The following is a 57,671-nucleotide window of genomic DNA, read 5'->3' on the forward strand; positions in this document are numbered from 1 at the left end:
GCACCAGCCAAATGCGAGAGCCGGACCTCGGCAGTGAGAGCCTCCGGGGCAAGGGAGTCGGCCTTGTCCGGGAAGTCGGTCACTCCGGGGCGCGAGGTTCGTTCCAGCGCCATGGAAAGGGCACTCCTTCCGTTCTGAGAGCGCACGAAACCCACCGATGCATCGGTGCGAGTTGTGCACACGGTGACCAACTTAGCTAACTTGTGCGTCTTCCGTGAAGATCGAAGAGCGAAATGCGTGATATGCCACTGTGACCTTCGCCCCTGCTTTCGCGACGCCGACGCAATTGAACTCACTGGCGCGGTTTCTGAGGCGCACCCAGGAGGCGGCACCGAGCGGCCTCTGTGCTCCGCGCGGACCACCCGAGGGTCAGAACAGCCGCCCTTGGCAGGCTCGTCGAGAAGGGCGCGGACCGGGCCCACGTGCCGTTGCCGGCGCCGGTTCATCACCGAACAGCGGAGCCGTACCGCATTCGTCCAGCTCGGCCGGGATCCGTCCGTCGACCTCCGGGCGCGGCGGCGCGTCGCGGTCGAAGTCGTCCGGAGTCATGCCCACCCAGTCGCGGCCGCCTTGCTCACTCACTCGTCGTCACCGCCTCTCCCCCGGGCCCGCCCCCGGAAAGTGTTCCAGGATCAAGTGTCGCCCACCCGTGATCAGTTCCACCATCGGGCGATTCCGAACACCGGCGCGCAGGCGGAAGGGACACGAACAGACGCCGGTCTCCCGCAGTCCAACGGCTCTGTGACGGACAGTGCACAAAGCTGCGGTAGCAATGGTCGTCGGCGGTCTCCCACTCACCTGAAAGGGTCAGATCCGCCCTGAGGCCGGGGGCTGTGCGCATATGCGGCCTTCAAGCGGTGAGACATTCGGCATGACCGAACCCTTACCTGCCGGCTCACTTCCCCCTCCCGGCCGCCCCCTCTCCCCACCGGTCGTCTTCACGGCCGACTTCACCTCCACCACCCAATGGGTGGCGGGCCGTTCGTGGGCCTATCCCGGCGGAGGGCCGGTCAACCCGCGTGACGACAAACTCGATCACCTGGTGGCCGACGCCGCATACAGCCGCTCCGGCGTCTTCCGTGCCGGACGACGACAGGACGGCCGGTGGAACACCGGGCTGCTCACCACCGAGGGAAGTGAGGAAGGTTTCACCGTCCGTGCCGGGGATGTGCTGGAGGCACGGGTGCGGCTGCCGAAGGAGATCGGCGCCTGGCCTGCGATCTGGACCTGGCGTGACGGCGACCAGGAGATCGACGTCTTCGAGTACCACCCGGACAACCCAGACCTGCTCGAATTCACCAACCACGTACGCGGCACGAACCGTTACCACCACGACCAGGTGATCCGCCCGGGCGCTTGGGTGAACCTGCGCACCGTCTTCGGCACCCGCTCGGTGGACTGGTGGCTCAACGGCAGACCGGTCTTCACCGACGGGAGAGGCGTGGGCCGCACCTGGCACGCCTACCTCATCGTCAATCTCTCCGTATGCGCCGGGCGATACCATCCCGCACCCCAGCCGGAAACGACCGAGATGTCATACGAGGTCAGCCACCTGCTCGTACGACGACCCACCACGAGCGACACTCCAACCGGGGCCCCGTCGGAGAGGACCTGATCAGTCGGCGTCGCGCGACAACGCGGCAGACACAGTGTCGCCTCGACGGGTGACGTGGGCGTAGGCGTCAAGGTCGGACAGCTGCTTTTCCTCCATCGCCGCTGTCAGGGCCTGTGGTTCGGCTGTGCGATCGGGGCCGTGTTCTTACCCCTTCGCTTCTCCCGTGCTTGACCCGGCAGCACATCGGGGGTCTTCGCCCGGTCCTTGGCGACTGCGGCCGCGGTCCGCTCGGGAGCGCCGTCAGTAGTGGCGGGGCGGGAGCCGGGGTTCGGCTTGCCGGAGGGCGGGTGAACGTCGCGCACGGGGGCGGAGTCGCTCAGCGGCTGAGCGGAGTCGGAAGGGCTGCGCGAAGGCCGGGTCACCGATGTAGAGGGCGCGTCGTCCTTGTGGTCTGCAGCGTCGGGAGGGGTGGTGGGAGCGGCCGGATCCGGGGCGGACGGGGCCGCTTCGTCGGTGGCATCGTGCTGTGAGAAGCCGTCGGTGACCGCCAGGCCGGTGGCGAGAAGGGCGGCGAGTGCAGCTGCCAGTCCACGCGTTCGCAGGCCGCCGCGTACGGAGGCGGATCGAGACACCTCCCGAGGCAGTCCTGTCGAGGCACTCGACCTCCCAGGCTCGTGCGCGACAGGCGACACATTCCGGTGCGTACGGTCGGCGCGCTCCGCGACTGCGAGGGGCACGACGCTGAGCGCGGGCCGGGCAACGGATGCGGCAGGCGCCCCTGCGCTCGCTCCGGAGAGACGGGACAGCGTCTGGGCGCAGTCGTACGCCCCGGGACGAACATGTTCCTCCAGGCTCGTCATGTCCTGTAGGAGGGTTGCGAAGCCGTCGGGCAGGAAGTCGGGGAGGACGGGCCGGCGGTGCAGACGCGCTACGGCGGACTCCAGAGGGCCGCCGTCGTACTCGAGTCGGCCGGTGAGGCTCTCGAGGAGGACCAGGCCGAGGGCGTAGATGTCGGCGGGCCTGCCGACCGGCCGACCCAGCACCTGCTCGGGGGACAGATAGGCCGCCGTGCCGGTCAGGCTGTCGGTAGCGGTACGGGTGGCCGCATCCAGCACCCGGGAGATGCCGAAGTCCGTGAGGTGGGCGCGGTCGGAGGAGTCGAGGAGGATGTTGGACGGTTTGACGTCCCGATGGACGATCCCCTCCTCGTGGGCATGAGCCAGAGCCTCGGCCAGGGCCGCCCCGAGCGCAGCCGCAGCCTCGCACGACAAGGGTCCTTCGGCGATGCGGGACTTCAGGGTGCGTCCGTCGATCAGCTGCATGACCAGGAAGGCATCGCCGTCATCGTGTCCGGCGTCGAAGGCGGTCACCAGCCCCGGATGGTGCAAACGGGCGAGGATCACGGCCTCCCTCCGGAAGGCCTCCTCCGTGTCGAAACCGGTATCGGGGCGGAACACCTTCACGGCGACCGGCCGTCGCAGCCGGATGTCGTACCCGCGGTACACGTCAGCCGCGCCACCCGAACCGATCAGCGCATCCAAGCGGTAGCGGCCCGCCAGTATCCGGGCACAGCCTCGAACAGCCCGGGCGCCCCGCACCTCGCGCAATCCCACCTCGATCTCCCCACTCCGCGCACTCGCATCGCTCACAGGCCCGCCGTCGACGTGCCGCCGAACGCAAGTACCCATCCATCCGCCGCTTGCACAACAGTGGGGGTGTTCCGCCCCTCCCCCTGGCCTGACGAGCGCCCGGCGGGGCCGGGCGGCGGGTCAGGACAACGCCGGGAGTCTCACGAGTGGCGACGGCGGTGGGGTACGGTGCGCGCCCGAACGACGAGTTCAGTTCAGCGGCTTGTCCAGGACCGCCTTGCGGTGGCTGAAGGTCTCGATGGAGTACCTGCCGTGGTAATTGCCCATGCCGCTCTCCCCCACCCCGCCGAACGGCAGGTCGGAGACGGTGAGATGAGCGAGCGGCAGGCCGTATCCGAGGCCGCCGGAGGAAGTCTCCTCGGCGATCCGGTCTCGCGTCTCGCCGGACTCGCTGAAGACGTACAGCGCGAGGGGCTTGTCGCGGTCGTTGATGAAGTCGATCGCCTCGTCGAGGCCGGACACGGTGACGATGGGCAGGATCGGCCCGAAGATCTCCTCCTGCATCACGGGGGACTTCGGGTCGACGTCCGCGAGCACCGTGGGCGCGATGTACTTGCCGGTACGGTCGCTGCCTCCGCCGGTCACGACACGGCCCGAGTCGAGCAGGGCGGACAGCCGGTCGAAGTGCCGCTCGTTGATGATCCGGCCGTATTCCGGTGAGGCGGCCGGGTCCGCTCCGTACAGGGCGTCGACGGCGCGGACGAGGGCGGTCTCCAGGGCGGCTGCCGTCTCCGGGGTGGTGAGGACGTAGTCGGGGGCCACGCAGGTCTGCCCGGCGTTGATGAACTTGCCGCGGGCCAGCCGGTCGGCGACCACGTCGAGGTCGGTGTCGCCGTCGACGAACACCGGGGACTTGCCTCCGAGTTCCAGGGTGACCGGGGTGAGGTGCTCGGCCGCGGCGCGCATCACGATGCGGCCTACGGTTCCGTTGCCGGTGTAGAAGACGTGGTCGAACCGCTCCGCCAGCAGGGCCGTGGTCTCCGGGACACCGCCCTCGACCACGGCGACCGCGTCGGTGTCGAGGTAGGCCGGGAGGAGCTCGGCCAGGGCGGCGGAGGTGGCCGGGGCCAGCTCGCTCGGCTTGGCCACGACCGCGTTCCCGGAGGCGAGCGCGCCGACCACCGGGGCGAGCAGCAACTGGGCCGGGTAGTTCCACGGGGCGATGACGAGTACGACACCGAGGGGGTCGTACCGGGTCCAGGCGGTCGCGTCGGCGCCCAGGTGCGCGGGGACGGGAGCGGACTCGGGGCGCAGCCACCCTTCGAGGTGGTCCAGGGTGTGGTCGATCTCCCGGATGGTGAAGTCGATCTCGGTGCGGTAGGCCTCGGTGCTGCTCTTGCCGAGGTCGGCGTGGAGGGCGGCGGCGAGGTCGGAGCCCCGCTCGGTGAGCATCGCCCGCATGCGGCGCAGCTGGCCGGTGCGCCACTCCAGGGGCTTGGTGCGTCCGGTGCGGAAGGTGGCGCGCAGCCGGGCCACGACGTCGGCGGGGTTCTCGGGTGTGCGGTGACTCATGGCGCCTCTCCGGTGAGCGCCGGGTGGTCGCCCGCCCGGCGCGGAATCTCGATCAGATGTATATGCCAACCTTTCTCCTGCTCCTCCGCATCCCGTCGAATCGGCTTCGTGACGAGACTCACGCGCCGGCCGAGTGATCGCCGGCACGCGATGTGGAGTCGTCGGGCGGGGTCAGGCCGTGCGACCGTCCGCACACGCGCGGGCAGGGGCTACTGCCGTGCGTCCGCGATGTGGAGCGCCCAGTCCAGGATCTGTACCGCTGCCCCTGCGGCCTCCAGGCCCCGGCAACGGGCGTGGTGCCTGTGGGCGATGCCGTCCAGATCGAGATGGCGGCCGAAGGCGGGGTGAGCGGCAAGGCGGCGTGCGTAGCGCCACAGGTGGGGATGGTCGGCGATGCGGTGGACCGCTGCGGCGTCCAGGTGCAGACGGTGCACGGTGTCGAGCTGGACCAGGGCGACCCACAGCCGTACGTCGGCGGCGGTCACTTCGTCCCCGAGGACGAAGTTCTGGTGGGCAAGCCGCCTCTCCAGTGAGCCCAGGACGTGGAGCAGGGAGGCGAGAGCACTGTGGCGCGCCGCGTCGTCGATGTCGGCCCGCCCCGCGACCTGTGCGGCGTGGTCGAGGCGGTCCTCGCAGAGGCGTTCGACGGCCTCGATCTCCTTCTCCGCGCCTCGCGGGTAGAGGAGGGGCCGGTCCTGGGTGTCACCGCCGAAGTGGCGGGCCAGGTCCCGCAGGATGTGCGAGGAGTGCGTGGTGACGATCCGTCCCGTCCAGCTGTCGCTCAGCACCGGTGCCACAGCGGGTCCGGGGTGCCGATGGGAGCTGGCCTCGTACAAGTCGTGCAGCGCGGAGTGTCCGCCGTCGGGCCTGTCGGGGAGCGCCGGCAGCAGGACGACCGGGAGGGTGTCCTGCAGTCCGAGCAGGCTGTGGGTGATGGCGATCTGCAGACTGTTCGGGCAGGACAGCGAAAGGTGAAGGCGGTAGCGGCACGGCACGGCGTAATAGCCGCTGTTCGCGTCGCAGCCGATCCTGCCTCGGAACGATCGCGAGGAGAGGAGGGGCGGCACGGTGGTCAGGGGTGTGGACGGCATGTGTCTCCCTGTGGTCCGAATCCGGCTGCTGGCTCTGGGAGGTGCGGCGGGCAGCGCACGCACGGAACGGGCACGCCGGGGGGATGGGCACACACCCGCACGCGGCGGAGTGCGGTGCCTGTGGACACCCCGGTTTCAGCGCAGAGGGCTCGCGGCGCTGCAGACCCGCAGGAGATCGATGTGCCGACGGGAGGTGAGCAGCAGAGCAGACCGGCCGACGCGCAGGGCGCGGTCGGCGGTCGGCTCCGGACGCTCCATCATTTCCTACCCATGCACTAGGGAAGTCTCCTTTGGAGTGTCAGGGGCCTTTCCCGCCACGTCAAGAGGCGCTACCGATGTTCCGTCCGGAGTCCGGGACGCAGGGAGCCGGCCCGATCTCACCGTCGCGCAGGATGCTCAGTCGAGGCAGAACTCGTTGCCCTCGATGTCCTGCATCAGGATGCATGATTCGTTTTCCTCATCGGCAGCCATCGTCTGTACGTGCACCGCGCCGAGCGCGACCAGTCGTGCGCACTCGGCCTCCAGCGCGGCGAGGCGCTCTTCACCGACGAGTCCCGTGCCGACTCGCACGTCGAGGTGGACGCGGTTCTTGACGACCTTCCCTTCGGGGACGCGCTGGAAGAGCAGGCGCGGGCCCACGCCTGAGGGATCACTGCACGCGAAGTAGATGACCTGATCCTCGGGCGGCAGCGAGTGGTGGTAGTCCTCCCACGTGGCGAAGCCCTGCGGGACCGGCGGTACGACGTACCCCAGCACCTCGCACCAGAAGCCGGCGAGGCGCGCGGGCTCTGCGCAGTCGAAGGTGACCTGGAACTGCTTGATCGATGACATCGGCGCACCATAGCAAGGGACTCGGTCGCTCATCTCCCGGCATGCGCGGGGACGTTGGGCATGCCACCGCCCGGCGCTGCGGTGCGCGGAGCGCCCACGTCAGCTCTGTGTGGCCGCGCGCTCCCGTGAGGCCAGGACGTGGTCCATGGCCGGAGCCTCAGAGAAGTCCGTGCCGGGGCGGTCTGGTGCCGTTCAGCACGGAGCGGCCGATGTGCTGGATCTTCCAGCGGGCCGGGTCGTGCAGGGTGTGGGTGCGGGCGTCGCGCCAGTGGCGGTGCAGGCCCAGGGAGTCGAGCGCCGAGCGGGTCCCGGCGACCTCGAAGAGGGCGCTGCCGATCTCCACCGCGGCCTCGGCCGCCGTCACCTTGGCGGTGGCGACCGCGATCGATGCGGTGGCGGCCGAGTCGTCGGTCAGGTGGGCACGGGCCGCGTCGACCTGACGGGCGGCCTCGCGCAGCAGCCCGCTCGCAGTGTGCTGACAACGGAAACCGCAAGGGCGCCACCCAGTCGCCGCCCCTGCCGGACAAGGCATCGATCACTTTTCTTGAGCGAGCGATCCAGATAGGTTACGGTGAGGCCATGGCAAGGACCCGGGAATTCGACACCGAGGCGGCGGTGAGCCGCGCCATGGACCTGTTCTGGACGCGTGGCTACGAGGCGACGTCGGTGCGCGATCTGACCCAGCACCTGGGGATCGGGCAGGGCTCGCTGTATGCCGCGTTCGGCGACAAGGAGGGCCTCTACCGGGCCGCACTGGAGCACTACCGCAGCACCCTCGCGGCGGCCGCCCTGCGCAGCCTGGAGGAAGGGTCGGACGCCCGCGCGGCGATCCGTACGCTGCTGACCGAGCGGATCCGCATCGCCGTCCGGAGCGGCGGCAAGGGCTGCCTGGCCGTCAACGCCGTCTGTGAGCGACTGCCTCAGGACGCGGTGACCCGGCACACCGTGCGCGACATGCAGGACGCCAGCCGGGAAGCGCTCACCGAGGTGCTGCGGGCCGGGATGGAGCGCGGTGAGATCGCGCCGCGGCACGACCCGCACACGGTCGCCGCCTTCCTGGTCACCTTTCTCAACGGACTGCTGGTCTCCGCGAAGATCACACCGGATGCGTCCGCCCTCGAACCCCTCGTAGAGGTCGCGTTGACCGCTCTCGACTGAGCCGCCACGCGGCCTCGGCCGGGCGTTCTCCATGCCCCGAATCTGTAACGCTTGATAAAGAAAACGGGCACTCGTATCGGCCGCGACGGCGTCGCCCCCGTCAGCACCGACGGTCCGAGCCGCCCGCCGACCTCATCGACCCCACCGCACGAAGGACGGGAAGCAGCACGTCATGATGTACGACCACACCACAACACCCCTGCGTACCGGCCGTGCGGCCGTCAACGGAACGAGCCTGCACTACCGGACGGCCGGGTCCGGCCCGGCCCTGGTGCTGCTGCACGGCGTACCCAAGACCGGCTACCACTGGCGCCACCTGGTGCCGAAGTTGACGCCCCACCACACCGTCGTCGTACCCGACCTGCGCGGCCTCGGCGACTCCGCCCGCCCCCCGGACGGCTACGACTCCGCGACGATGAGCGACGACGTCGCCGAGCTGATGGCTCGTCTCGGACACGAGACCTACGCCGTGATCGGCGAGGACTGGGGCGCGGTGATCGGCTATCAGCTCGCCGCCCGGCATCGCGGTGCCGCCACGTCACTGGTCTTCGCCGAGGCTCTCTTCCCCGGCTTCGGCTTCGAGGGCCACACGGCCCTCACCCCCGAGAACGTCTCCAGTGGCATGCACCTGTGGCACCTTGGCTTCTACTTCCAGCCCGACGTCCCCGAGATGCTGATCGCCGGGCACGAACGCGAACTGATCACCTACATGATCAAGAACGAGCGCAGCCACCCCGACACCGCCACCCCCGACGCCATCGAGGAGTACGTGCGCTGCTACTCCATGCCCGGCGGCATCCGCGCGATGCTCGCCGTCTACCGGGCGATGCTCACCGACGCCGAACAGAACCGGCGGGCCGCCCGGCAGAAGTTGGACATCCCCGTCCTCGCACTCGGCGGCTCCGCCTTCATCGGCGAGCGCAACGAGTCCCAGGCGCGACTCGTGGCCCATGACGTCACCGGACATGTCTTCGACGCGGGCCATGACCTCGCGGAGGAAGTACCCGACGAGATGGCCGAGGTCGTCCTGCCGTTCCTGGCCGCACACCGGTAACGGGCGCCCGGCCGCCGGAGCCGGAAGCCCCGGCGGCCGGAGGGGCAGTGCCGTCGCGGAACCAGCGGGCGTGCGGAAGAACCGGGATGCCGGCGACGTCGGCCAAGGACAGCGACTTGCGCGCGGCGAGGGGATGGCGGACGGGCAGGATTCAGATCTGCCCTTCGCTCAGCAGTTCCTCGCCGCCGAACCCGGCGAGGGAGATGAACGGTGCGTGCATGAATGCAGCATGCTGCGCGACGACGTATCGGAGAGCCGTCAGCCGCACTCACCGAGCGCATCGCTCGTCCGCCATCTCGGCCACTCCGCACAGACAACCCACAGACACCCCTCCCCGTCCTAGGTGACGCGAGAGGCGCCCGGGACCGACGGGACGTCTGCGCACGGGGTTTGAGGAGAGGATCATTGATCCGTGCCCGGCGAATATGTGTGACCGCCGTGGCGGTGCTGGCGGCCCTGGCGGGCTCGCCCGGACCGGCACAGGCCGAACAGCCGCGGCAATCAGGGCTGTTGAAGGCTACGGACGAGAACCCGCTTCCGCCGGGATGGCGGATCGACGGACAGGCCGGGGCGCGTGAGCTGGTCTGGCGTGCACCGATGGCGGTGCCCATGGGAGATGCGCGGGTCGAGTTCCGCACCCAGGACCGGCTGCTCGGGGTGCCGAAGCCGGCGAGGGACGGTCGGACCTTCCGGCTCGCCCTCGACGAGGCGCGAACCGGGCAGCTGGCGGACCTTCAGGTAATGGCCGCGGGCCGCCGGCTGGACGCGGCAGCCGATGACCCGCGCAGGTCCGGCTCGCGCGTGGGACGAATGCCCGCACAGGCACCGGCGAACGGCGTTGATCCGGGCCAACCCGGCTCGTACCGCACGGTCACCGGCGAGTACGACCTCGACCCGGTCCGCCTGCCCGGATACGCGACCCCGGTGGAGATGACCGCCCAGGTGGTGGCGCCGAAGGGTGCCACCGGCAGCCGGCCGCTGGCGCTGTTCCTGCACGGCCGCCACGACAGCTGCTACAAGCCGGGCTCCGAGGACGACGTGACCGGCGACTGGCCCTGCGCGGACGGCTACCAGCCGATTCCGAGCTACCTGGGTTATCTGCGTGACCAGCAACTGCTGGCCTCCCAGGGCTATGTGACGGTGTCGATCTCGGCGAACAGCATCAACGCCCAGGACTCGGAGACCGAGGACGCCGGCGCGCAGGCGCGTTCCTCGCTGGTACGGCAGCACCTCGCCCGCTGGGCCGACTGGGCCGCCCATCGTTCCTCCGCCCCGGCCGTGGTACGCAAGGCACCCAAGGCAGACCTGTCCCGGGTCCTGCTCGTCGGCCACTCGCGCGGCGGCGAGGGCGTCAACCGGGCCGCCCTGGACAGCCTGTACCCGCCGCCGACCGCCGAGGACGGCTACCGGGGCCCGGTACGCTGGAAGGTGCGCGGGGCCGTGCTCATCGCACCTACGATCTTCGGGCAGAACCCGGTCGCCGACGTGCCGTCCATGACGCTGCTGCCGGGCTGCGACGGCGACGTGTCGGACCTGCAGGGCGAGGCCTTCGTCGACGGAACGCGTGGGATCAGCCGGGGCACGGCACTGCACAGCGCGGTCTACATGGCCGGCGCCAACCACAACTACTTCAACACCGAGTGGACCCCGGGCGAGGCCGTCGCACCGGCCAGTGACGACTTCCGGACCGACCCGGATGCGCCGGACCCGGTGTGCACACCGGGTGCCGCGACCCGGCTGACCGCCGCCCAGCAGCACAAGGCGGGCGCCACGTACATCGCCGCCGCGGCCCGGCTCTTCGTCGCCGGGGACGATCGGGTGCGTCCGCTGCTCGACGGTTCCGGCAAGCGGGCCCCGTCCGCGGACCCGGCCCGGGTGCTGACCCACGCGGTCGGCGGCCGCCGCAGCGGCGGGTTCCTGCCGGACGGCGGGGTGAAGGTGACCGGGGCCGCCCGGCTGTGTTCGGCGATCGACCCCGACCCGGCCGTGGCCTGTCTGGCCCCGGAGACCCTCGGATCGTCACCGCACTTCGCGTCATGGGAGACGCAGCAGGAGACCGGCCGCAGCGCGGTGGACCTGAAGTGGTCCGCGCCGGGCAGGGCCGGGCTTGTCACTCCGGCCAAGCCGCTCTCCCTGCGCGGGTCGCAGAAGCTCGCGCTACGGGTCTTCGTACCGCCGAACACGACCGGCACGAAGTTCGACGTGTCCGTCACCGACTCCCGGAACCGCAGAGCCACCCTGGGGCGGGTCGAGGTGGCGGGGCTCCCGGGCTCCGCCGCCACCGCGTCCCACTGGGCGCAGGAACTGCGCGTCCCGCTCTCGGCCGCGACCCGGGCCGGGCTCGATCTCGAGCACGTCAAGTCCCTTGCGTTGACGCCCCGTTCGCGGTCCGGGCGGGCCTGGCTGATGGACGCCTGGGGCTGGGCCCCCGGCACTCCGGTGGTGAAGACGGCCGCACTGCCGCGCGTCGACGTGGGACGCACGATCGTCAAGGAGGGCGACTCGGGCACCCGCACCTACCGGATCCCGGTCGAGGTCTCCGGGCGCGGCAGCGGGCAGGTCCGCGTGTACGTCCTCGACCCGGACAGCGGCCGGGCCGGGAACCGCCTCGTGACGGTACGGCCCGGCAGCGGCGCGGTCGACATCCCGGTCGAGGTGAAGGGCGACACGGCCTACGGCGACGACGTGGAACACGACATCGCCGTCAAGCCCGTCCGGGGCGCCGTCGTCGGCAAGTACCGGGGCGGGCTCACCGTCGAGAACGACGACCCCGCGCCGGTGATCACCCTGTCGCCGGTCGCGGACCGGGTGAGCGAGGGAGAGACGCTGACCTGGCGGCTGTCCGTGGACGCGCCCGCGGCGGTGGACCTCTACGAGCCGGTGCGGGTGCTTCCGGTCACCGAAGGCGCCGAGCTGTCCACCAAGGACGTGGACCCGCAGTGGCTCAAGGACTGGTCCGGTGACGTGCCCGACCCTGAGCGGCCGCTGTCCGACGCGCACCTGTGGGTATGGCTGCACATCCCGCCCGGGAGCACCGGCGTGGACTTCGTCGTGCCGACCGTCCAGGACAAGGTGGCCGAACCGGCCGAGTCGATGCGCCTCGCGCTGACCGACCGCCACGCCGATCCGCTGCCCGACGGGCCGGTGCTGACGGGGACGGTGCTCGACAAGCCGTAGGCACGATGCACGAGGGGTCACGAGCACTCTCTTCGCGGGGTCCGGTCTGTCCGGGCCCCGCGCTTCCCGAGGACGTCTCGAGTCAGTCGGTCGGCTGCGTACCACGCGCCGTGCCGCGGCACTCCCGCGGCTCTCGGCCGCCGCGCTGGCGGAAGAAGTTCGTGAAGTCGCCCCGGGTGCGCGCCGCGAGGAGCGTGGCGAGGATCGGCCGGGTGTGCCTGCGTGGCGCGCCCGCGCCCATCGCCCCGCGCCGTTGACCGGCCTCGGCGTTCCCTGGAGCAGCGAGGGGGTCATCGACGGCCGCAGGCGCGGGCAGCACCCACAAATCCGTGTCCTGACGGCGTCTACATCATCGGGACCAGCGCCAGCGCCTCACGGCCGTGGTGCTCGGCGATCGCCTTCATGAATGCCCGGTGGGGGAAGTCTCCCTCGAGCAGCCGGAGCGGACCCGCCGTCAGTGACAGGCGCTGGACGAGCGTGTAGAGCGCGAGCCTGTCCTCTTCGAGCCCCTCCGCCGCCAACCGTCGACAGTGGTCGTCGGGATGGCGGAGCCGCAGGAACACGTGCTCCCATTCGACGTCGAAGTACATCAGGTCCTCGATGTCGATCAGAACAGGGTTGCCGGCCCGGTCCACCAGTACGTGGTCCAGGCCCAGTTCGCCGTGGACGACGGAGTACTCCGCACGCGGCCGCACCGCCGCGGCGAGCTCGAGGAGCCGCTCCTCCAGCCGGTCGCGGGCGCCCGCGATCCTCCCGTCACGGGCAGCCGCCTCGGCCAGGCAGCGCAGCCCGAAGCCAAGCGCGGCCTGCTCACCCGACGCGCACCGCGACACCCCGCCCGCGTCGATCAGGCCGACCTTGCCGAACGACGGACCGCGGTGACCTCCCATCGCCGCCAGCGCGTCGGCGAGGCGCGCCATGGTCGGTTCCGCAGCGCGCGGATCGCGGTTGAGCAGGTCCAGCAGGTTCTCGCCGGGGAAATCCTCCAGGATCGCGAGCTCGGCCGGGTAGTGAATGCCGTCGCGGTCGGTGAGGTGGAGCTCGGGAACCCGCAGGCCCAGCGAGTCCAGCCGCGCGCGTGCGGCCTCGAACAGGTCGAGGCCGGTACCGGGTGAGAACGGATTCGTGAGGTCGTCGTCGCCCTCGGCCGTCGGCCAGTAGTTCTCCGACGTCTCCCACAGATAGGCCACAGCAGTCGTGGCGTCGTCCATCGTCAGCCGGTAGACGCCCTTCTTGCTGCCGCCCGTGAGCCGCTCGACCGTCTCCAGCCGCCGCCCGCCTCCCAGGGCGGCCCGCGCCGCCCCCGCCAGTTGCTCTCGTGTCACTGTCCGGGGTGCCATGCCCACGACCCGCCTTCCCACTCGACGACCGGGGCACCCTACGCGAACCACCACGCATTGCCGAACGATGTGCCGTAGGGAGTGCGCGGAGCAGCGCCCCCTGCACGGCCCGGTCGCGGCAGAGCCCCGGCCGGACGGGGGATCACGGCCGGGGCGGTCCGGTGGTGGGTGCGGATGGCGGTCGCCTCTCGGCGAAAGGCTCCACAGGGCTTCAGCCGAACGATCGTCCCTGTGGGCGAATGGTGAGGCCCGGGGACACTGTCCCATCCGCACCCACGCTTTGTTCAACGGGCAACCAGCGGTGGTTGTTCCGTACTCAGCTCGGACGTGTGGTGATCCCGGCCACTCCCCCGGGGCCATCGATGGCGGCCGATCGATGGCGGCCGGTCATCGGCCTCCCAGGCGACCCAACCGAACCTTGAACGCGTTCAAATTTGGTGGGAGCATCGCGCTCAGCCGCACAGGGGTGGGTGAGGATGCAGGACAAGGCAGCGCGCCAGGGGGCGATGACCGCGGGAAGGTCCACTTGGCTCGTCGCGACGTCCCTGGCGTGGGCGGCACTGATCACCGTGATTCCCTGGCTGCCGAGCACCGTGGGCATCCTGGACCTGTCGGGCGTGGCCCCCTCCTGAGCATGCTGATCTTCGGGCCTGTTCCGTCCCTCCTGCTGGGGACGCTGCTGGGGCGTGCTCGGGCCACCTGGCTGGTCGCGACGTGTGGCGTCGCGGGGCCATACCTCTGGATTCTCGACCTCACGGTCTTCAGCGAGCCCGGTGTCCGTTCTTCGACGGCGGTGGCAGTCGCTTCCGCGGGCGCTCTGGCCATGGGGCTCGTCAGTGTCCCTCTCCTGGGGGGAGCGGCGGCAGGCCGATTCCTCTGCAGCTCCGGCACCATCGCCCACCTCGACCCACGCGGCCCGACGAGGTGAACACGCGGCCCTCGATCGCGTCAGGACAGGCACTCCGCCAGTGGGCTGACCGGTCGCGTCCGGGCTTGATCCGGAGCGGAGCCACCCACTTGCCTGCTCGCGACCATCGGTGCGCCGCAGCCTCTTCCCTTGTCATGCCCTCATCTGAAATCTTGCGTCGACCCATTCGGCCCACGGCCCGGTCGGCGCCACCCATGCCCCGGGCTCTCGGAGGATGCTGTGACAACCCCCCGCATATCCCGGCACCGTCTCAGACGGTCGCTGCTGTCCGTAGCCGCTGTCGGAGCGGCTCTCACGCTGGCCACTCCCGCCGGCGCGGCCGACGTGGACACCGGCCTTCCGCCTGGTCCGGCCGCGCCCCGCGCCGCCACGCCCGTCCAGTCCGCCGCCGGATGGGCCGCCGGAACCCGCTCCTACCTCGTCATCACCGCCCCCGGCGACACGTCGGCCGCACGCAACGCCGTGACGGCGAACGGCGGTTCGGTCTTCGCGCACTACGACGCGATCGGCGTGGTGGTCGCACACTCCTCCTCGGCCGGTTTCGCCACCGCGATGCGCTCCGTCGCGGGCGTGCAGAAGGTGGGTGCGACCCGCACCTCGGACGTCCCCGCGGACGCCTACTCGCCCACCCTGCCGGGTGCTCCCGCGCAGTCGTCCACCACGCTCACCGAGACCGCGCGGTGGGACATGACCAGGATCAACGCCGACAAAGCCTGGGCCGTCAACACCGGATCCCCGTCTGTCACGGTGGGTGTCCTCGACACCGGGGTGGACGACCGGCACCAGGACATCGCGCCCAACTTCGACGCGGCGGACTCCGCCTCCTGCGCCTACGGCAAGGCCGACACCCGAGCCGGCGCCTGGCGTGACGTCGGCACCCACGGCACCCACGTGGCGGGCACCATCGCCGCAGCGAAGAACGGCAAGGGAGTCGTCGGCGTCGCACCGGGCGTGAAGATCGCCTCCGTGCGCATCGCCGAGCCCACTACGAGCATGTTCTTCGCCGAGAACACGATCTGCGGCTTCATGTGGGCCGGCGACCACGGCTTCGACGTCACCAACAACAGCTATTACACGGACCCGTGGATGTTCAACTGCCCCGACGACCCGGACCAGGCGGCCATCATCGAGGGTGTCCGCCGGGCGCAGGAGTACGCGGAGGGCAAGGGCTCGCTGCAGGTCGCGGCAGCCGGCAACTCCGACTACGACCTGGCGAACAAGCGCACCGACAACTCCAGCCCGAACGACTCCACCCCCGTCAACCGCACCATCACCAACGCGTGTGTCGACATCCCGACGGAGCTGCCGGGTGTCGTGACCGTCGCGGCGATGGGCAACGGGAACATCAAGGCGTCCTACTCGAACTTCGGCCGGGACGTCATCGACGTCGGGGCGCCGGGCGGCGACGGAGCCTACGGCGTCTACTCCACGCTCCCGGGCGGCAAGTACGGGAACATGAACGGCACGTCGATGGCCTCGCCGCATGTGGCCGGTGTCGCCGCGCTGCTGAAGAGCGCGGATCCGGCCGCCACCCCCGCTGACCTCCGGGCACGGCTGGGAAGCCAGGCCACGGACATCGCGTGCCCGTCCGACGGCCGCTGCACCGGAACCACGGCGAAGAACGCGTTCTTCGGGGAGGGCCAGGTCGACGCGCTGAAGGCCGTCGGCGGCACCGGGCCGCAGCCGGGCCGGTACTTCGAGAACACCACCGACGTCGCCGTCGCCGACAACGCCACGGTGGAGTCACCGATCACCGTGACCGGCGTGCCGGGAAATACCCCGGCCGCGCTGAAGGTCGGCGTTGACGTCAAGCACACGTACCGCGGCGACCTGGTGCTGTCGCTCGTCGCCCCTGACGGATCGGTCTACCCCCTGGAGGACTTCGCCGACGGCGACAGCGCGGACGACGTGGTGAAGACGTACACCGTCGACGCCTCGTCCGAGACCGCGTCGGGTACGTGGAAGCTGCGTGTCCGCGACATCGCGACACAGGACACCGGCCGGATCGACACCTGGAATCTGACCTTCTAGGCGGGAGAGGGCGCCGTAGCGCGCACCTCCTCCCCGTCACCCCTTGCCCACCCTATCGAAATTCGATAGGTTCCCATCGTAAGTCGATTGAAGGATGGGTCATGGGGAAGCTGGCAGTGTGCGCGCTGCGCGCCGTGCTCGTGGTGTTGCTCGTCGGCAGCGTGTTGGTCCAGGCGTCGATGGTGTGGGCTCTGGTCAGCGGGAACGATCCGGAGGACGGTTCGCTCCCGTTGACCCCGCTGCGCGTGATCACGATCCTGGGCCTGGCGGCGGCCCAGGCGGCCCTGGTCTGCGTCTGGCGGCTGGTGACGATGGTGCGCCACAGGACCGTGTTCTCCCCCGCAGCCTTCCGGTATGTGGATGTCGTGATCGGCTCGATCGTGGCGGCCGCCCTCGTATGGTTCGCGGTCACGATCCTCAACGCGCCGGGCCAGCGGGACGACCCGGGCGTCACCGTCATCATGGGCGGCATCGGTCTCGCCATCCTGGGTGTCGCGCTCATCGTGCTCGTGCTGCGGATGCTGCTCGCGCAGGCCGTCGCTCGCGACGCCGAGGCGTCACAGATGCAGGCCCAATTGGACGAGGTGATCTGACACCGGTCGCCGTCGGACCTTCGCGTGCGGGCGCCGGTGGCATTGCCTGGCGCTTTGTGGGTAAGCGCGGTTCGTGTTGGACGAATACTCGAAGGACGCGACGCCCCCCATGGATCAGGAAGTGGGAGGAAACGGCCCGGATCCGCTGTCCACCAGCGCCATTTCCGTTTCGGCGGCGTTCGACGGCGACACCGGGATCGCTGAAGCCCGCGACCTGGCCCGGACGTTCCTGACCCGGGTGCAGGCGGTGCACGGCCTGCCGGTCTCCAGCCGGGCCATGGGGATGGTCCAGCTCGTGGTCAGCGAGCTGGTCACCAATGCCCGCAAGTACGCTCCCGGCCCCTGCCTGCTGACCCTGGACATCGTGGACGGGACTGTACGGACCAGCGTGTGGGACAGCAGCACCACACTGCCGGCGATCCTGGCGCCCGACCCGAGCCGGATCGGACAGCACGGCCTCGAGATCGTGGCCGCCGTCTGCGTCGGCTTCGCCATCCACCGCGAGCCGGTCGGAAAGCGCATCACCGCCGATGTCGTACTCGCCGACGACCCCGGCGGGTCCCCGGCCGGGCACCAAATGCTGTAGAACCGGCGCGAGAACCGGTGGGGCCGGGCATCGCTCTCACCGACGCCGGTCTCACCGGTGCCCACTGCGACCGGGCGGCACCCGGCGCTGATCGGCCGCCACGATGCGCTCCACCGCGGCCGTCACCAGTTGTTCACGCTCCGCCTCCGTGAAGACGTCCGGCAGGGTGAGCTGCTCGACGATCAGCCAGTTCAGCGTCAGCATGAGCAGCTTGACGGCCGTGGCGTCGCCGGGGAGGCCGGAAGCCTCGTGGTGGGCGACGTTGGCGTCGACGTCTGCGCGGACCCGCTCAGTGAGGACCTCGCGCAGCTCGGGGCGCCGGGTGGCCTCCAGGCGAAGTTCCAGCAGGGCGAGGTAACCGGTGCGGAAGGACGCGACACGGCCGACCAGATCGCGCATCAGACCGACATAGGTCTCCCGGTCGCGGCCGGCCGCCCGCTGTCGCGCGATCATCGCTTCGTCGGGCTGGAGCCGCTCGTACACCCGGGCGCCGGCCTGTGTGAACAGGTCGTCGCGACTGGCGAAGTAGTTGGATGCCGTGCCGGCCGGGACGGAGGCCTCTGCGTCCACGGCCCGAAACGTCAGGCCCCGTGCGCCTTCGCGGGCCAGCACCTCGATCGCCGCGTCGACGAGGGCCGCGCGCCGCCGGTCGTTCCGTCTCACCATTGACACCACTCCAGGCGTAGTACTACGTTCAAACCACTTCATGCAGAGTACTACGAGGAGAACCACTGTGCGGAAGCTCGTGTACTACATCGGCATATCGCTCGACGGCCGCATCGCCGGCCCCGGCGGTGAGTCCGGGTTCTTTCCGCAGGGCGACGAACAGCAGGCCGCCGCCTACGCGAACTGGATCAACATGCTGTATCCGGAAACCGTCCCGACGGCCTACCGCGCGGCCGCCGGCGTGGCCGACGAGCCCAACCGGCGCTTCGACACCGTCCTCATGGGCCTCGGCACCTACCGCCTCCCCCACGACAACGGGATCACCAGCCCGTACGCACACCTGCGCCAGTACGTCGTGTCCAGCACCCTTGAGCCCGACGTCGACCCAGCAGTGACCGTCGTGGCGAGCGACCCGCTCGGCCTCGTCCGCGAACTCAAGAGCGAAGCCGACACCGACCAGGACATCTGGCTCTGCGGAGGCGGCCGGCTCGCGGGGACCGTGTCGCCCGAGATCGACGAGCTGCTGATCAAGACCTATCCGGTCATCGCGGGGAGCGGAGTCCCGGCGGTCGACGGCGCCTTCGACCCCACCGTCTTCGATGTCGCCGAGCGCACCGCGTTCCCCGGCGGAGCCACCCTCACCCGCCTCACCCGCCGCTAGGCTCTGTCGGCCTCAGTAGTCGAGGTCGATGTAGTCGATGTCGTTGAGGGCGACGTCCGAGAGTCCCAGTGCCCGGGCTCCGCCGTCCTGGAAATAGGTTTCCCTGAATCCGTCAGCGATGATCTGCCGTAGTTGCTGGTCGCCGGCGCCTGCTTCGCGGGCGTCGAACAGCTGCTGCGCGTAAGCCGGGGGGAGGTGCACCGTGAGTCGGCGGAAACGGCCGTCGTCGGTCGTGCCGATCGGTGCCGTGTAGCCGAAGCGGGCTCGGGTCTCCACCGTGATCCCACCCGTGGAGGCGGCCTCCTTGCGCCGCCGTCTGCGGACCTGAGGCTGCCAGCGGGACCGGACGGCGGCCTCGATCCTCTGCTGGATCTCCTTCGGCGGACTCTTGCGCTCACCCGTGCGGTAGCGCTCCACCGACCGCCGGCTCACCCCCAGCTCCGCCGCCACGGCCCGGGTCGTCTTCAGCTGCCTCAGCAGGAAGTTGATCCGGCCCTTGAGCGTCTTCGGTGGAGTGCGCGTGAAGGCCTCCTGCTCGGCGCGCTCGATGGCGTCGTCGACTTCTCCCACGGCGTCCGTTCCTCTCGCAGGTCGGCCCTACTCGCCGTCGTCCAGGACGGCGTCGCCGCCCTTGACGTGGCGGGCGGGGTTCAGGCCCTTCTCCATCAAGTCGACCGCCCAGAGCATCTCCTGCACACCCTCCGGCTTCGCCAGGCCCGGCGTGGGACCGAGGCGGAAGCCCCCGGGCTGGGACTTGCCGGAGGCCGCGTAGGGGAGGAAGTCCAGCGGCGAGGGGCCGGGGCTGGGATAGACGACGCAGTCCGATAGCACCGCGAGCGGGTACCGTCCCGTCAGCTTGGCCATGTTCAGCAGCTTGCGGTGCATGTTGACCCGGGCTTTGGAGATGACGGCGGCGCGGATGTCGGGTCGCCAGGTGGGCCGTTCCAGAGCCGGCCACCGCTCCCCCTGCTTGTAGTGGCGTCCCTGGGGGCGCTCACGCAGCTTGCCGATGCCGCCCTTGACGGTGGCCTTGATCGCGGCGAGGACGGCGGCCAGGGCAGGGTCGTTGTCCTTGTGCCGCTCCATCGCCGCGAGGAACTGCCGGTCGTCCAGGTCGCGGGTGACGCCGAGGTCGGCCAGGGTGTCGACATAGGCGCTCTTGAGCCGGTCGTGCCACGGGTCCAGGTAGGCACCCGTCGCGCGGCGCAGGTAGGCCTCCAGCGGCCGCACGTTGTAGCCCAGCTCCTGGGCGTAGGCGACCGTGTGGGTCTGGTACCAGGCGGGGCCGGACGGCCGTTCACCGCTCGGCGTGAAAGGGCTGGGCAGGCGTGGGTCCAGCTCCACATGGCTGAGGTCGACCAGCCAGGAGCCGGGGATCTTCGGATTGAACTGCGGGCCGACGAAGTGCTCCGGTCCCGACAGTCCGACCGTGAGCCGGGCGGCGGCGGCGAGGAACGCGGTGTTGAGGTCCAGACCGACGGCGTAGGGCAGATGGCACTCCTCGTCGCTCAGCAGGTCCACCTCGCGCACCCACTGGTAGGCCTCCTCGTCGAGGAACCCTCCGCTCCAGCCGGAGTCGACGACCACGGGATGCTCCGGGGTGGCCTCGGGCGGCGCCGGGTCCACCGGTTGCGTCCCGAGCGAACCGGGGTTGTGGCCGGGTACCCAGTTGCCCGTGGCCTCGTCGCGGACCGCGCGGGTGGGCGGCCGCAGCGCCGTCATCAACTCCAGGCCGACGACGGCGGTACTGCCGCGTGGGGTGAGGACGCGCCGCGCGTAGACGCCGAGTACCCGGGCGATGCCGGCAGGTTCCATCGCCGTCACCCCTGGCCAGGACCGCTCGTCCAGGGCGTCCCACGACAGAACCGCCAACTGCACGCACTGCCGCCGGCCTTCCTGGGCCTTGCGGTAGATCCGGGCCCATGGGCCGAACCCACGCTGCGTCAGCTGCCACCCCGCCTTCGTCACCTGCACAACGACCGGATGGTCATGGGGCAGACGCAGAGAACGGCGCTGTTCGTGACCCTCCAGGCGCTCAGGCAGTCCGAGCCTCACAGCCGCCGCCGGGGTGAGCACCACCAACGGGTCGGAATCCTTGCCGTTGCGGTGCAGGCGCGGCGCGCCGAGGCCGGACTCGCGCAGTGTCCATTCCACCAGCTGCGGCACGGAGGTGGCGGGGCAGTCGAGGACGATGCCGTCGACGCCGTACGCCGCGCCGTCGCCGTCGAGCACGACCAGCGGCCCGTGCGGGTACCGGGGGTCGGCTGCGGGGGTCGCGACCTTCTTCGGAGCAGGTCGCCGCGAGGACGCAGCCGGGTGAGGGTCAGGGCGTTCGGATGCGGTCGGCGTCCGTGCCGGCGCGGGTGCCGTTCGGGGCGTTGAGGGCTCGGCGAAAGGATCGTGCGTCTGCGAACGGAGCTCCGGACGGGGCGCGTCGGCGTGGGCCGTCGGAGTTGGTGCGGGAGCCCGAGGAGCTGATGCGGGAGCCGGGACGGGGGCGCCGTGGGCGGGGGCGCCGCCGTGGGCGGGGGCGCCGCCGTGGGCGGGGGCGCCGCCGTGGGCGGGGGCGCCGCCGCGGGCGGGGGCGCCGTGGGTGGGATACCTCGCCGCCCAGCCCTTCAGCAGCCGCTGGTACGCCTCCAGACGCGGCGACTTCGGCTCTGACCTGCCGTTCTCGTAATTCTTCACCGTCTGTGTGGAGGTCTTCAGTGCGAGCGCGAGGCGCGCTTGGGTGATGCCGGCGGCCTCCCGTAGCCTGGCCCGCTCCGCCGGAGGGGGAAGCTGCGGTTCCTCCTCCAGCAGCGCGTCGACGGACGCGAACAGCTCTTCTTCGGAGGCCATGCCGATCTCCTCTCGCGCTCCCCTTCCCTGCGGACCTTAGCCTAAAATTTATCCCGTTCCTTTATCCCTGCCGGACGGTGCGCGTGTCGGTGTCCGGCCGGTGCGTGGATCACCGCACGGCCTGATTGCGGCGAGCCTCCGCCGCCTTGAAGTAGTCGCCGCCTTTGCGCTTCACGTCGTCCGTGCCCCAGGCCTGTTCCCCGCCGGCGGCGGTGCTGCCGTCCTGCGCGGCATGCGGCCGCAGCGGTGCTCTGACCAGTCTGGGTATGTGCTTCGAGCAGTGGATGTAGGCCTCTTCGACCTCGACCTCGACCCACATCCGCGGGCGGCGGCCGGGCAGCGGGTCGACGGGCAGGCCGGGATGGCTGCGGCGCATCGCCTCATCGGGGACCAGGCGGGCGCGGCCGTTGACGTGCAAGCCGATGCGGTCCTCGGAGAAGTCGATCATCAGGAGGCCGACGTGCGGGTTCTCCCGGATGTTGCCGAGCGAGGCCATGACGCCGTTCCCCCGGTACTCCGGGTAGGCGAGGGTCGCGTCGTCGAGAACGTGGAGGAAGCCGGGCGGCCCGGCGCGGAACGTGCTGTCGCACTCGCCCTGGCTGTCCGAAGTGGCGAGAAAGAACATCTCCTGGCGGGCGACGAACTCCCTCATCCTGGAGTTGAGCCGGTCCAGTACCTGTTCGTCGTAGAAGCGGTCAGCGCGGCTGGTGGTACCCAACTCGTCCTGAATCTGGTGCTCTCCGTGGCTTCCGGGCCGGTCCGCCCGCGGATCCTGGTGCAACGGTCCTCCTGCCAGGCGAACCAACGCCTGTGTCCGAGCCCTGCACCGGTGGTCCCTCGGCGCAGGTGACTCTGCCGATCCCCTCGGAGGCCGAAGAGCGCTCACCGGCCACGCACATGAGGGTAGAGCAGGCCCCTGCACCGTCCTGCGCGCACCCGGCGTCCGCGCGCTCAAGCGGCCGGCGTTCCACGGCCCACCCCCCGTTTCACCGGGTCCGGGCCGCCTTCGCCGGTCACCTCACTTGCGGAGGTGCTCCTCCGTGCCGCCGATACTCGCCACCGTCCCCCGGACGGTCGGATGCCGGTACAGCTCCCGCAGCCGCAGGGACGGCAGACCGCGGGCGCGCAGGGCGGCACCGATACGCACGGCGGACAGGGAATTGCCGCCGAGCTCGAAGAAGTCGTCGTCCGGGTCGACGGGCACGCCCAGCACGTCGCTCCAGATCTCCGTCAGGCTTGCGGTGAGGTCGTCGGCGGTGTCGGCGCGGGAGGCCCCGTCTCGCCTCGAGGGGCGCGGGGCGGCCGGTGCGGGGAGCCTCGCCGCGTCGAGTTTGCCGTTGGCCGTCAGCGGGAGCGCGTCCAGGGCGGTGACGGTGGCGGGGAGCATGTAGTCGGGCAGGATGCCGGCAGCCCGCTCACGCACCCCGGCGGGGTCGCCGCCCCCGGACGAGAGGGTCACATAGGCGTCGATCCTGGCCGTGGCGGGGCCCGCCGGGTCGTCGCGGCGCACCAGGACGGCCGCGGAGCGCACGGCAGGGTCCTCCAGCAGGACGGAGCGGATCTCGTCGAGCTCGATCCGGAAGCCGCAGATCTTCACCTGGCTGTCGATCCGCCCGAGGTGTTCGAGCCGCCCGTCGGGGCGCAGGCGCCCGAGGTCGCCGCTGCGGTACATCGGGCCGTCGGAGAACGGGTCCGGCACGAACCGGTGGCCGGTCAGCTCTTCCCGGCCCAGGTAGCCGAGCGCCACGCCGGCGCCGCCGACGCATATCTCGCCCGCCGCTCCGGGCGGCAGCAGCCGTCCGGCGGGGTCCACCACGTACAGGTGCCAGCCGGGCAGGGCCCGCCCGACGGAGCGGGTGCCGGCGAGCGCCAGCTCCCGGGTGAGCGTCTGCTCGGTGACATGGACGGTGGTCTCCGTGATGCCGAACATGTTCACCACCCGGCAGGACCGCTCGGGGTGCCGGTCGAACCAGGGCAGCAGCATCCGTGCGTCCAGTGGCTCACCTCCGAAGACGACGAGACGGACGGACACCTCGGCGTGTTCGACGTCCAGCAGCTGGGCGAAGGCCGAGGGGGTCTGGCTGAGCACGGTGACCTTCTCGGCCACGAGCAGATCGCGGAAGTGGTCCGGTTCCCGGGAGACGAAGTACGGCACCACGACCAACCGGCCGCCGGTCAGCAGACAGCCCCAGATCTCCCACACCGAGAAGTCGAAGGCACTGGAGTGGAACCATGTCCACACGTCCGCTGCTCCGAGCCCGTACTCGTCGCGGGTCGCGTCGATCAGGGCGATCACATTGCGGTGGGGCACGACGACGCCCTTGGGCCGGCCGGTGGAGCCGGAGGTGTAGATGACGTAGGCGGGGTCGTCGGGTGAGGGGGGCGGCGGGCTCGTGTTCCCCTCCTGCGGCTGCCACCCGCCTCGCGGCTCGGCCACCAGTTCGTCCGGCGTCGCCCGTGTGCAGCCCGCCACGGCCGGGAACTCCGGGAGCCGGGTGACCACAACGCCCAGCCCCGCGTCCCGCGCCGTGTGGGCGAGCCGGTCCGCCGGGTAGGCCGGGTCGAGGGGGACGTAGGTCGCGCCGGCCCTCAGCACGGCGAGCAGGGTCACCACGAGCTCGGCGGAGCGCTCCAGACACACACCCACCCGATCGCCGGCGCCGACCCCACGTGCGCGCAGGCCGTGAGCCGACCGGGCGGCCCGCTCGTCGAGTTCGCGATAGGTCAGGCCCGTAGCGCCGTCGGTGACGGCGATCCGGTCCGGCGTCGCCGCCACGATCCGGGCGAACGCCCCGGGCACGCTCTCCGGCCTGGTCGTCAGGGCACGGGTCGGTCGGCCGAGCGCCGCCGTGCGGGCGCGCTCCGCCTCGTCGAGGAGTTGAACGTCGTCCGGCGGAGTCCGCGGGCGATGCCGGATCTGCTGGTGCACGTGCACCAGGTGCCGTACGAACTGGGCCGCGATCTCCGCGGAGAAGTGGCTGCTCAGGTGGTCGCAGCGCAGCCGAAGCCCGCCCGAGTCCCGCAGGACGGAGACGGTGAGCGGGAACGGGGGCGCCAGACAGGGCACATACTCGGTCTCGCCCTCGCCGGACAGGGCGGTGCCGTCCGAGTGGTCGGAGGCGTGGTCGGCGTCGTCGCACAAGAGCAGACCCGTGAGGGCGGGGCCCGTCGCGGGGGTGGGCGTCGAATCGCCCAGGGTGGCCGCCGGTTCGACGGTGAAGGTGCCGTGGCCGGTGCCGATGACCGGTGGGGTGTCGGGGTCATAGCGGCGCAGGGTGACGGCGAGTGCCGTGAGCCAGCTCGCCTCGTCACCTGCGTCGTCCAGGGCGACGACATGGGAAGCGCCGGTGCCGCCGCCGCCCAGTCCCCAGGCGGGCGCGGCTGCGGCGGGTGCCGCAGCGGGGGCGCGAGGGGCGTCGCTAGGTGCCACGGGCCGCCCGGCGGCCAGCCGGGCGAGGGCCGTACGGTCCCAGCGCCCGCGCGGGGCGACGACGATCAGGTCGGAAAAGCCGTCGGCGTAGCGCAGGAGGACGCTGCGCGGATCGCGGCTCGGGCGGGCGAGCTCGGTGGCGCGTCGGCGCTCGGCGAGCGGGTCCGTCGCCGGCACGGCGATGTCTTCGATCCACAGCCCCGGCCGGGGGGCGGGTTCCCGAGAGGGGCACGACCTGACGCGCAGCGCGTGGCAGTGGGTCGCGTGGAGGAGGGGTTCGGGCAGCGACGCGGACACGGGCCGTACTCCTTGTGACTTCTGTCGTTCTTGCTTGCTCGGCTTGCCGATGTGGTCTCAGCGGGCGCTGAACCCGCCGTCCACGGTCAGGACCGATCCGGTGACGTGCCGCGACTCGTCCGAGGCCAGGAAGACGACCGCGGCGGCGACGTCCTCGGGTTCGATCAGCGCGTTCATGGGCTGCGCCTCGACGAAGGTCTTCTCGTGCTCGTGGACGGGCACGTCCAGGGCCCTGGCGATCTCGGCGAGCATCCTGCCCTCGGCCCGCGCGTCGTCGCGCACGGAGCCCGGGCAGACGGCGTTCACCCGCACCTTCATCGGCGCGAGGTCGAGCGCGGCCGCCTTGGTGAGACCGACGACGGCGTGCTTGGCGGCGACGTAACCGGCGAAGTGCCGGTAGCCGACGAGCCCGGCGGTGGAGGCGATGTTGACGATGCTGCCCGCGCGGCGGGAGCTCATCGCTCCCCCCACCTCGCGGATCACCCGCCACGCCCCGGAGAGGTCCACGTCGATCATCAGGGACCACTCGTCCTCTTCGATCTCGTGCACCGGTCTGCCCGAGGGCGCGGCGATACCCGCGTTGTTGACGGCGATGTCGATCCGGCCGAACCGGTCCTCGGCGCGGGCCACCGCCTGCCGGATGCCGAGGGTGTCGCGGATGTCGGCCTCCGCGGTGAGCACGGACGCACCGGCGTCCCGGCACAGCGCGGCGGTGTGTTCCAACTGCCCCACGGTGCCCAGCGGGTAGGGCACTCCCGGCAGGTCGGCACAGATGTCCAGCAGGGTGAGGTCCGCGCCCTCGGCCGCACAGGCGACCGCGGTCGCCCTGCCGAGTCCGCGGGCGGCGCCGGTGATGAGGACCGACTTGCCGTGCAGACGCATCGGGTTCTCCTTCCTGGGAGTTCTGAAGGGGCAGAGGGCGAGGGGCTCAGGAGCGACGGCTAGCGCGCCTTCGCGGCGATCGCACGCAGCAGGGCGGGCGCCGACTCGGTCAGATACATGTGGCCGCCGGGGATCTCGATGTGCTCGAAGTCGCGGCCGGTCGCCTTGTTCCAGGACGCTGCGTCGTCATGGCCGACCAGGGTGTCGTCCTCGCCCCGGATGACCGTCAGGGGCACATCCAGCGGCAGGGAGGTGCTGGGTACGTAGGCCTCGTGCATCTCGACGTCCGCGCGCAGGGTGGGCAGGAGCATCTCGCGCATCTCCGGGTCGTCCAGCGCGGGGTGGCTGTAGCCCGCGAACTCTCCGACACGGGCGAGGAAGTCGTCGTCGGAGAGGCCGGTGGCCCGCTGTTCACGGCCCTGGCCGGGGTGCGGCGACCCGCTGACGAACAGATGGGCGAGCTCGACGCCGGGTTCGGCCACGAGCCGGTGTGCCAGTTCGTAGGCGAGCACGGCACCGAGGCTGTGCCCGAAGAGGACCACCCTGTGCTGCCCGGGGCCGAGCCGTTCCCGCAGCTGGGGCAGGAGTCCGTCGACGGCCCGGTGCACGTCCCGGTAGGGCTCCTCGTCGATCAGCCTTTCACGGCCGGGCAGTTGAAGCGGCACGATCTGCAGCGCTCCCCCGGCAAGGGCAGCCCAGGGGCGGTAGAACGAGGCGCCGGCTCCGGCGTACGGAAGGCACACCAGCTTGGTCGGGTCGGTCGTGACGGTCGGGTCATCCAGGGGCATGGCTGTTCGGTCTCTCTTCGGGGGCCGGGGCCTACGGGGTCGCTGTCTACTCACCCATCGCGGCGATCAGGCTCTTGGGGCGCATGTCGGTCCAGTGCTCGCCGACGTAGTCGAGGCAGGACTGCCGGCTCGCACGTCCGTGGACGACAGTCCAGCCGGCCGGCACCTCGGCGAAGGCGGGCCACAGGGAGTGCTGGCCCTCGTCGTTCACCAGGACCAGGTGCTCGATGCTGTCGTCGTCGAAGGGGTTCGTGGTCATGGGTGGTTCCTCCTGCGGTGGGTGGTTGGCTGCGACCGGTGCTGTCGGGTCACGTGCGGAGCCGGCTGTCCAGCACCGGGCCGATGAGATCCAGGGACTTGGGCCGGGTCATCTCCCCGTGTGTGCAGGGGATGTCGTGGTTGTCGACGTGGCCTTCGACGTACGGCTGCCAGGAGCGGTACCGGTCGGGGACCGCGTCCGGATCCTGTGCGGCGGTGAAGAACAGCAGATCCCCTCGGTACGGCGTGGGGGCGAACTGGCCCAGCAGGCGGCGGTTGTTCGCCGTCACCTCGACCAGGGCCGCCAGTTCGGCGTCGTCGAGGCTGCCGGGCATGTCGGGTACGCGGCGCACCAGCTCGGCGAACCGGCTCTCGGTCAGCGGTTCCGTCCCGTCACCGGGCACGTGCCGGCCGAGGATGGAGAGGAGACTGCGCAGCAGCGTCGGGCGGTCGGTCAGGGCAGGGGCCTGTCGGATCCAGGCTCCGGGGAAGGAGTCGAGGAGCGCGAGGAGCGCGACCTGCTCTCCCGCCGCCTGGAGGCCGACGGCGACGTCGTAGGCCACGAGGCCTCCCATGGAGTAGCCGAGCAGGTGATAGGGGCCGTGCGGCTGGGTCTCACGTATGAGGGCGGTGTGCTCGGCGACCACCTCGGCCAGGCTGCCGACCGGGTCCTGTCCCGGGATCAGGCCGCGGGACTGCAGGCCGTAGAGGGGGCGGCCGGTGTCGATGTGGCGGGCCAGGCCGGCGAAGCCCCAGGACAGGCCGGAAGCCGGGGGAAGGCAGAAGAGGGGTTCGCGGTCGCCTCGGGTACGCAGCGGGAGCAGAGGCCCGACGGGGGCCGCGCTCGAACTGCTGGAGCGGCCCGCACCTTCGGGACGGGCGAGCTGTCCAGTGCGGTCAGGTCCTTCATGGCGGTCGGATCCTTCAGGGCGGTCGGGCCGCCCGGGGCGGTCAGGTCCTTCAGAGCGGTCGGATCCTTCAGGGCGGTCGGATCCTGCAGGGCCGTCGGGCCGTCCGGGGCGGTCAGGTCCTTCAGAGCGGTCGGATCGTCCGGGGCGGCCGGGTTCCTCGGGGCGGCCGGGCCCCGCGGGGCGGTCCATTTCGCCGGCGTGGTCGCCTTCGGCCAGACGCCGGGCCAGTGCCGACACGGTCGGTGCGTCGAAGAGGGCCCGCAGGGGCAGCTCGACGCCGAGTTCGGCGCGGATGCGTGCGGTCAGTCGGGGGGCCAGCAGGGAGTGCCCGCCGAGATCGAGGAAACCGTCATGGACGCCGATCTGGGCGGGGGCGAGACCGAGGACCTCGGCGAAGAGGCCGCGCAGGGTCTCCTCCCGCTCGTTGCGCGGAGCAGTCTCCGCGGCGAGCGGCGCGTCGGGGGCGGGCAGCGCCGTGCGGTCCAGCTTGCCGCTGGCGGTGTACGGGAGTGCCGGGAGCGTGACGAACGCCGAGGGGATCATGTGGGTGGGGAGGGCGTGGGTGAGGTGGTCGCGGAGGTCGTCAGCGGTCACGGCCGCCGCCTCCGCGGGTACGACATAGGCGGTCAGTTGCTTCTCTCCGCGCTGGTCCTCCCCCACCGTGGCCGCCGCCTTGTCGACAGCCGGATGCGTGGCGAGGACGGCTTCGATCTCGCCCAGTTCGATCCGGAAGCCGCGGAGTTTCACCTGCTGGTCGGCCCGGCCAAGGAAGCGCAGCTGTCCGTCGGAGCCGCGCACCGCCAGATCGCCCGTGCGGTACATCCGCTCCCCCGGGCCGCCGAACGGGTCGGCGACGAACCGCTCGGCCGTCATGCCCGGCTTGCCGAGGTAGCCGCGGGCGGGGCCGCCGCCCGCCACGTACACCTCGCCGACGGCCCCGTCGGGCACGGGGTGCAGCGCATGGTCGAGGAGGTGGACGAGGTTGCGGGCCAGGGGGCGGCCGATGGGAGGCCCGGTCTTGTCGTCCGGGTCGGTACCGGACTGCCAGGCGGTGGCGTAGACGGTCGCCTCGGTGGGCCCGTAGAAGTTGACGAGCCGCGCTCCGGGGAAGGCGGCCTCGATTCCGGCGCGGAGTTGTGCGGGGACGGGTTCGCCGCCGAGGGCGACCGTGTGCGGTGAGACGGCCGGCCGATCGGCGAGCACGGAGGCCATGACCGTCGGCACACCGCTGATCAGGCCGGCGTCCCGGGACGTGCCCTCGGTGAGGGCGAGCAGGTTCTCGACGATCTCGATACGGCCGCCGCACAGCAGCGGGGAGAAGATCTCGAACACCGATACGTCGAAGTTGAGCGAGGTCGAGAACAGTACGCGGGCCAATCGCTGGGGACCGAACGCGGCGTGCGTCCACTCGACGAACTCGACCGCGTTGCGATGCGTGGCCAGGACACCCTTGGGGCGGCCGGTGGAGCCGGAGGTGTAGGTGATGTAGGCGAGGTTGTCCGCGGTCGACGCGGTTGCTGAGGGATCGGTCCGACGGCTCGGCCCAGTGTCCTGGGGGTCGAGGAGCGGCGTGCCCTTCGGCAGCGCTCCCGCCGTCTCCCTGGTGGCGAGGACCACGACGGGGCCGGCGTCGTCGACGATGTACGCCAGACGGTCGGCCGGGTAGGCGGGGTCGAGCGGCAGATACGCGGCACCGGACTTCAGTACGGCGAGCACGGCGACGACCAGCTCCGCCGTACGCGGCAGAGCGATGCCCACGACGTGCTCCGGGCCCGCTCCGAGGGCGGTGAGACGACCGGCCAACTGCTCGGCGCGTGCTTCCAGTTCGCGGTAGGTGAGTGATGTGCCGCGGTCCAGTACGGCGTCGGCGTCCGGGGTGGCCGAGACCTGGGCCGACCAGAGGTCGGTGAGGGTACGGGTCGCAGGTGGCGTGGGCAGGGGGTTGTGCGGGAGTTCGTCGGGTGCCAGGACCCCCACGCGGCCCTGCGGGGTTTCCGGGTCCGCCGCGATGGCCTCGAGGATCCGCACCAGGCGGGCGAGAGTGGCGTCGGCCCAGCCGGCGTCGAACAGTCCCGGGTGGTAGGCCAGCCGGAAACGGGGCCGGGGGCCGGGGAACGCCACGAGGGTCACCGGGTAGTGGGTGGCGTCACGGCCGCTCGAACCGACGACGCGAAGCCGACCTCCGTCTCCGCCCCGCCCGTCACCACACCCACCGCCGTCGGCACCGCCACGACCGTCACCGGCAGGCCCTTGGCCCATCGCGCCTGGATCAACCGGATAGTTCTCGAAGACGACGAGGGTGTCGAAGAGCTCCGGCACGCCCACGGCCCGCTGGATGTCCGCCAGGCCGAGATGGTGGTGGTCGAGGAGGCGGACGTAGCCGTCCTGGACCTCGCGGAGCAAGGCACTGAAGCTCTCCTCGGGCCTGAGCCGCACCCGCGTGGGGATGGTGTTGAGGAACAGGCCGACCATCGACTCGACGCCGGGGAGTTCGGGTGGGCGGCCGGAGACGGTGGCTCCGAAGACGACGTCGTCACGGCCGGTCAGGCGGCCGAGCAGAATCGCCCAGGCGCTCTGGACGAGGGTGTTCGCGGTCACGCCGAGGCTCCGGGCGCGTGCCGTGAGGGCGGCTCCGGTCCCCGCCGACAGCTCTGTCCGGGCCTGTTCCGGGTTCGTGGAGCCCGGCGTGGCGGCCGGGGCCAGCCGGGTCGGTTCGGTCACGCCGGCCAGCGCCTCCCGCCAGGCCCCCTCGGCAACCGTACGGTCCCTGCGGCCCAGCCACTCGAGGAAGGAGCGGTACGGCGGGACGGGCGCCAGTACGGCCGGGTCGCCGTCGGCGGTGTAGAGGGCGAGCAGTTCCCGTAGGAGCACGGAGACCGACCAGCCGTCGAGCAGGAGGTGGTGGTGGGTGACGAGCAGCCGGTGGCGGTGCTCGCCGGTGCGGACCAGGGTGCAGCGCAGGAGTGGCGGGGTGGCGGGGTCGAAGCCCAGGGCCCGATCCTCGTCGAGCAGCGCGGTCCACGCCTTCTCGGGGTCGGTGGCGAGGGCTTGCTCGGTGAGGTCGGCTTCCGCCCACGGCAGCGTCGCCCCGCGCGGGACGACCTGCACCGGCTGGCCGCCGCGACGCCGCCGGAAGGCCGCGCGCAGGTTCGGGTGGCGGTCCAGCAGTGCCTGTGCGGCGGAACGGAGCCGGTCGGCGTTCACCGGGCCTTCGAGTGCGAAGACCAACTGCACGACGTACACGTCGGAGGCGTCCCGTTCGTGCGCGTACAGGGCGTGGTAGAGCAGGCCCTCCTGGAGCGGGGTCACGGGGAGCACGTCGGGCGGCCCGGGCTGCGTCATGTCGTCTCGTCTCGCTGTGTTCCGGCTCTGCTGCGTCTTCACGTGAGGTGGGCCGGTCGAGGCCCTGCTGTGTGTTCGCGTGGGGTCGGCTTCGGGGCCCTGCTGCGTCTTCGCGTGGGGTCGGCTGTTCGAGGCCCTGCTGCGTCTCCGTGTGGGGTCGGCTAGTCGAGCCCGGCGGTCAGCTCGTCGAGCTCGTCCCCGGACAGGCCCGGGACCGACGGACCGGCGGCCTCAGCGGCGCGGGACACGAGTGCGGTGAGTGCCGTGACCCAGGTCTCGGCCAGCTCCCGCACCTCCGGCTCGGTCAGCACGCCCTCGGGCCAGGCCCAGTCGGCCACCAGCCGCGGTCCGGCCGGCGTGTCGTGGACGACCGCGTTGATGTCGAGGGCGTGGGCGGCGGCCAGGCCGGGGTCGCGGCCGGCGCCGAGTGCCGACGACTCGGGGGCGAAGGCCCACGGCTCGCTGCCGGCGGTGCCGGGAGTGCTGAACCGGCCGAGGTAGTTGAAGCCGATCGCCGGTGGGGGCGCTTTGGCCAGCTCGGCCGCCGTGTCCGGGTTGAGATGGCGCAGGAGGCCGTGTCCGGCTCCGTGGTCGGGCAGTTCCCGCATACGCCCCGCGACCAGGGCGGCGGCGAGGTCGGCGGCGGGTCCGGCAGCCAGCGCGTCGGCCACGTCCACGCCCTCCAGGTCCAGGTGGACCGGGTAGAGCGAGGTGAACCAGCCGACCGTGCCCGACGGTTGGAGGCCCAGCAGGTGTTCCTCGCGGCCGTGTCCCTCGATGTCGAGCACGAGGTGCGGGGAGCCCTGCCGGTCGGCGACGGCCAGCGCGAGGCCGGTGAGCAGGGCGTCCTGGACACCGAGGTGGAAGGTGGCCGGGACGTCGGTGAGCAGCGGTCCCGTCGTCCCGGGAGGCAGGGTGAGCCGCAGCGAGCGCGTGCCGGCGGCGGTGTCCCGGCCGGGGTCGAGCGGACGCCTGCCCAGCGGGGCGCGCGGGGCGTCGGCGATGCGGCGCCACAGCTCGGCCTCGGCGACCCTCGCCGGTGTACGCGCCTGGCGGCCCAGTTCCACCGACCAGCGGCGGAACGACATGCCGACGGGTGGCAGTTCGGGGCTCCGTCCGGTGGTCACGGCCTCCCAGGCGGCTTTCAGATCGGGGACGAGGATGCGCCAGGACACGCCGTCCACCGCCAGGTGGTGGACGACCAGCAGCAGCCGTCCGGTCCGGTGGGGTCCCGCGTCGAGCCAGACGGCCCGGACCATGGCCCCGGCCGACGGGTCGAGCAACCCCACCGCTCGGTCGAACTCCTCGGCGACGGCCGCGTGGAGGTCGTCGGTACCGGTCGTGCCGGAGACGTCCCGGCGGTCGAGCAGATCGGCGGCGCGAACGTGGCCGACCGGGCTGACGTCGAGTTCGACGGTACTGATGTCGGGCTCGACAACACCGGTGTCGGGTTCCGCAGTCGTGGTGAGCCGGGAGCGCAGCATGTCGTGGTGGTCGAGCACCGCCTGCAGCGCGCCTGTCAGCCGCGGCAGACCGGCACCGGCCGGGACCGTCAGCAGCACGGACTGGCTGAACCGGTCGATGGGGCCGCCGCGTTCGAGCAGCCACCGCATGATGGGAGTGAGCGGGACCCGGCCCACGCCGTCGGTCGCGTGGACGCCCTCGGCGCGGTCGCCGACCGGGCCACGAGCCACCGCCGCCAGCTCCTTCACCGTCTGGTGCTTGAAGACGTCCCGGGCGCTGATGACGACCCCGGCCTCGGCTGCCCGGCTCACGAGCCGGATCGAGGTGATGCTGTCGCCGCCGAGGGCGAAGAAATCCTCGTCGAGTGGGACTTCGGGCAGCCCCAGCAGCTCGCGGAAGAGCCCGGCGAGGATGCGCTCGACCGGGGTCGACGGTTCCTGTGCCCCGTCGGTCCCAGGTACCGGAGAGGGCGTGGGCAGCGCGGCGCGGACCGGCTCACCGTCGGGCTTCAGGGCCGGCACGTCGAGTTTCACCTTGTCCTCCCCCAAAAGGTCCACGTCCTCGACGCGCAGGTCGGGCTCGGCGGAGACGGCGGTCAGGAACCGGAGGAGCAGCCGCGTGAGCAGCTGGGCGGTGGCCGGGTCGAACAGGTCGGTGCTGTACTCGGCGATGCCGTCGATGCCCGCCGGTGTGCCATCGCCGTGGCGCCGCTCGTTCAGGTAGAGGCAGAGGTCGAAGCGGGCCGCGCCGGTCGCGACGGGCTCGCGCGCCGCGCCCAGGCCCGGCAGGGACAGGTCGACGTCCGAGGCGTGAGCGGTGAAGGCCAGCATCACCTGGAACAGCGGATGGCGGGCGAGGGTGCGCTGCGGGCTGAGGGCGTCCACGAGGAGGTCGAACGGGACGTCCTGGTGGGCGTAGGCCGCGAGGTCGAAGTCGCGGACCCTGCTCAGCAGTTCGCGGAATGTGGGGTTGCCGGAGGTGTCGGTGCGCAGTGTGAGGCTGTTGACGAAGAAGCCCACCAGGTCGTCGAGCCTGTCGTCGGGGCGTCCTGCGACCGGTGTGCCCATGGTGATGTCGGTGCCGGAGCCGAGCCTGGTCAGTGTCGCCGCGAGCGCGGCCTGGAGCACCATGAACAGGGTGACGCGGGAGGTTGAGGCCAGGTCGGTGAGTGCGGTGTGCAGCTCCGCGTCGATGGTGAGGCCGGCCCGGTCGCCGCGTCCGCTGGGTTCGGCGGGCCGGGGGCGGTCGGTGGGGAGCGGCAGCTCTTCCGGGGCGCCGGCCAGCGCCTCCCGCCAGAAGGCCGTCTGCCGTTCCAGCGTGCTCACCGCCTCGCCCGTTGCCGTGCCGAGCAGTTCGCGCTGCCAGTGCGCGAAGTCGGCGTACCGGACGGGAAGAGGCCGCCATGGCGGGGCGCATCCGGCGATCCGGGCCGCGTACGCCGTCTTGAGGTCGCGCATCAGCGGTGCCATGGACCAGCCGTCGACGGCGATGTGGTGCGCGAGCAGCAGAAGGACATGCGTGTCGTCGTCGAGCTCGAACAGGGTGGCGCGCAGCGGCGTTTCGGCGGACAGGTCGAAGCGGTGTCCTGCGGCGGCGGTGAGCAGCGCGGGAAGTTCCGTCTCGGTGGCCTCCAGGACGGCAAGGTGCGGGCGCCCCGCCTCGGGGTCCAGGATGCGCTGGTACGGGGCGCCCTGGAAGTCGGGGTGGAGGGTGCGCAGCGGTTCGTGGCGGGTCACGACGTCGGCGAGCGCGGATTCGAGCGCCGGACGGTCGAGGGGGCCGGTGAGGCGCAGGGCCCAGGGCACGGTGTAGGGGTTGCTGCCGTCGAGGCGGCTCATGAACCACAGCCGCTGCTGGGCGTACGACAGCGGAATCGGAGTGTCCGGGCGTACCCGTGCCGTGAGCTCGGGGCGGCGGGTGCCGCCCTCGCCTTCGCTGAGCCGGACGGCCAGTCCGGCGGGGGTCGCCGCCTCGAACACTGCCCGTACGGGCAGTGCGATGCCCAGCGCGCTCCTGATGCGGTCGCTGAGGCGCATGGCGAGCAGGGAGTCGCCGCCGAGGCCGAAGAAGTTGTCGTCCGCGCCGATCCGGTGCGGCTCCAGGCCGAGGACGTCGGCGAAGAGACCGCACAGGATCTCTTCCTGCGGGGTGCGCGGGGCGCGGCCCCGGCTCTCCGCGGAGGGCGAGGGCAGGGCGGCGCGGTCCAGCTTGCCGTTGGAGGTCAGGGGGAACCGGTCGAGGACGACCACCGCGGAGGGGATCATGTGGTCCGGCAGTGTCCGCCCCGCGTGTCGGCGCAGGGCGTCGGCGTCGAGGTCTCGTCCGGCGATGTAGCCGACCAGCCGCCCGTCCCGTTCGAGGACGACGGCCTGTGCCACGTCGGGGTGGCTCGCGAGCGCCGCCTCCACCTCGCCGAGTTCGATGCGAAAGCCCCGGATCTTGACCTGGTGGTCCGACCGGCCCAGGTACTCCAGCTCCCCTTCGGCCGAATGCCGCACCAAGTCGCCCGTTCGGTACATTCGTTCACCCGCGACGGCGGCGAACGGGTCGGCGACGAAGCGCCCTGCCGTCAGCCCCGGCCGCCCCAGGTACCCGCGCGCCAGGCCCGCTCCCGCCACGTACAACTCGCCGGTGACGCCGGGCGGCACCAGCCGCAGACCCGCGTCCAGGACGTAGGCCCGCAGGTCGGGAATGGCCTGTCCGATGCCGCCTGACCGGTCGTTCACCGCGGCCTCGGTCAGCGGCAGTCCCGTGACATGCACGGTCGTCTCGGTGATGCCGTACATGTTGACCAGCACCGGCGCGTCCTGCGGGTGCCGGGTGTACCACTCGGCGACCCGCGTGAAGTCGAGTGCCTCACCGCCGAAGACCACGTACCGCAGGGCCAGTTCGCTCCTGACGTCGGGCAGGGCGGCGTCGGCGCGGAGCAGTTCGCCGAAGGCGGAGGGTGTCTGGTTCAGCACTGTGATGCCTTCACGCGCCAGGAGCCGCAGGAATTCCTGCGGTTCCCGGCTCACGGCGTACGGGACGACCACGAGCGTGCCGCCGTGCAGCAGAGCGCCCCACAGCTCCCATACCGAGAAGTCGAAGGCGTAGGAGTGGAACAGCGTCCACACGTCGCCCGGGCCGAAGTCGAACCAGTGCCGGGTGTGGTCGAAGAGCCGCACGACATTGCGGTGCGTGACCGCCACGCCCTTCGGGCGGCCCGTGGAGCCCGAGGTGTAGATGACGTAGGCGATGTGATCGCTCGCCGGGTCGGAGGTGGGAGAAGGGTGTTCCTCGGAGGGCTGCGGGTCGTCGAGCAGGAGGACGGGGATCTGGGAGGCGGGGAGGCCGGGGGCGACGTCGCCGGTGGTCACCAGCAGCACGGGCGCGCAGTCGGCCAGCGTGAAGGCCAGTCGTTCCGAGGGGTACTCGGGGTCGAGCGGCACATATGCGGCGCCGGTCTTGAGGACCGCGAGGATCGCCACCACGAGCTCCGGCGAGCGGGGCAGCGCGAGCGCCACCAGCCGCTCGGGACCCGCCCCGCGGGCGGCGAGCAGCCGGGCCAGCCGTCCGGCGCGGGCGTCGAGTTCCGCATAGGTGAGCCGGCTGTCCTCGTGCACTACGGCGGTGGCGTCGGGAGTGCGGCCGGCCTGGCGGGCGAAGAGCGCGGGCAGGGTCTGCGCCGGCGTGCCGGCCGGGGTCACGGCCTGCCGCGCCGCCGGCATCCGTCGCCGCTCCCCCGGCAGCAGGATCTCCACCTCGCGTACGCGGCGCGCGGGATCGGCCACGAGGGCCTCCAGGACGGCGGCGAACCGGTCCAGGACGTGCCGGGCGCCCGTCTCGTCGTACAGGTCGGGCCGGTAGGACAGGCGCAGGGCGAGGCGGCGGCCGGGCAGGACGGCGAGGGTGAGGGGATAGTGGGTGGCGTCGCGGCCGGTGAGCTGGGTGACCCGGGACGGTCCGGGGCCGTTCGCGGCCGGGTGGTTCTCGAAGGCGAGGAGGGTGTCGAAGAGTTCACCGCCGCTCCCCGCGGCGCGCCGGATGTCGGCGAGGCCCAGGTGCTGGTGCGGCAGCAGGGCCGCCTGCCGCTGGTGCAGTGCGGTGAGCAGATCGGCGACGGTGCCGTCCTCGTCCCAATGGACGCGGGTGGGAACGGTGTTGATGCAGAAGCCGACCATGGACGCGATGTTCGGCAGTTCCGGTGGGCGGACGGTCACCGTCTGGCCGAAGGTGATGTCGGTGCGGCCGGTCAGGCGGCCCAGTAGCACGCCCCAAGCGCCCTGGACGAGCGTGTTGAGGGTGATGCCGAGGGAGCGGGCCGTGGCTTCTCCGGCGCTGGTCAGCCGCTCGGGAAGCTCGGCGACCAGTTCGCTGGGCAGGGCGGTGGCGCCGGTGGCCGCGGGCGAGAGCAGCGTGGGCTCGTCCGCATCCGCCAGGGCGTGGCGCCAGGCGGTCTCGGCGGCGGTGCGGTCCTGCCGCCCCAGCCAGGCGAGGTAGTCGCGGTAGGCGGGCGCCGGCGGCAGAGCCGCCGGGTGCTCACCCGAGTGCAGCGCCGTGAACTCGCGTACCAGCAGCTGCTTCGACCAGCCGTCCAGCAGGATGTGGTGGTTGGTGAGGAGCAGGCGGTAGCTGTCCGCGGACCACTTGACCAGCAGGTAGCGCAGGAGCGGCGGCTTGGCGAGATCGAAGCGGCGGGCACGCTCCTCGTCCAGCAGCCGCTCCCACTCCTTGTCTCGCTCGGCTTCCCCGAGGGCGGACAGGTCGTCCTGGGCCCAGGGCAGTTCGACGTCCGTGGGCACGATCTGCAGGGCCCGGCCGGTGTCCCGGCGACGGAAACAGGCGCGCAGGTTGGGGTGCCGGTCGAGCAGGGCCTGCCCCGCGGCGCGCACGGCGGCGGGGTCGACCGGGCCCGTCAGCTCCAGGATCTGCTGGGTCGCGTAGAGATCGGGGGCCTGCTCGTCGTCGTACAGGGCGTGGAAGAGCAGGCCTTCCTGCAGCGGCGACAGGGGCAGGATGTCGGCGATTGCGGAACCGGACCGAGTCACCGTGGGTTACCTCCACTCTTTGCCGAACTCGGCTTCGAGTTCGTCGATCTCTGCTTGGGACAGCGACACGAGGGGCAGGTCGGAAGGGGTGTGCCCGCCCCTCGCACCGGTGCCGCCCTCGGCCTGTGCGGTCAGCTCCGCCATCCATCGGTCAGCGAGGGTGCGTACGTCGTCCTCGTGCCAGATGCCGGGGGCCCAGGACCAGGTGGTGTCGAGCCGGCCGTCCTCGGTGGTCACGGCGGTGATCTCCAGGCCGTGGGCCACCGGCATCGCCGGGTCGTGCACGGCGCCCAGGTCGCGCAGGGCCTCCGGCGCTGTCGACCAGTCGCCTTCGGCCGATCGGGTCGCCCGGCCCAGATAGTTGAAGCCGACCTCCGGAGCGGGGAGGGCCGCGAGGAGCGGCCCGTGGCCGGGATCGAGATGACGGAGCAGGCCGTATCCGATGCCGTGGTCCGGGGCGGCTCGCAGCTGTTCCTTGACGGTCTTGAGGACGTGGGCCGGGTCCGAGGCGTCGACGCCCGCGAGGTCGAGACGTGCGGGTACGACGCTGGTGAACCAGCCGACCGTACGCGACAGGTCGACACCGTCGGCGATCTCTTCGCGGCCGTGCCGCTCGATGTCCAGCACCAGGACCGGGTGCCGCCGCCATCCGGCGAAGGCGGCGGCGAGCGCCGCGACCAGGACGTCCTCGGGCCCGGCGTGGAAAGCCACAGGAACCCTGGTGAGCAGGTCGGAGGAGACCTCGGCCGGGAGGGCCCTGGTGAGGTGACGCATCGTGCCGACGACATCCCGGCCGGGGTCCGGCCGACGGAGACCGAGCTGCGGGCCGGGTTCCTCCAGCACCTCCCGCCACAGGCCCGCTTCGGCCTGCCGCTCCGGTGTGCCGGCCTCCCGCTCCAGGAGGCGGGCCCAGTGCCGGAAGGAGGTGCCCCGTTCGGGCAGCTCCTTCTCGGCCCAGGCCGCGGCCAGGTCGGAGCACAGGATGCGCCAGGAGACGCCGTCGACGGCCAGGTGGTGGAGGGTGAGCAGCAGCCGTCCGGGGCGGTCGGGACCGGCGTCGCACCACACCCCGCGCACCAGCTCGCCCTTCTCCGGGCACAGTCGCGAGGCCGACCGCTGCGACAGGTCGGCGAAGTCCACCGGCCCGCTGGTGCGGTCCAGCACCGTGGCGGCATCGACGGTCCCCGGAGGCGGAACCTCCGCCGACCGCCCGTCGGATGCCAGTCGCAGCCGCAGCACGTCGTGGTGGTCGAGTACGGCCTGCAGGGCGGCCGTCAGCCGCGTCTGGTCGGCATCGGCGGGGGTGACGAGCAGGAGGGACTGGCTGAACGCCGCCACCGGGCCACCGCGTTCGACCAGCCGGCGCATGGCCGGCGTCAGGGGCACTGTGCCGGTCGGCGCGTCCTGGTCCCGTACGTGGCCGGGAGCCGGGCGAGCCGCCGCCGTGGCGGCCAGGCCCGCGACCGTGCGCTGCTCGAACACGTCACGCGGGGTCAGCCGCAGTCCCGCGGCGAGCGCGCGGCTCACCAGGTGGATGGAGGTGATGCTGTCGCCGCCCAGGTCGAAGAAGCCGTCATCGGCGCCGATGCCGCCGGAAGGGATTCCGAGGACCTCGGCGAACAGTTCCCTGACCGCCGCCTCCTGAGGGGTGCGCGGAGCCCGGTCGGCCGTCTCCCCCGCCGTGACCGGTGCGGGCAGGGCGGCGCGGTCCAGTTTGCCGTTGGATGTCATCGGCAGCGCGTGGAGCGCGACGAGCGCCTCGGGAACCAGGTGGGCGGGCAGATGCCGGGCGGTGTGCGCGAGGAGGGCAGGGCGGTCCGCCTCGGCGGCTCCGACGACGTATCCGACCAGGCGCCGTACGCCCGCGCGATCTTCGCGCACCACCACTGCGGCCTGGGTGACGGCCGGATGGGAGGTGAGCACACCCTCGATCTCGCCGGGCTCGATCCGCAGGCCGCGGATCTTGAGCTGGCCGTCGACCCGCCCGCGCAGCTCCAGAGTGCCGTCGGCCCGCCACACTGCCAGGTCACCGGTCCGGTACATGCGCCCGCCGGCCGTCCCGAAGGGATCGGCGACGAACCGTTCGGCGGTCAGTCCCGGCCGCCTCCAGTACCCACGGGCCACTTGGTCACCCGCGACGTACAACTCGCCCTCGACGCCGACCGGTACGGGGTTCAAGCGGGCGTCGAGCACATACGCCCGGGTGTTCCACATGGGGCGGCCGATCGGCACCGGCCCCGTCGGCAGCTCCTCGCCGGGCTCGATGCGGTGGTCGGTGCAGCCGACGGTGAGCTCGGTGGGGCCGTAGTGGTTGATCAGGCGTACGCCGGGGTGGTCCCCGCGCCAGGCGCGCAGTGCCTCGCCCACCAGCGCCTCCCCGCCGAGCATGAACTCCTCGGCAGGCGACAGGTCGTGCGGCAGGGCGGGCAGCAGCGGCAGGTGGCTGGGCGTCGCCTTGAGGAAGGTGTAGCCGCCGTTCACGGGTGCCACGCCCGCGTCGTGGAAGCCGGCGATGTGCACCCGGCCGCCTGCGGCGAGCGCCCCGTGCAGGGTGGTGACGGTGGCGTCGAAGGACATGGTGGCGTGCAGCAGCGAAGTGCCGCGCAGGCTCGGGTACGCCTCCACACAGCGGGCCACGTAGGTGGTGAGGTTGCGGTGCTCGACGACGACGCCTTTGGGGCGGCCGGTGGTGCCGGAGGTGTAGATCAGGTAGGCGGGGTCGGCGGGCCGGGCGTCGGGGAGCGGCGCGTCCGGATCCTCCGGTAGCGCGTCGGGACTGACCACGCGACAGCCGGTCGGGCGGTCCGCGGAGTGCGGGTCGCGGGTGATCAGACACACGGGCTCGGCGTCGGCGAGCAGGAAGGCGGTGCGCTCGGCGGGATGCTCCGGATCCAGGGGCAGATACGCGGCGCCCGCCTGGAGGACGGCGAGCACGGCCACGGCCAGGTCGACCGAGCGGGGCAGGGAGAAGGCGACGATCCGGCCCGGCCCGGCGCCCTGCGAGACGAGCACACGCCCCAACCGCTGGGCCCGCATGTCGAGTTGCTCGTAGGTGAGTGAGGTCGTGGAGTCCTCGACGGCCACCGCGTCCGGGTGCTCGGTGACGCGTGCCGCGAAGAGCCGGGGGAAGGTGGTGTCCGGCACGGTCCGTGCCGTGTCGTTGAACTCCTCCAGCAGCCGGTGGCGTTCGGCGTCCGTGAGGATGTCGAGCGCGTCGATCGTCAGGTCGGGTTCGCGCACCGCGGCCCGCAGCACTCGCACCAGACGGTCGGCCAGCCCTTCGGCCGTGCGCCGGTCGAAGAGGTCGGCGCTGTACTGGAGGACGCCCTCGATCCCGTCCGGGGAGCCGTCGGCGGCACGGTGTTCGGCCAGGTTGAAGGTCAGGTCGACTTTCGTGGCCCCGGTCTCCACCGGCAGGGGGCGGGCGCGCAGTCCCGGCAGGTCGAGGTGAGGCCCGGCGTCGGGACGGAAGGCGAGCATCACCTGGAACAGCGGGTGCCGGGCCGGTGAACGGGGCGGGTTGAGCGCCTCCACCAGGTGCTCGAACGGCAGGTCCTGATGGGCGTAGGCCGCCAGGTCGGTCTCCCGTACCCGGCCCAGGAGTTCCCGGAAGCCGGGGCCGCCCGAGGTGTCGGTACGCAGGACGAGTGTGTTGACGAAGCAGCCGACCAGGTCGTCCAGCACCTCGTCGGCTCGACCGGCGACCGGCGTGCCGATCGGGATGTCGGTGCCCGCGCCCAGCCGGGTGAGGAGGGTGGCGAGTGCCGCCTGCACGACCATGAACACCGTGGTGCCGGTCTCCTCCGCGAGCACACGCAGCCACCGGTGCAGCTCCGCGTCCAGCCGGACGGGGATGTCGCCGCCCCGTCGGGTGGCACGGGCGGGCCGTGGACGGTCGGCGGGGAGGGTGAGTTCGTCGGGGAGCCCGGCGAGCGCCTCGCGCCAGTGGTGGAGCTGACGGTCCTGTTCGTCGCCGAGCACCTCGTGGTGCCAGACGCAGTAGTCGGCGTACTGCACGGGCAGCGGTGCCCAGTCCGGCTCCCGCGCCTCCAGGCGGGCGCGATAGGCGGCCGCCAGGTCGCGCAGGAGGGGGTTGAGGGACCAGCCGTCACCGGCGATGTGGTGCAGGACGAGGAGGAGCACGCGGTCCTCGGGGCCGAGGACCAGAAGATGCGCCCGGAAGGGGGCGTCCTGGTCGATCCGGAACCCGACACCGGCCGACCGGCGGAGCCGATGCTGTAGCTCTTCCTCGGCGACGGGGTCGATGACGTCGAGGTCCGGTGGGGCGGGCTCCAGCACGCGCTGGCACGGACGGCCGTCGGCGTCCGGGTAGACGGTGCGCAGGATCTCGTGCCGGGCGACGAGATCGGCGAGGGCCGCGCGCAGGGCGTCCACGTCGAGGCCGGCGCCGGTCAGACGCAGGGCGAGGGGGATGGTGTAGGCCGCGCTCGGCCCCTCCAGACGGTGCAGGAACCACAGCCGCCGCTGGGCGGACGACAGGGGTGCCTCCGGCGGTGTCTCCCGCGGGGCCGCACGCGGAGTCGGGCGCAGGGCCGGACGTACGGCCTTCCCGGCACGCTCCAGGAGCCGGGCCAGCCCGGTCGGGGTGGGCGCCTGGAACACATCGCGCAGGGTCAGGTCGGCTCCGAGGGTGGTGCGGATGCGCCCCAGCAGACGCAGGGCGAGCAGCGAGTGGCCGCCGAGCGCGAAGAAGCCGTCCCGGGGGCCCACGCCCGGCACCCCGAGCACGTCGGCGAAGAGGGCGCACAAGACCTGCTCGTGCGGGGTGCGCGGGGCGACGGGCGTCCGCGGTGCGGCAGCGGCGGGCGGTGCGGGAAGTGCGGCCCGGTCGAGCTTGCCGTTGGGGGTCAGCGGCAGCCGGTCGAGGATCACAACGGCCGCCGGGACCATGTAGTCCGGCAGGTGGGCCGCGAGGTGGTCGCGCAGGGCGCCCGGGGTCGAGGCTCCGCCCTCCGCACGGACCGCGTACGCGACCAGCTGCCGGTCGCCGCGGCGTTGCCGGGCCTCGCGGACGACGGCCACCGCCTGCGCGACCTCGGGGTGGGCGGTGAGGGCCGCTTCGATCTCACCGTGTTCGATCCGGAATCCGCGGAGCTTGATCTGGCCGTCCGCGCGGCCGTGGAACTCCAGCTCACCCCGGTCCGTCACACGCGCCTGGTCGCCGGTGCGGTACATGCGGGTGCCGGGCGGGCCGTACGGGTCGGCGACGAAGCGTTCGGCGGTGGCGCCCGGGCGGCCCAGGTAGCCGCGGGCCACGCCTGGCCCGGCGACGTACAACTCCCCCACCGTGCCCGGCGGGAGCGGCTGCAGGGCCGTGTCGAGGACGTACGCGCGCATGCCGTCGAGGGGGCGGCCGATCGGCAGCGGATCGGGGACGGGCATGCCTGCCGTGCAGGGCCGTGAGGTGGCGAAGGTGGTGGTCTCCGTCGGGCCGTAGCCGTCGGTGACCGTCAGCCCCGGGCACGCTGTCAGCACGCGGCGGACGGCGTCGGCGGGGACGGCCTCGCCACCGGTCCACACCTGGCGCAGCCCCGCGAAACAGTGCGGATTCTCCTCGGCGGCCAGACGGAACAGCCCGGCGGTCAGCCATAGCGCCGTCAGCCCGTGGCGTGCCGTCAGGCGGGCGACGGCGGCTGCGTCCATGTCCTCGTCCGGCCCGGCGACCACGGCGGTGCCGCCGTTCAGCAGCGGCACCCACATCTCGTACGTCGAGGCGTCGAACGCGGTCGGCGAATGCACCAGGACACGCGCGTGCGCACCGCCGCCGAACGCCGAGTCGGCGGCCAGGGCGACGACGTCGCGGTGGGTGACGGCGACGCCCTTCGGCAGGCCGGTGGAGCCGGAGGTGTAACTGACGTAGGCGAGTCGGTCCGGGTGCGGGAGCACTCGGGGGTTCGTGTCCGGTTCGGCTGCGAGCTTCGGGTCGTCTGCGCGCACCACGGCCATGCGCTCGTACGCGCCGGCCGGATCGGTGTCGGTCAGCAGGACGTCGGCACCCGTCTCGGCCAGGATGTGCCGGGTGCGGGCGGCCGGGGCGCGCGGGTCGAGGCCGACGTACGCACCGCCCGCCTTGAGTACGGCCAGCAGCGCGGTGAGAAGTCGGTCCGAGCGGCTCATCAGGACGGCGACGCGGTCCTCCGGCCGGACGCCGAGGGCGATCAGCCGGTGCGCGAGCCTGTTCGCGCGGGAGTTCACCTGCCGATAACTGGTCGCGCGTCCGCCGTGGAGGGTGGCGGTCGCGTCCGGGGCCGCCGCGGCGCGGGCCGCGAACACCTCGGGTACCGTCGCCCCTCCCCCGTGTGCGGCGGTGCCGGCGAGCTGCGCGTCGGCCCGTTCCCCGGGCAAGGTCACCTCGACGCGGCCGACCGGTGTGCCGGTGACGGCGGCAGTCGCGAAGTGCTCCACGAAGCGTGCGAAACGCCTGTGGTGGCCGTCGAGTTCGGCGTCTGTGTAGTGGCCGGGACCGGCGTCGAGGTCGATCCGGATGCCGTGGCCGTCCGCCCGGTCGTAGACGTTGACCGCCAGGTCCTCGACGGGCCCCGTGGACAGGTTGTGGCGTGTGGTGGCGTGCCCGGCGAAGCGCAGCTCCGGCCCGAACGCCATGATGTTGACGACGGGCCCGAAGAAGCGCCGTCCTCCCTGCGGCCAGTCCAGCTCACGGCGCAGGTCCTCGCCGCGGTAGCGCTGGTGCGCCAGCAGGTCGCGGGTGGCGGACGCCGTCTGACGTACGAGGTCGTGGGCGTTCGTGTCGGACCGTACGGTCAGCCGCAGGGGGAGCACGTTGGACGCCATGCCCGGCGTGCCGAGTTCGGTCTGGCTGTCGCGAGCGGTGACTGCGAGGCCCAGGACGATGTCCCGTGCTCCGCTGAGCCGGTGGAGGTAGGCGGCGGTCGCCGCGAGCACGACGCGCGACCAGCGGGTGCCGGCCCGGTCGGCGGCCGCGTACACCATGTCCCCGGCGGTCTGGGGGAGATGACCGGTTCGGCGGTGGAAGCCTCCGGTGACGTGCGGCGCCCGGGCGGAAAGGCTCACCGGCTCGGGCCGGTCGGCGAACGCAGCCGTCCAGAACTCCCGGTCGGCGGCGTGCCGTTCCCCCGCACGGTAGGCCTCGTCCGCCTCGACCAGCGGGGCGAGGGGTGCCGGGGACGGGGTGTGCGGTGTGCCCGCGACGAGGGCGCTGTAGGCGGCGGCGGTCCGGCTCGCGACGAGCGAGCAGCTGTAGCCGTCGACGGCGATGTGGTGGTAGGGCTGGTACCAGATCCAGTGGGCGTCCGCGAGTTTCAGCAGGGCGTACCGGAAGAGCGGGGACCGTTCGAGGTCGAAGGGCGTGGCGAAGTCGGCGGCCATCCAGGCCTCGGCGGCCGACCGGGGGTCGGGGTCGCCCGTGAGGTCGACCACGGGCAGCTCCGCGGCGGAGCCGGTGTCCACGAACTGGCGGACGGAGTCGTCGTGGGCCGCGAAACGGACCCGCAGTGTCTCAGTGGCGTCCACGACCTGCTGGACGGCCGCCCGGAAGCGGACCGGGTCGACGGGGCCGTGAATCTCGGTGTACTCGCCCACGTTGTAGGCGGGCCCGGTGGGGTCGAGCCGCTGCCCGAACCACATGGAGCGCTGGGCGGCGGAGACGTCCAGCGCGCGCGGGATGGTCATCGGGCGCCCTCCGTGACGATCGCGAGGCCGGTCGACCGCTCGGCCACGAGCTCGGCGACGGCACGCGGGCCTTCCTCGCGGCCGGGCCAGGCGACGCGCAGCCAGGGCTCGGCGGGCACGAGCGCCTGGTCGCGGGCCTGGCGGGCGCGGCCTCCCCCCGTGATGTTGAGCAGGACGAGTTCGTCGCGGCGGACCTGCCCGGACCGTGCCGCGTCGGCCAGGGCGGCCAGGGCCACGCCGGCGCCAGGTTCGATGTCGATGCCCTCGACCTCCTCGAAGAGGGCCATGGCGGCGAGGGCGGCGAGGTTGTCGGTGCGCAGGACGTCACCGCCGCTCTCGGTGAGCACGTCGCGCACTCCGCCGCGGACGGTGAACGGCGGGCTTCTGTTGGTGAGTTCGCGGGCCAGCGGCTCGTGCTCGCGGTCGGCGGGAGCCGCGCCGGTACATCGCCAGGCTTCGTACAGCGGTGTGAAGGGCGCGTTCTGGCACATCAGCAGGCGGGGCAGCCGCTCGCCGCCGGCACGGAGCCGGTGTGCGGCCTCGTGGGCGCCGATGGCGCCGGTGCCGCTGCCGACGGCCTGTACGTAGGTCTCCGGCAGCCGCCCGACGGCTTCGGCTGCGGTGAGCATGACGGTGCCCAGGCCGTCCCGGCGGCCGATGTTGCGCGAGCCTCCCTCGGCGTGGTGGCCGGGCAGGGCGGAGAGCAGGTCGGCGCAGGCGATGGCGTCGCTGTAGGTGGCGGTGCCTTCCAGGACGACGATCCGGACGCGGGGATCCAGCGGGCCGGGGAAACGCATCCGCTCCAGGGCCGGGGCGGGCACCACGAGCAGGCAGGGCACCTGGTGACGGGTGGCCGCCCAGGCGAACGCGGCGGCGGTGTTGCCCGCCGAAGGGATCACGAGCACGGGGGGCTCGGCGGGCAGCCGGCCGAGCACCGTGTAGGCCTCCAGGTCCTTGAAGGTGCAGGTCGGCAGGTGTGCCTCGCGTTCCGGCCAGTACCCGTTGAAGGCCACCCACAGCCGGTCCAGGCCGAGGCGGCGGCCGAGCCGTTCGGCGGGCCGGACCACCGGGCCGGGAACGTCGGGGAAGGTGCGCACCACCGGCAGCCGCGGGGCGTGCCGAAACAGGCCGTTGTTTTCACCGACGGAGATTCCGGTTCTGTCGTACTCAGTGCGCAGGAATGCCGGTTCGTGTCGACGGGAGCAGTCGAGGAGGAGGCCGTCGTCCTGGTAGCTGGTCCCGCATGAGGAACAGACGACGCGATAGTGACGTGTTCCCGGGCGTGCTCCGGACATCTTCGCTTGCCTTCCGCAGTGCCACGCTTAGCTGATCCATTGGAACCGGGCCTTCGAGACGGGCGGGCAACGCATGGATGACGCCTTGTCGACGTGCAGTTGACACATGGGAAGCGCTTGCCAAGGCCGCACGCGAACAACGGACGGACACCCTTGGACTGTTCAGTTCCGCTTCACCCCCTCTTTCCCGACCGGCAGTTGGGAAAGCGCTCACTGCAGGAAGCATCCGAGGCGCACGAGCGACGATGAAAAGGCGGCGGAAACATGGGCGATACGCCGACGCATACGACTGTGGAAAACCATGCAGACCCTTCTGCCTGGTTTCCTTCCCAGGTTCCGGTTTCCTTTTGGTCAACGAATCGTAATGCAGGCACATTCGACGCCGCTCAAGGGTCGCGGGAGCGCGCGTATCCCGAGCCACCGGTCGAGTCACTGATGACGGCGTACCGGAAGATGGTCCTGGGGCGCCGTTTCGACGAGCAGGCGACGACACTCGCGCGGCAGGGCAGGCTCGCGGTCCATCCCGCAAGCCTCGGCCAGGAGGCGTGCCAGGTGGGCGCGGCGCTGGCACTGCGCGCCACGGACTGGCTGTTCCCCACCTACCGTGACTGTGTCGCGCTGGTCAGCCGCGGGATCGACCCCGTCGAGGTGCTGACACTACTGCGCGGCGACGCACACTGCGGCTACGACCCGGTACGGCACCGCACGGCACCTCAGTGCACCCCGCTGGCCACCCACGCTGCCCACGCCACCGGACTCGCCCACGGCGAGCGGCTCAAGGGCACGGACACGGTCGCCCTCGCGCTGGTGGGCGACGGCGCCACCAGCGAGGGCGACTTCCACGAGGCCCTCAACCTGGCGGGCGTGCTGAAGGCTCCGGTGGTCTTCCTGGTGCAGAACAACGGCTACGCCATCTCCGTCCCGCGGTCCGAGCAGTGCGCGGCACCGAGCCTGGCGTACAAGGGAGTCGGCTACGGCATCCGCGCGGAACAAGTGGACGGCAACGACGCCGCGGCCGTACTCGCCGTGCTGACCACGGCCGTCGAGGACGCCCGGGCGGGCGGTGGGCCGTGGCTCGTCGAGGCGCACACCTACCGGATGGGTCCGCACACCAGCGCGGACGATCCCTCCCGGTACCGCACGGCGGCGGAGGCCGACCACTGGCGGGAACGCGACCCCATCGCCCGGCTGGAGTCCGAACTGCGCGATCGGGGCTTGCTCACCGACGCCGACACGAAGGCCGCGACGGCGGAGGCCGAGGCGTACGCCGCGGGCGTGCGCGAACGGCTGAGCGGAGATCCGGAGTTGGCTCCCCAGGCCCTCTTCGACCATGTCTTCGCCGCGCCATCTGCTCACCTTGTCGGTCAAAGGGCTTCGCTGCGAGTCCGGTTGGAGGATCGCTGACATGACCACGTCCGACATGGGAATGGCCCGGGCCCTCAACGCGGCCCTGCGGGACGCTCTGGGCGCGGACGAACGCGTCGTCGTCTTCGGTGAGGACGTGGGGCGGCTCGGCGGCGTGTTCCGGGTCACCGACGGCCTGCGCGACACCTTCGGTGACCGGCGCTGCTTCGACACTCCGGTCAGCGAGGCGGGTATCGCGGGCCTCGCCGTCGGTATGGCGATGGCCGGCTGGCGGCCGGTCGTGGAGATGCAGTTCGACGCGTTCGCCTACCCGGCGTTCGAGCAGATCGCCTCCCACATGGCCAAGATGCGCAACCGCACGCGGGGTGCCCTGCCACTCCCCCTTGTCGTGCGGATTCCCTACGGCGGGGGCATCGGCGGCGTGGAGCACCACAGCGACTCCAGCGAGGCGTACTACGCGCACACGCCGGGCCTGAAGGTGGTGACACCGGCGACGGCGGCGGACGCGTACTCCCTGCTGCGCGAGGCCATCGACGACCCGGACCCGGTGATCTTCCTGGAGCCCAAGCGCCGCTACTGGTCCAAGGAACCACTCGAACTCCCCGTCCGCACCATGCCGTTCGGTACCGCGGCCGTTCGCCGGGGAGGAAGCGACGCCACGCTCGTCGCCTACGGGCCGTCGGTCGACGTGGCCCTGGAGGCGGCTCACCTGGCCGCCGCGGAGGGCTGGGACGTCGAGGTGCTGGATCTGCGCACCCTCGTGCCCCTCGACGACGGTGCGCTGGCCGCCTCGGTGCGGCGGACCGGGCGGTGCCTGGTCGTGCACGAGGCCCAGGGCTTCGCCGGGGTCGGCGCCGAGATCGCGGCGCGGGTGCAGGAGCGGTGTTTCGACGCGCTGCGGGCGCCGGTGCTGCGCGTCACGGGGTTCGACATCCCGTATCCGCCACCCCTGCTGGAGGACGCCCATCTGCCGGACGTACGCCGGGTGCTGGACGGTCTGCATCGCCTGCTCCCCGCCCCCGCCCCTTCCACTGCCGCCGCGCGACGAACCGACGGCACCACGGCCGCCGCCGATGAAGCCGCGACCGGCCGGACGTTCCTCCTGCCCGACCTGGGCGAGGGGCTGGCCGAGGCGGAGGTGCTGGAGTGGAAGGTCGCCGTGGGTGACCCCGTCAAGCACGATCAGGTCGTCGCCGAGGTGGAGACCGCCAAGTCCGTGGTGACACTGCCGAGTCCGTACACCGGCACGGTGACCGCCCTGCACTGCCGAGCCGGCGCAGTCGTCGAGGTGGGGGCGCCGCTGCTCACCGTGGGAGAGGAGACGGCGGCCTCGGGTGCCGTCCTGACCGGCTACGGCACGTCGGGCCGGCCCACCGCACCGCGGCCGTCGCCCCGGCCGGCGCGTGCGGCCACGTCCGCGGCGGCCGATGCCGCCCACGACCGGCACGCCGACAGCCCCCTCCTCTCCGCCACCCGGACTCCGCTGGGCCCCGCAGCGGAGAAGTTCGTCCGCGGGCAGCGCGACACGCCTGCCGTGACCATCTGGGCGGACACCGAGGCCGACAGCCTTCTGGCCGCCCGCGCCGCCCTCGGAACCGGCTTGATGCCGCTGCTCGCCCGGGCGTGCCTGGACGCGCTCGCCGCGTTCCCGGAGCTCAACTCCCGCGTCGACTCCGACCGTCGGGAGCTGGTCCGGCTGCCGCAGGTGCATCTCGGCTTCGCCGCACAGACCGACCATGGTCTGGTCGTCCCGGTCGTCCGGAACGCCGCCGGTCTCGGCCTCGACGACCTCGCCGCGGAACTGCGGCGGCTGACCGCCCTCGCCCGCCGCGGGACGCTCCCCTCCGAGCACCTCACCGGCGGCACCTTCACCCTCAACAACTACGGCGGCTTCGAGGTCGACGGCGCCACGCCGATCCTGAACCATCCCCAGACCGCGATGATCGGGGTGGGCCGCATCGCCGACCGCCCCTGGGCGCGGGACGGCCGTGTCGAGGTCCGCAAGGTCGTCAACGTCTCCCTGACCTTCGACCACCGTGCATGCGACGGCGGCACGGCGGCCGGCTTCCTCGGGCATGTGATCGCCGGACTCGACTGCGGTGGCCTGCTCGGCGATTGACCCTCATCTGACGGGGGTCTTCTGAGCCCGAGTGAACCCCACCGAGTTCACATGGCCGGAAATCGATCGGAGTGAGGACTCACTCATTGACGGAGTGAGCACTCACTCCGCATACTTGCGGTCATGACAGCAGCCAAGGAGAACCGGACCGCCCGCCGCCGCGCCCCCAGCATGTCGCCGGAGCGGCGCCGCGAAATGATCATCCAGACCGCCATCCCGCTGATCGCCGAGTACGGCGCCGCGGTGACGACCGCGAAGATCGCCCGCGCCGCGGGCATCGGCGAGGGAACGATCTTCCGCGTCTTCGCCGACAAGGACGAGTTGCTCCAGGCCTGCGTGGCCGAGGCGCTCTCCCCCGAGCACGCCGTCCGCGAGCTCGAAGCGATCGATGTGTCCCAGCCGCTTCCCGAACGGCTCGCGGAGGCGGCCGACGCGCTGCAGGCGCACATGGCCAGGATGGGCGCGGTCATGGGCTCGTTGGGGCATCGCGGCGGCAAGCACCCCGGCACGGTGCGCGGCGAGAGCCGCACCGAGTCGACGACCCGTATCCGCGCGGCCCTCGTGGAGCTTCTGGAGCCCGACAGGGCCGCCCTGCGGCGGCCGCCGGAGCAGATCGCGGCCCTCTTCTTCGGGCTGCTCTTCACCCAGCCACGCACCGAGGACGAGCCCGACCTGACCCCGAAGGAGCTGGTGGAGGTGTTCCTGCACGGGGCATTCGCCGGCGGCGCCGAGTGAGCACGCGGCCAACGCGCTGGGGAGTGACGGCACTGGCCGCCCTGACTGCCGTTCTCGTACGGCGGCGGCCGGTGCCGCTGGGGCGTGACCGCGAGCACCGAGCAGGTCGCCGCATTCGCGTGCGTACCGTGGGCTGACGGGCCTCCCTCAACGGCGAGTTCCCACTCCCACGTAGTGACCGCCGCCTTCCGGCACGTGCGGGAGGACGAGAACCCGCGGTGCTCCGCGCGGCCGTGTCCGCTGCGGCGAACGGTGCCGTCCTCGCCGCGGTCAAGGCCTTCGGCGCGCTGGACCGGCACGCAGCACACGCGCACATGACCGGCGACAGGTCCGGGCCGACGGCCCGGACGCAAGGGCCGACGGCGCTCGGCGTCAGCGGCCGGGCTGTCTCGGCTTCACAAGCCGATCGCTCCGTCGATGCGCTCGCGGAGCAGGTCGGCGTGGCCGTTGTGGCGGGCGTATTCCTCGATCATGTGGATGAGGACCCAGCGCAGCGACACTGTTCCGCGCCAGGAGTCGTCACCCTCGACGTCGAGGTCGGGGGCCTCGGTGACGAACTGTTCGGCGAAGGCCACCTCGGTCCGCCAAGCCTCCCACGCTGCTGCGATGGCCTTGTCGTCGTCCGTGGCGCCGTCGAAGTCCCCGTCGGGATCCGCTGCTGAAGAGAAGAGGGTGGGCGCGTCGTGCCCGGCCAGGACATGCCGGAACCAGCGGCGTTCCACATCGGCGAGGTGTCGGACCAGGCCGAGCAGCGAGAGAGTGGACGGCTCCACGGCCCGCAGGGACAACTCCGGGCCCAGGCCGGAGCACTTCAGCCGCAGCGTGGCGCGCTGGGCGCGTAGAACATCGACGAGCATGCGTCGTTCGTCGCCGGTAGTCGGGCCGGTGAACCGGCCGGCGCCGTTGGCGCCGCCGAACAGTTCGCCTCTTCTGGTGGGGTAGCTCATGTCCGCCCTTCAGTTCGCGCGGGTGCGCGGCCGTGACCGCCATGGTCGCGTACCGCATTGGGGAACCGTCTCCCATCGCGTCCGGTCGGCGCCGTGCACCTGCTGTTCACCGGCCGAGAAGGTGCCCCGCCCAGGATTGCGGCGCTCCGCGAGGTCGTCACCACCGTCAGCGCCCGATCCGCTGCTGTGGATTCACCTTGCGGTCCGGTGCCGCCGTCAAAAGGCGCGTGGCCGAGGTGGCGTATGCCGTCTGGTCGACGTCGGCGGAGGTCGTGGGGTGGTGACGGATGACCAGGGGCAGCAGAGCCGCGGCTGCGCAGGCCGCGCCGAGGGCGAGCCAGACGGGGTTGTAGCTGCCGAACGCGTCGCGGGCGACACCCCCGAGGAACGAGGCCGATGCGGCGCCGACCTGGTGTGCTGCGTTGGTCCAGCCGAAGACGATGGCACTGTCCTCTCCGTAGAAGGTCCGGCACAGGGCGATGACCGGTGGCACGGTCGCCAGATCGAGCAGGCCGAAGGCGACCACGAAGACCAGCATGGGCGCGCTGACCGTGGCCGTCAGGGTCAGCGGCAGGCTGACCATGAGCAGGCCCCGCAGGAGGAAGTAGACGGCGAGGAGACGACGGGCGTCCATGCGGTCGGTGAGCCATCCGGAGGCGATCGTGCCGACCACGTTGAAGATGCCGATGAATGCCAGCAGCGTCGAGGCCGTGGTGACAGGCATGCCGTGATCGTGGGCAGCAGGGGTGAAGTGGGTCCACATGATGCCGTTGGTGGATGCGCCGCAGATGGCGAACGTGCCGGCGAGCAGCCAGAAAGGGACGGTCCGGGCGGCGCGGCTCAGCACGGTCAGGGTGCGGCGGGCGGCGCCGGGGGCAGGCTCGGGCCGAGGGATGAAGGTGTCACTGCCGTAGGGACGCCGTCCCAGGTCGGCAGGATGGTCGCGCAGTACGAGGTAGACCAGCGGGCTGATCGCCACGGCCGCGAGGGCGAGGGTGACGAGGGCGGGCCGCCAGTCGTAGCGGTCGATGGTCCATGACAGGGCAGGCAGGAAGACCATCTGGCCGAGGACGCTGCCGGAGGAGAGGATGCCCGTCACCAGGCCGCGACGGGTGGTGAACCAGCGGTTGGTGACAGTGGTGCCGAGGGTCATCGACAGTGACCCGGTGCCCAGGCCGACGAGAAGGCCCCAGAAGAGGGTGAACTGCCAGGCGGCGTTCATCGCGGTGGTGAGCATTGCTCCGGCGGCCACGGTCCCGAGTGCGGCGACGACGACGCGGCGGATGCCGAACCGGTCCATCAGGGCGGCGGCGTAGGGAGCCGTGAGTCCGTACAGGACCATGTTGACCGAGGCGGCCAGACCGATGGAACCGCGGGACCAGTGGAACTCCTGCCGCAGGGGGTCCTGCAGAAGGCCCGGCATGGTGGAGAGGGCGCCGGCGACGATGATCGCCGCCCCGGCGAGGGCGGCTACCCACCAGGCGCGACGCCCGGAATCCTTGGTGTGATGGCCGGTTGTCTCAGGCATGTCTACATCGTTGAGGGCCAGGGACGCGCGAAACCACTGGCCGTTTGGACACGTAGTGAAAGAATCCGGTCATGGTGGTCAGTGATGAAGGAGTGCACACGGTCGCTGTCCTGGTTCGTTCCGGGCTGCTGCCCATGGAACTCGGGATCGTGCACCGGCTGTTCGGCACCGCGGTGGATGCCACCGGCCGGCCGCTGTATTCGGTGGTGACCTGCGCGGCGGAGCCAGGTGAGATATCCACGGAGGCCGACTTCACCGTCAACGTGCCGCTGGGACCGCAGGCACTGCGCCGGGCGGACACGGTCATCGTGCCCGCCGCCGTGGAGGACTACCGTCCCCAGCGGCGGGGGCAACTGAGTCCGCCGGTACGAGCCGCCCTCGAGGCAGTGCCGGAGACAGCACGTCTGGCTTCCATCTGCACCGGGTCGTTCGTGCTGGCGGCGGCCGGGTGTCTCGCGGGTCGCCGGGCGACGACGCACTGGAAGTCCTGCCCGGAACTCGCAGCCCTGTACCCGGAGATCGAGGTGGACCCCGATGTGCTGTACACCGACGACCGCGGCGTTCTGACCTCCGCGGGAGTCGCTGCCGGGATCGATCTGTGCCTGCACATGATCCGCAGCGACCATGGCGCCGACATCGCCAACACCGTCGCCCGCGGCACGGTGGTCCCGCCGCACCGCGAAGGCGGCCAGGCCCAGTACATCGACCGTCCCGTACCGGAATCCGACGACAGCTCCATCGCCGCTGTCCGGGCCTGGGCTCTGGAGCACCTGGGTGAGCCCCTCGCCCTGGAGGATCTGGCGGAACGGGCGGCGACGAGCGTACGCACGCTGTCCCGCAGGTTCCGTAGGGAGACCGGGGTGTCTCCGATGCAGTGGCTCGGTCAGCAGCGCCTGCAGTACGCCCGTAGGCTGCTGGAACGTACGGACGAGCCCGTGGACCGCGTCGCGGCCGAGGCCGGCTTCGGGACGGGCACCGCGATGCGCCAGCACTTCCGGGAAGCGCTGGGCGTGTCACCGCGCGCGTACCGCAACACCTTCCGTGGAGGGAAGTGACGGCACACTCGCCCCGTACCCCCGCAACAGCCGAGTCCGACAGGCCCCGTCAGCCGGCAGGCGCCTCGACGGCCACGTCCCGCCCTGGCGCATGCGTCACACCTGTTCATGCCAGGGGGACCGTCCGGGCCCGCGGCGGCACGGCTCCGGACCCGCTCATCGTCATGGCCGCGGATCTGGTCCCGTGCGGAAAGTCCTCCGGCTCCACGGCCGGCTTGGCGAGACGGGCCACCGCTACGGGACATCAGGGCAACGTATCCAACGCGCCCATCGGGGCCGCACGCATCCGGCCGGATGCGCCCGCCCCGGTGCCGGGAGGGCGCGTCCAGCGGGGCAACAGCCGGCCGTTATCCGTACAGGACGTGTCGACCGAACCAAATTCATGCGTATTCGCAGGTCAGGGTGCCTTTCGGCTGTCGGTTACGGTGAAGGCATGTGTTGCCCCCTGACTACCCGTACCGCCGCTTAGCGGCGGTATCCGAGGTTGCTGTAACCGCGGCCTCATTGCTGCAGGACCCGCGTGTGGCCACCCTGCTACTGATGGTCGGGCTCCCCGGAGCCGGGAAGACCACCCGGGCCGGCTCGCCCGCATCGCGCACCGCCAGGCGACGACACCTCATCAGACGTTCCCGATGAGCGAGGCCGATCTAGACCAATGGCGGGAGCAGTTCCAGGTGCCTGACGCCGCCGAACTCGATGGCGGCGAGATTTCCAGCCCGCCGCCGGGCTGGCCGGGCTGGCCAGGGTGATTCCCGTCGCCCAGCGGCGCCCTGCGGTGAGCACTACAAATGGGTTCCATGAGCTTGATCAGCCCGGAGCCTGGGGCTGGAATCCTCGTCTTCGCGCCGACGTCCGGAAGATCACCCACTTGCCCTCAACTGCACTTGAGGTCCTACGGTCATTGCATGACCTGCCCAGCGTGCAGGCTCCGCACCGAAGCACCAGGAGGGAACCGTGACGACCCAACAGAGCTTGGACGCCGATCTGGCCGGCCAGCCCGCCGCGTACTGGACCGGTGTCGCCTACGAGGCGCTCATCGCATACACCCGGGCCCAGCAGGCCGAAAAGGGCTATACCCAGCCCCAGTTCTGGCTGCTGCGCAACCTGTCCGTGAACGACATCTCACCCAACGGCGAGGGGATGACGCTGCCCGAGCTGAGGAAGGCCATGACTTCCTACACTCGACCCGAGGACGATCTGGCGGCGGAGGCCGAGGTGCTCCTGGAACGCGGCTGGCTGGCCCGGGACGCCGAGGACCGGCTGTGGCTCACCGAGGATGGTGAACAGGCCCGCGTCGACCTCGCGCGCAACGCGCCCGCGATCCGCGCCGCCCTCCACGAGGGCATCGACGACGTGGACTACGTCACCACAGTGAAAGTGCTCCAGCGGCTGATCCGCAATGCGGGCGGAACGGTCGCCTGACAGACCAACGGCCCGGGTGGGTACCCGGGCTCGGCCAACTGGCGGCAGGTCGGTCGGCGTGGCTTTCCAGACCCAGTACTTGGTTCGGAGAACAGCAGCTCTCGCTGTCCGGTGGTGCTGTCAGGACAGGATCTCGACGTAGCCGTCGCTTCCGTGTACTCGGATCCGCTGGCCGTCTCGGATCAGCCGGGTGGCCTGGTTCACGCCCACGACTGCCGGCAAGCCGTACTCACGTGCGATCACCGCGCCATGGGTCATCAGTCCGCCCACCTCCGTCACCAGGCCCGCGATCCCGACGAACAGGGGCGACCAACTCGGGTCGGTGAAGGCCGTGACCAGGATGTCGCCCGCCTCGAGGTCGGCTTGCGCCATGTCGAGAACGACACGGGCCCGCCCCTCGACGGTCCCTCCGGAAACCGGCAGGCCGATCAGGGCACCGGCCGGCACGTCGTCGCGCCGGTACGCCCCGTTGAAGGTCTCCCCTTCCGATGTGAGGACCCGGGGCGGTGTGAGCGCGTGGTACGTCCGGAACGCTTCCTTGCGCTGCTGGACGAGCCGGCCGTCCACGTGCTGCGAACGGACGACGTCGTCGAGTTCCTGGAACGTGAGGTAGAAGATGTCCTCCCTGTCGGCGAGCACTTCGGCCCGCACCAGACGGTCGGCTTCCTCCAGCAGGGCTTGCTTGTAGACGAAGTAGCGGCTGACGATGCCGTACTTCGGGTACTCGCGGTACCCGATGAAGGTGCGGACCCGGTCGATCATCCGCTTGGTCTCGTCGGCTTTGCTCTCCCCGTCGGGCAGGGCCCTCAGGCGTGACAGTACGTCCTGTTCCTTCTTCCACGCCTCCTGTCGTCCCTGCTCGAAGCGCCGTAGGGCGGCACCCGGTTCGAAGTTCCTGACGTTGTCGAGGATCGCCGGCACCAGCGCGCTGGGGCGCTCTCGCCAGCGGGGCCTCGTGATGTCGATCTCTCCGGCACAGCGCATGCCGTACCGGTCGAGGTAGGCCTCGATGGCATCGCGCGCTTCGGTGCCACCCGCCAGCTTCGGCAACTCGTCCAGGAAGCCGTCGTCTCCGGTGTTCTGCAGGAACGCCACCACCTGCGCATGCGGGCGGATCGCGTCCGCGACGTCGAGCAGCGCCAGTCCCATCTCGGACGTGATGTTGTCGGGGGCGGACAACGTCAGGGTGTCAGCCGCGTTCCTCTCCCCCAGCCATTCCTGCAGCTTGTCGTTGAGCCACCACGTGGCCTCCATGCCCGCCATGATCGCCTGGATGCTCAGCGGATCGCTGAGCACTCGTTTGTGCTCCTCGAAGGCCTCCCGGAGGAAATCGAAGAGAGCGGGCCCGGTCTTCGTGCCGATGTCGCGCCTCAGGGCGGCGAGCGACTCCTGACTGCGCTCGATCAACCCGGCGACGACGGACGGATCGGTCTCGATCGGGCTGGGTGCACCACCGGCC

36 protein-coding genes and 1 pseudogene (1 of these 37 cut by a window edge) are annotated in these 57,671 nt (G+C 71.6%); 14 read left to right on the plus strand and 23 right to left on the minus strand.

Annotation, left to right across the window (positions count from 1 at the left end; translation table 11 throughout):
* The first annotated feature begins 871 nt into the window (after positions 1 to 871).
* Positions 872 to 1,615, plus strand: coding sequence for a beta-glucanase (locus ACFY5B_RS22200; protein WP_389971747.1), 744 nt, complete (start codon positions 872 to 874; stop codon positions 1,613 to 1,615).
* A gap of 104 nt (positions 1,616 to 1,719) precedes the next feature.
* On the opposite strand, the gene ACFY5B_RS22205 is transcribed toward ACFY5B_RS22200, so the two are convergent.
* From ACFY5B_RS22205 to ACFY5B_RS22230, 6 genes and pseudogenes are all read right to left on the minus strand, one after another.
* Positions 1,720 to 3,168 carry a serine/threonine-protein kinase gene (locus ACFY5B_RS22205; RefSeq protein ID WP_389971748.1) on the minus strand — a complete coding sequence of 483 codons (1,449 nt, stop codon included), beginning with the start codon at positions 3,166 to 3,168 and terminating at the stop codon, positions 1,720 to 1,722.
* 225 nt (positions 3,169 to 3,393) lie between these two features.
* The gene (locus tag ACFY5B_RS22210; protein WP_389971750.1) at positions 3,394 to 4,716 is read right to left on the minus strand and encodes an aldehyde dehydrogenase family protein; all 1,323 of its coding nucleotides are present in this window, start codon (positions 4,714 to 4,716) and stop codon (positions 3,394 to 3,396) included.
* Between the two features lie 209 nt (positions 4,717 to 4,925).
* Positions 4,926 to 5,807 carry a glutathione S-transferase C-terminal domain-containing protein gene (locus tag ACFY5B_RS22215; protein ID WP_389971752.1) on the minus strand — a complete coding sequence of 294 codons (882 nt, stop codon included), beginning with the start codon at positions 5,805 to 5,807 and terminating at the stop codon, positions 4,926 to 4,928.
* Positions 5,808 to 5,942: 135 nt separating this feature from the next.
* Positions 5,943 to 6,068 (minus strand): hypothetical protein, encoded by a 126-nt coding sequence (locus ACFY5B_RS22220; RefSeq protein ID WP_389971754.1) that lies wholly within the window; start codon positions 6,066 to 6,068, stop codon positions 5,943 to 5,945.
* 135 nt (positions 6,069 to 6,203) lie between these two features.
* Complete coding sequence (locus tag ACFY5B_RS22225; RefSeq protein WP_389971756.1) at positions 6,204 to 6,638, minus strand: VOC family protein; 435 nt, start codon at positions 6,636 to 6,638, stop codon at positions 6,204 to 6,206.
* Positions 6,639 to 6,795: 157 nt separating this feature from the next.
* A pseudogene (locus tag ACFY5B_RS22230) lies at positions 6,796 to 7,107 on the minus strand (acyl-CoA dehydrogenase family protein); the annotation flags it as partial.
* 110 nt (positions 7,108 to 7,217) lie between these two features.
* Between ACFY5B_RS22230 and ACFY5B_RS22235 the strand changes: the two are divergent.
* From ACFY5B_RS22235 to ACFY5B_RS22245, 3 genes are all read left to right on the plus strand, one after another.
* Positions 7,218 to 7,796, plus strand: a complete 579-nt coding sequence (locus ACFY5B_RS22235; RefSeq protein WP_389971758.1) for a TetR/AcrR family transcriptional regulator — start codon at positions 7,218 to 7,220, stop codon at positions 7,794 to 7,796.
* 172 nt (positions 7,797 to 7,968) lie between these two features.
* A complete protein-coding gene (locus tag ACFY5B_RS22240; protein ID WP_389971760.1) occupies positions 7,969 to 8,850 on the plus strand; it encodes an alpha/beta fold hydrolase in 882 nt (293 codons plus the stop codon).
* Between the two features lie 405 nt (positions 8,851 to 9,255).
* Complete coding sequence (locus ACFY5B_RS22245) at positions 9,256 to 12,027, plus strand: hypothetical protein (RefSeq protein WP_389971762.1); 2,772 nt, start codon at positions 9,256 to 9,258, stop codon at positions 12,025 to 12,027.
* Between the two features lie 82 nt (positions 12,028 to 12,109).
* Here the strand turns inward: ACFY5B_RS22245 and ACFY5B_RS22250 are convergent, their stop codons facing one another.
* Positions 12,110 to 12,346, minus strand: a complete 237-nt coding sequence (locus tag ACFY5B_RS22250; protein WP_389971764.1) for a hypothetical protein — start codon at positions 12,344 to 12,346, stop codon at positions 12,110 to 12,112.
* 25 nt (positions 12,347 to 12,371) lie between these two features.
* Entirely contained in the window at positions 12,372 to 13,367 is a 996-nt protein-coding gene (locus tag ACFY5B_RS22255) for a phosphotransferase family protein (protein WP_389971766.1), read from the minus strand.
* Positions 13,368 to 13,843: 476 nt separating this feature from the next.
* On the opposite strand from ACFY5B_RS22255, the gene ACFY5B_RS22260 reads away from it, so the two are divergent.
* The 4 genes from ACFY5B_RS22260 to ACFY5B_RS22275 all read left to right on the plus strand — a co-directional run bounded on the left by ACFY5B_RS22260 (position 13,844) and on the right by ACFY5B_RS22275 (position 17,505).
* Positions 13,844 to 13,999, plus strand: a complete 156-nt coding sequence (locus ACFY5B_RS22260) for a hypothetical protein (protein ID WP_389971768.1) — start codon at positions 13,844 to 13,846, stop codon at positions 13,997 to 13,999.
* Positions 14,000 to 14,514: 515 nt separating this feature from the next.
* Entirely contained in the window at positions 14,515 to 16,326 is a 1,812-nt protein-coding gene (locus ACFY5B_RS22265; protein WP_389971770.1) for a S8 family serine peptidase, read from the plus strand.
* Positions 16,327 to 16,427: 101 nt separating this feature from the next.
* On the plus strand, positions 16,428 to 16,919 hold the full coding sequence (locus ACFY5B_RS22270) for a DUF2975 domain-containing protein (protein ID WP_389971772.1): 492 nt from the start codon (positions 16,428 to 16,430) through the stop codon (positions 16,917 to 16,919).
* A gap of 109 nt (positions 16,920 to 17,028) precedes the next feature.
* Positions 17,029 to 17,505 carry an ATP-binding protein gene (locus ACFY5B_RS22275; protein WP_389971774.1) on the plus strand — a complete coding sequence of 159 codons (477 nt, stop codon included), beginning with the start codon at positions 17,029 to 17,031 and terminating at the stop codon, positions 17,503 to 17,505.
* A 51-nt stretch (positions 17,506 to 17,556) separates the two neighbouring features.
* Here the strand turns inward: ACFY5B_RS22275 and ACFY5B_RS22280 are convergent, their stop codons facing one another.
* Positions 17,557 to 18,171 carry a TetR/AcrR family transcriptional regulator gene (locus ACFY5B_RS22280; protein ID WP_389971776.1) on the minus strand — a complete coding sequence of 205 codons (615 nt, stop codon included), beginning with the start codon at positions 18,169 to 18,171 and terminating at the stop codon, positions 17,557 to 17,559.
* 67 nt (positions 18,172 to 18,238) lie between these two features.
* Here ACFY5B_RS22280 and ACFY5B_RS22285 point away from each other — a divergent pair, with 67 nt between their 5' ends.
* Complete coding sequence (locus tag ACFY5B_RS22285) at positions 18,239 to 18,832, plus strand: dihydrofolate reductase family protein (RefSeq protein WP_389971778.1); 594 nt, start codon at positions 18,239 to 18,241, stop codon at positions 18,830 to 18,832.
* Positions 18,833 to 18,844: 12 nt separating this feature from the next.
* On the opposite strand, the gene tpg is transcribed toward ACFY5B_RS22285, so the two are convergent.
* The 11 genes from tpg to ACFY5B_RS22340 all read right to left on the minus strand — a co-directional run bounded on the left by tpg (position 18,845) and on the right by ACFY5B_RS22340 (position 47,041).
* Positions 18,845 to 19,402: a telomere-protecting terminal protein Tpg gene (gene tpg / locus ACFY5B_RS22290; protein ID WP_389971780.1), complete on the minus strand. Its 558-nt coding sequence runs from the start codon at positions 19,400 to 19,402 to the stop codon at positions 18,845 to 18,847.
* Positions 19,403 to 19,429: 27 nt separating this feature from the next.
* Entirely contained in the window at positions 19,430 to 21,673 is a 2,244-nt protein-coding gene (gene tap / locus ACFY5B_RS22295; RefSeq protein ID WP_389971782.1) for a telomere-associated protein Tap, read from the minus strand.
* Between the two features lie 109 nt (positions 21,674 to 21,782).
* Positions 21,783 to 22,391, minus strand: coding sequence for a pyridoxamine 5'-phosphate oxidase family protein (locus ACFY5B_RS22300; protein ID WP_389971784.1), 609 nt, complete (start codon positions 22,389 to 22,391; stop codon positions 21,783 to 21,785).
* A 300-nt stretch (positions 22,392 to 22,691) separates the two neighbouring features.
* Complete coding sequence (locus ACFY5B_RS22305; protein WP_389971786.1) at positions 22,692 to 25,400, minus strand: amino acid adenylation domain-containing protein; 2,709 nt, start codon at positions 25,398 to 25,400, stop codon at positions 22,692 to 22,694.
* A 57-nt stretch (positions 25,401 to 25,457) separates the two neighbouring features.
* A complete protein-coding gene (locus tag ACFY5B_RS22310) occupies positions 25,458 to 26,282 on the minus strand; it encodes an SDR family oxidoreductase (protein WP_389971788.1) in 825 nt (274 codons plus the stop codon).
* Between the two features lie 59 nt (positions 26,283 to 26,341).
* Positions 26,342 to 27,070: a thioesterase II family protein gene (locus ACFY5B_RS22315; protein ID WP_389971790.1), complete on the minus strand. Its 729-nt coding sequence runs from the start codon at positions 27,068 to 27,070 to the stop codon at positions 26,342 to 26,344.
* Positions 27,071 to 27,116: 46 nt separating this feature from the next.
* A complete protein-coding gene (locus ACFY5B_RS22320; protein WP_389971792.1) occupies positions 27,117 to 27,329 on the minus strand; it encodes an MbtH family protein in 213 nt (70 codons plus the stop codon).
* Positions 27,330 to 27,378: 49 nt separating this feature from the next.
* A complete protein-coding gene (locus tag ACFY5B_RS22325; protein WP_389971794.1) occupies positions 27,379 to 31,581 on the minus strand; it encodes an amino acid adenylation domain-containing protein in 4,203 nt (1,400 codons plus the stop codon).
* A 161-nt stretch (positions 31,582 to 31,742) separates the two neighbouring features.
* On the minus strand, positions 31,743 to 38,075 hold the full coding sequence (locus ACFY5B_RS22330) for an amino acid adenylation domain-containing protein (RefSeq protein WP_389971796.1): 6,333 nt from the start codon (positions 38,073 to 38,075) through the stop codon (positions 31,743 to 31,745).
* Positions 38,076 to 38,081: 6 nt separating this feature from the next.
* Complete coding sequence (locus tag ACFY5B_RS22335) at positions 38,082 to 45,746, minus strand: amino acid adenylation domain-containing protein (RefSeq protein ID WP_389971798.1); 7,665 nt, start codon at positions 45,744 to 45,746, stop codon at positions 38,082 to 38,084.
* Complete coding sequence (locus tag ACFY5B_RS22340) at positions 45,743 to 47,041, minus strand: cysteate synthase (RefSeq protein WP_389971800.1); 1,299 nt, start codon at positions 47,039 to 47,041, stop codon at positions 45,743 to 45,745. The genes ACFY5B_RS22335 and ACFY5B_RS22340 overlap by 4 nt, the downstream gene beginning before the upstream one ends.
* A gap of 435 nt (positions 47,042 to 47,476) precedes the next feature.
* Between ACFY5B_RS22340 and ACFY5B_RS22345 the strand changes: the two genes are divergently transcribed.
* The 3 genes from ACFY5B_RS22345 (at position 47,477) to ACFY5B_RS22355 (ending at position 51,260) form a co-directional block, all read left to right on the plus strand.
* On the plus strand, positions 47,477 to 48,445 hold the full coding sequence (locus tag ACFY5B_RS22345) for a thiamine pyrophosphate-dependent enzyme (RefSeq protein ID WP_389971802.1): 969 nt from the start codon (positions 47,477 to 47,479) through the stop codon (positions 48,443 to 48,445).
* Between the two features lies 1 nt (position 48,446).
* On the plus strand, positions 48,447 to 50,525 hold the full coding sequence (locus ACFY5B_RS22350; protein ID WP_389971804.1) for a 2-oxo acid dehydrogenase subunit E2: 2,079 nt from the start codon (positions 48,447 to 48,449) through the stop codon (positions 50,523 to 50,525).
* Positions 50,526 to 50,648: 123 nt separating this feature from the next.
* The gene (locus ACFY5B_RS22355; RefSeq protein ID WP_389971806.1) at positions 50,649 to 51,260 is read left to right on the plus strand and encodes a TetR/AcrR family transcriptional regulator; all 612 of its coding nucleotides are present in this window, start codon (positions 50,649 to 50,651) and stop codon (positions 51,258 to 51,260) included.
* 395 nt (positions 51,261 to 51,655) lie between these two features.
* On the opposite strand, the gene ACFY5B_RS22360 is transcribed toward ACFY5B_RS22355, so the two are convergent.
* A complete protein-coding gene (locus ACFY5B_RS22360; protein ID WP_389971808.1) occupies positions 51,656 to 52,207 on the minus strand; it encodes a DinB family protein in 552 nt (183 codons plus the stop codon).
* A 166-nt stretch (positions 52,208 to 52,373) separates the two neighbouring features.
* A complete protein-coding gene (locus ACFY5B_RS22365) occupies positions 52,374 to 53,735 on the minus strand; it encodes an MFS transporter (protein ID WP_389971809.1) in 1,362 nt (453 codons plus the stop codon).
* A gap of 71 nt (positions 53,736 to 53,806) precedes the next feature.
* Between ACFY5B_RS22365 and ACFY5B_RS22370 the strand changes: the two genes are divergently transcribed.
* Both ACFY5B_RS22370 and ACFY5B_RS22375 read left to right on the plus strand, forming a co-directional pair.
* Entirely contained in the window at positions 53,807 to 54,790 is a 984-nt protein-coding gene (locus ACFY5B_RS22370; protein ID WP_389971810.1) for a GlxA family transcriptional regulator, read from the plus strand.
* Positions 54,791 to 55,744: 954 nt separating this feature from the next.
* Positions 55,745 to 56,212 carry a MarR family transcriptional regulator gene (locus tag ACFY5B_RS22375; protein WP_389971812.1) on the plus strand — a complete coding sequence of 156 codons (468 nt, stop codon included), beginning with the start codon at positions 55,745 to 55,747 and terminating at the stop codon, positions 56,210 to 56,212.
* Positions 56,213 to 56,332: 120 nt separating this feature from the next.
* Here the strand turns inward: ACFY5B_RS22375 and rph are convergent, their stop codons facing one another.
* Positions 56,333 to 57,671, minus strand: the 3' portion of a protein-coding gene (rph, locus tag ACFY5B_RS22380; protein WP_389971814.1) for a rifamycin-inactivating phosphotransferase. 1,268 nt of this gene lie beyond the right edge of the window; 1,339 of the gene's 2,607 nt are visible here — the last part of the coding sequence; the start codon falls outside the window, past its right edge; its stop codon occupies positions 56,333 to 56,335.

It is taken from the genome of Streptomyces sp. NPDC013187 (genome assembly GCF_042899705.1).
Classification (GTDB): Bacteria; Actinomycetota; Actinomycetes; order Streptomycetales; family Streptomycetaceae; genus Streptomyces; species Streptomyces hawaiiensis_A.

Bases quoted from the DNA above. Each gene is read 5' to 3' on its own strand.
- ACFY5B_RS22315 (WP_389971790.1), bottom strand. From the start codon at position 27,070: ATGCCCCTGGATGACCCGACCGTCACGACCGACCCGACCAAGCTGGTG.
- ACFY5B_RS22365 (WP_389971809.1), bottom strand. From the start codon at position 53,735: ATGCCTGAGACAACCGGCCATCACACCAAGGATTCCGGGCGTCGCGCC.
- ACFY5B_RS22345 (WP_389971802.1), top strand. From the start codon at position 47,477: ATGACGGCGTACCGGAAGATGGTCCTGGGGCGCCGTTTCGACGAGCAG.
- ACFY5B_RS22370 (WP_389971810.1), top strand. From the start codon at position 53,807: ATGGTGGTCAGTGATGAAGGAGTGCACACGGTCGCTGTCCTGGTTCGT.
- ACFY5B_RS22255 (WP_389971766.1), bottom strand. From the start codon at position 13,367: ATGGCACCCCGGACAGTGACACGAGAGCAACTGGCGGGGGCGGCGCGG.
- ACFY5B_RS22280 (WP_389971776.1), bottom strand. From the start codon at position 18,171: ATGGTGAGACGGAACGACCGGCGGCGCGCGGCCCTCGTCGACGCGGCG.
- ACFY5B_RS22225 (WP_389971756.1), bottom strand. From the start codon at position 6,638: ATGTCATCGATCAAGCAGTTCCAGGTCACCTTCGACTGCGCAGAGCCC.
- ACFY5B_RS22275 (WP_389971774.1), top strand. From the start codon at position 17,029: ATGGATCAGGAAGTGGGAGGAAACGGCCCGGATCCGCTGTCCACCAGC.
- ACFY5B_RS22240 (WP_389971760.1), top strand. From the start codon at position 7,969: ATGATGTACGACCACACCACAACACCCCTGCGTACCGGCCGTGCGGCC.
- ACFY5B_RS22210 (WP_389971750.1), bottom strand. From the start codon at position 4,716: ATGAGTCACCGCACACCCGAGAACCCCGCCGACGTCGTGGCCCGGCTG.
- ACFY5B_RS22220 (WP_389971754.1), bottom strand. From the start codon at position 6,068: ATGATGGAGCGTCCGGAGCCGACCGCCGACCGCGCCCTGCGCGTCGGC.
- ACFY5B_RS22320 (WP_389971792.1), bottom strand. From the start codon at position 27,329: ATGACCACGAACCCCTTCGACGACGACAGCATCGAGCACCTGGTCCTG.
- ACFY5B_RS22200 (WP_389971747.1), top strand. From the start codon at position 872: ATGACCGAACCCTTACCTGCCGGCTCACTTCCCCCTCCCGGCCGCCCC.
- ACFY5B_RS22270 (WP_389971772.1), top strand. From the start codon at position 16,428: ATGGGGAAGCTGGCAGTGTGCGCGCTGCGCGCCGTGCTCGTGGTGTTG.
- ACFY5B_RS22215 (WP_389971752.1), bottom strand. From the start codon at position 5,807: ATGCCGTCCACACCCCTGACCACCGTGCCGCCCCTCCTCTCCTCGCGA.
- ACFY5B_RS22310 (WP_389971788.1), bottom strand. From the start codon at position 26,282: ATGCGTCTGCACGGCAAGTCGGTCCTCATCACCGGCGCCGCCCGCGGA.
- tap (WP_389971782.1), bottom strand. From the start codon at position 21,673: ATGGCCTCCGAAGAAGAGCTGTTCGCGTCCGTCGACGCGCTGCTGGAG.
- ACFY5B_RS22335 (WP_389971798.1), bottom strand. From the start codon at position 45,746: ATGACCATCCCGCGCGCGCTGGACGTCTCCGCCGCCCAGCGCTCCATG.
- ACFY5B_RS22260 (WP_389971768.1), top strand. From the start codon at position 13,844: ATGCAGGACAAGGCAGCGCGCCAGGGGGCGATGACCGCGGGAAGGTCC.
- ACFY5B_RS22340 (WP_389971800.1), bottom strand. From the start codon at position 47,041: ATGTCCGGAGCACGCCCGGGAACACGTCACTATCGCGTCGTCTGTTCC.
- ACFY5B_RS22355 (WP_389971806.1), top strand. From the start codon at position 50,649: ATGACAGCAGCCAAGGAGAACCGGACCGCCCGCCGCCGCGCCCCCAGC.
- ACFY5B_RS22360 (WP_389971808.1), bottom strand. From the start codon at position 52,207: ATGAGCTACCCCACCAGAAGAGGCGAACTGTTCGGCGGCGCCAACGGC.
- ACFY5B_RS22325 (WP_389971794.1), bottom strand. From the start codon at position 31,581: ATGACGCAGCCCGGGCCGCCCGACGTGCTCCCCGTGACCCCGCTCCAG.
- ACFY5B_RS22350 (WP_389971804.1), top strand. From the start codon at position 48,447: ATGACCACGTCCGACATGGGAATGGCCCGGGCCCTCAACGCGGCCCTG.
- ACFY5B_RS22235 (WP_389971758.1), top strand. From the start codon at position 7,218: ATGGCAAGGACCCGGGAATTCGACACCGAGGCGGCGGTGAGCCGCGCC.